The 55,113-nt window shown below is 72.4% G+C and carries 56 protein-coding genes and 2 pseudogenes (1 of these 58 running past the window's edge); 43 read left to right on the top strand and 15 right to left on the bottom strand.

Annotated features, from left to right (window positions below; genetic code table 11):
* Positions 1-1,238, bottom strand: partial view of a tyrosine-protein phosphatase gene (locus ACFVYK_RS07130; protein WP_389769612.1) — the 5' portion only. The gene continues 19 nt to the left of window position 1, outside the view; 1,238 of the gene's 1,257 nt are visible here — the first part of the coding sequence; its start codon is at positions 1,236-1,238; its stop codon lies off the left edge, out of view.
* A 166-nt stretch (positions 1,239-1,404) separates the two neighbouring features.
* Between ACFVYK_RS07130 and ACFVYK_RS07125 the strand changes: the two genes are divergently transcribed.
* Complete coding sequence (locus ACFVYK_RS07125) at positions 1,405-1,701, top strand: hypothetical protein (RefSeq protein ID WP_389769610.1); 297 nt, start codon at positions 1,405-1,407, stop codon at positions 1,699-1,701.
* The gene (locus ACFVYK_RS07120) at positions 1,689-2,006 is read left to right on the top strand and encodes a hypothetical protein (RefSeq protein ID WP_389769607.1); all 318 of its coding nucleotides are present in this window, start codon (positions 1,689-1,691) and stop codon (positions 2,004-2,006) included. Before ACFVYK_RS07125 ends, ACFVYK_RS07120 begins: the two co-directional genes overlap by 13 nt.
* 12 nt (positions 2,007-2,018) lie before the next feature.
* Here ACFVYK_RS07120 and ACFVYK_RS07115 read toward each other — a convergent pair whose 3' ends face one another.
* Complete coding sequence (locus tag ACFVYK_RS07115; protein WP_389769604.1) at positions 2,019-2,795, bottom strand: SDR family NAD(P)-dependent oxidoreductase; 777 nt, start codon at positions 2,793-2,795, stop codon at positions 2,019-2,021.
* Between the two features lie 275 nt (positions 2,796-3,070).
* Here ACFVYK_RS07115 and ACFVYK_RS07110 point away from each other — a divergent pair, with 275 nt between their 5' ends.
* The 10 genes from ACFVYK_RS07110 to ACFVYK_RS07065 all read left to right on the top strand — a co-directional run bounded on the left by ACFVYK_RS07110 (position 3,071) and on the right by ACFVYK_RS07065 (position 14,926).
* Positions 3,071-3,544 carry a MarR family winged helix-turn-helix transcriptional regulator gene (locus ACFVYK_RS07110; RefSeq protein WP_389769601.1) on the top strand — a complete coding sequence of 158 codons (474 nt, stop codon included), beginning with the start codon at positions 3,071-3,073 and terminating at the stop codon, positions 3,542-3,544.
* Between the two features lie 6 nt (positions 3,545-3,550).
* Complete coding sequence (locus ACFVYK_RS07105; RefSeq protein ID WP_389769599.1) at positions 3,551-4,576, top strand: permease; 1,026 nt, start codon at positions 3,551-3,553, stop codon at positions 4,574-4,576.
* Positions 4,573-5,466: a TIGR03943 family putative permease subunit gene (locus ACFVYK_RS07100; RefSeq protein WP_389769597.1), complete on the top strand. Its 894-nt coding sequence runs from the start codon at positions 4,573-4,575 to the stop codon at positions 5,464-5,466. The genes ACFVYK_RS07105 and ACFVYK_RS07100 overlap by 4 nt, the downstream gene beginning before the upstream one ends.
* A gap of 84 nt (positions 5,467-5,550) precedes the next feature.
* Positions 5,551-6,642 carry an LLM class flavin-dependent oxidoreductase gene (locus ACFVYK_RS07095; RefSeq protein ID WP_389769595.1) on the top strand — a complete coding sequence of 364 codons (1,092 nt, stop codon included), beginning with the start codon at positions 5,551-5,553 and terminating at the stop codon, positions 6,640-6,642.
* Complete coding sequence (locus ACFVYK_RS07090) at positions 6,639-7,316, top strand: FMN reductase (RefSeq protein ID WP_389769593.1); 678 nt, start codon at positions 6,639-6,641, stop codon at positions 7,314-7,316. Before ACFVYK_RS07095 ends, ACFVYK_RS07090 begins: the two co-directional genes overlap by 4 nt.
* A 205-nt stretch (positions 7,317-7,521) precedes the next feature.
* Entirely contained in the window at positions 7,522-8,241 is a 720-nt protein-coding gene (locus ACFVYK_RS07085; protein WP_389769590.1) for a response regulator transcription factor, read from the top strand.
* An 11-nt stretch (positions 8,242-8,252) separates the two neighbouring features.
* Positions 8,253-9,719, top strand: a complete 1,467-nt coding sequence (locus ACFVYK_RS07080) for an ATP-binding protein (protein ID WP_389769587.1) — start codon at positions 8,253-8,255, stop codon at positions 9,717-9,719.
* A 243-nt stretch (positions 9,720-9,962) separates the two neighbouring features.
* On the top strand, positions 9,963-12,380 hold the full coding sequence (locus tag ACFVYK_RS07075) for a SpoIIE family protein phosphatase (protein WP_389769585.1): 2,418 nt from the start codon (positions 9,963-9,965) through the stop codon (positions 12,378-12,380).
* Positions 12,381-12,619: 239 nt separating this feature from the next.
* Positions 12,620-13,972 carry an MFS transporter gene (locus ACFVYK_RS07070; RefSeq protein WP_389769582.1) on the top strand — a complete coding sequence of 451 codons (1,353 nt, stop codon included), beginning with the start codon at positions 12,620-12,622 and terminating at the stop codon, positions 13,970-13,972.
* Positions 13,973-14,044: 72 nt separating this feature from the next.
* Positions 14,045-14,926 carry a PaaX family transcriptional regulator C-terminal domain-containing protein gene (locus ACFVYK_RS07065; RefSeq protein WP_389769579.1) on the top strand — a complete coding sequence of 294 codons (882 nt, stop codon included), beginning with the start codon at positions 14,045-14,047 and terminating at the stop codon, positions 14,924-14,926.
* Between the two features lie 79 nt (positions 14,927-15,005).
* On the opposite strand, the gene ACFVYK_RS07060 is transcribed toward ACFVYK_RS07065, so the two are convergent.
* Both ACFVYK_RS07060 and ACFVYK_RS07055 read right to left on the bottom strand, forming a co-directional pair.
* Entirely contained in the window at positions 15,006-15,857 is an 852-nt protein-coding gene (locus tag ACFVYK_RS07060; protein WP_389769577.1) for an SAM-dependent methyltransferase, read from the bottom strand.
* Between the two features lie 134 nt (positions 15,858-15,991).
* Positions 15,992-16,270, bottom strand: coding sequence for an SHOCT domain-containing protein (locus ACFVYK_RS07055; RefSeq protein ID WP_389769574.1), 279 nt, complete (start codon positions 16,268-16,270; stop codon positions 15,992-15,994).
* Positions 16,271-16,435: 165 nt separating this feature from the next.
* On the opposite strand from ACFVYK_RS07055, the gene ACFVYK_RS07050 reads away from it, so the two are divergent.
* From ACFVYK_RS07050 to ACFVYK_RS07040, 3 genes are all read left to right on the top strand, one after another.
* On the top strand, positions 16,436-16,861 hold the full coding sequence (locus tag ACFVYK_RS07050; protein ID WP_389769571.1) for a hypothetical protein: 426 nt from the start codon (positions 16,436-16,438) through the stop codon (positions 16,859-16,861).
* 247 nt (positions 16,862-17,108) lie between these two features.
* Entirely contained in the window at positions 17,109-17,624 is a 516-nt protein-coding gene (locus ACFVYK_RS07045) for a gluconokinase (RefSeq protein WP_389769568.1), read from the top strand.
* A gap of 241 nt (positions 17,625-17,865) precedes the next feature.
* On the top strand, positions 17,866-18,237 hold the full coding sequence (locus ACFVYK_RS07040) for a hypothetical protein (protein ID WP_389769565.1): 372 nt from the start codon (positions 17,866-17,868) through the stop codon (positions 18,235-18,237).
* A gap of 241 nt (positions 18,238-18,478) precedes the next feature.
* Here ACFVYK_RS07040 and ACFVYK_RS07035 read toward each other — a convergent pair whose 3' ends face one another.
* Positions 18,479-18,901 (bottom strand): DUF6325 family protein, encoded by a 423-nt coding sequence (locus ACFVYK_RS07035; protein WP_389769655.1) that lies wholly within the window; start codon positions 18,899-18,901, stop codon positions 18,479-18,481.
* A 226-nt stretch (positions 18,902-19,127) separates the two neighbouring features.
* Between ACFVYK_RS07035 and ACFVYK_RS07030 the strand changes: the two genes are divergently transcribed.
* The 3 genes from ACFVYK_RS07030 to ACFVYK_RS07020 all read left to right on the top strand — a co-directional run bounded on the left by ACFVYK_RS07030 (position 19,128) and on the right by ACFVYK_RS07020 (position 23,285).
* Positions 19,128-20,495, top strand: a complete 1,368-nt coding sequence (locus ACFVYK_RS07030) for a hypothetical protein (RefSeq protein ID WP_389769563.1) — start codon at positions 19,128-19,130, stop codon at positions 20,493-20,495.
* 364 nt (positions 20,496-20,859) lie between these two features.
* A complete protein-coding gene (locus ACFVYK_RS07025; RefSeq protein ID WP_389769560.1) occupies positions 20,860-21,705 on the top strand; it encodes a YhjD/YihY/BrkB family envelope integrity protein in 846 nt (281 codons plus the stop codon).
* Between the two features lie 161 nt (positions 21,706-21,866).
* Entirely contained in the window at positions 21,867-23,285 is a 1,419-nt protein-coding gene (locus ACFVYK_RS07020; protein WP_389769557.1) for a DUF2252 domain-containing protein, read from the top strand.
* A gap of 117 nt (positions 23,286-23,402) precedes the next feature.
* Here the strand turns inward: ACFVYK_RS07020 and ACFVYK_RS07015 are convergent, their stop codons facing one another.
* The 3 genes from ACFVYK_RS07015 to ACFVYK_RS07005 all read right to left on the bottom strand — a co-directional run bounded on the left by ACFVYK_RS07015 (position 23,403) and on the right by ACFVYK_RS07005 (position 25,428).
* Positions 23,403-24,107, bottom strand: a complete 705-nt coding sequence (locus ACFVYK_RS07015; protein WP_389769554.1) for a DUF305 domain-containing protein — start codon at positions 24,105-24,107, stop codon at positions 23,403-23,405.
* 90 nt (positions 24,108-24,197) lie between these two features.
* Positions 24,198-24,608: a DUF6153 family protein gene (locus ACFVYK_RS07010; protein WP_389769551.1), complete on the bottom strand. Its 411-nt coding sequence runs from the start codon at positions 24,606-24,608 to the stop codon at positions 24,198-24,200.
* 382 nt (positions 24,609-24,990) lie between these two features.
* Positions 24,991-25,428, bottom strand: coding sequence for a hypothetical protein (locus ACFVYK_RS07005; RefSeq protein ID WP_389769549.1), 438 nt, complete (start codon positions 25,426-25,428; stop codon positions 24,991-24,993).
* Between the two features lie 590 nt (positions 25,429-26,018).
* Here ACFVYK_RS07005 and hemL point away from each other — a divergent pair.
* The 8 genes and pseudogenes from hemL to ACFVYK_RS06965 form a co-directional block, all read left to right on the top strand.
* Positions 26,019-27,338 carry a glutamate-1-semialdehyde 2,1-aminomutase gene (hemL, locus tag ACFVYK_RS07000; protein ID WP_389769546.1) on the top strand — a complete coding sequence of 440 codons (1,320 nt, stop codon included), beginning with the start codon at positions 26,019-26,021 and terminating at the stop codon, positions 27,336-27,338.
* A complete protein-coding gene (locus ACFVYK_RS06995) occupies positions 27,335-28,048 on the top strand; it encodes a histidine phosphatase family protein (RefSeq protein WP_389769543.1) in 714 nt (237 codons plus the stop codon). The genes hemL and ACFVYK_RS06995 overlap by 4 nt, the downstream gene beginning before the upstream one ends.
* A 159-nt stretch (positions 28,049-28,207) precedes the next feature.
* Entirely contained in the window at positions 28,208-29,539 is a 1,332-nt protein-coding gene (locus tag ACFVYK_RS06990; protein WP_389769540.1) for a hypothetical protein, read from the top strand.
* A gap of 66 nt (positions 29,540-29,605) precedes the next feature.
* Positions 29,606-30,238: a TlpA family protein disulfide reductase gene (locus ACFVYK_RS06985; RefSeq protein WP_389769537.1), complete on the top strand. Its 633-nt coding sequence runs from the start codon at positions 29,606-29,608 to the stop codon at positions 30,236-30,238.
* A 1-nt stretch (position 30,239) separates the two neighbouring features.
* Entirely contained in the window at positions 30,240-31,010 is a 771-nt protein-coding gene (locus tag ACFVYK_RS06980) for a cytochrome c biogenesis CcdA family protein (RefSeq protein ID WP_389769534.1), read from the top strand.
* A 3-nt stretch (positions 31,011-31,013) separates the two neighbouring features.
* On the top strand, positions 31,014-32,738 hold the full coding sequence (locus tag ACFVYK_RS06975; RefSeq protein WP_389769531.1) for a cytochrome c biogenesis protein ResB: 1,725 nt from the start codon (positions 31,014-31,016) through the stop codon (positions 32,736-32,738).
* On the top strand, positions 32,735-33,841 hold the full coding sequence (gene ccsB, locus ACFVYK_RS06970; RefSeq protein ID WP_389769528.1) for a c-type cytochrome biogenesis protein CcsB: 1,107 nt from the start codon (positions 32,735-32,737) through the stop codon (positions 33,839-33,841). Before ACFVYK_RS06975 ends, ccsB begins: the two co-directional genes overlap by 4 nt.
* A gap of 90 nt (positions 33,842-33,931) precedes the next feature.
* Positions 33,932-34,036: pseudogene (locus ACFVYK_RS06965) on the top strand (RNA polymerase subunit sigma-70); the annotation flags it as partial.
* 104 nt (positions 34,037-34,140) lie between these two features.
* On the opposite strand, the gene ACFVYK_RS06960 reads toward ACFVYK_RS06965, so the two are convergent.
* Complete coding sequence (locus ACFVYK_RS06960) at positions 34,141-34,926, bottom strand: CDP-alcohol phosphatidyltransferase family protein (protein ID WP_389769525.1); 786 nt, start codon at positions 34,924-34,926, stop codon at positions 34,141-34,143.
* Positions 34,927-35,071: 145 nt separating this feature from the next.
* On the opposite strand from ACFVYK_RS06960, the gene ACFVYK_RS06955 reads away from it, so the two are divergent.
* A complete protein-coding gene (locus tag ACFVYK_RS06955; protein WP_389769522.1) occupies positions 35,072-35,542 on the top strand; it encodes a nucleoside deaminase in 471 nt (156 codons plus the stop codon).
* Positions 35,543-35,563: 21 nt separating this feature from the next.
* Here the strand turns inward: ACFVYK_RS06955 and ACFVYK_RS06950 are convergent, their stop codons facing one another.
* Entirely contained in the window at positions 35,564-36,151 is a 588-nt protein-coding gene (locus ACFVYK_RS06950) for a hypothetical protein (protein WP_389769519.1), read from the bottom strand.
* Positions 36,152-36,274: 123 nt separating this feature from the next.
* Between ACFVYK_RS06950 and ACFVYK_RS06945 the strand changes: the two genes are divergently transcribed.
* Together ACFVYK_RS06945 and ACFVYK_RS06940 are read left to right on the top strand one after the other, a co-directional pair.
* Positions 36,275-37,189 carry a Scr1 family TA system antitoxin-like transcriptional regulator gene (locus tag ACFVYK_RS06945; protein ID WP_389769516.1) on the top strand — a complete coding sequence of 305 codons (915 nt, stop codon included), beginning with the start codon at positions 36,275-36,277 and terminating at the stop codon, positions 37,187-37,189.
* Positions 37,146-37,271 carry a DUF397 domain-containing protein gene (locus ACFVYK_RS06940; protein ID WP_389769653.1) on the top strand — a complete coding sequence of 42 codons (126 nt, stop codon included), beginning with the start codon at positions 37,146-37,148 and terminating at the stop codon, positions 37,269-37,271. The genes ACFVYK_RS06945 and ACFVYK_RS06940 overlap by 44 nt, the downstream gene beginning before the upstream one ends.
* Here the strand turns inward: ACFVYK_RS06940 and ACFVYK_RS06935 are convergent.
* Positions 37,258-37,653 (bottom strand): PLD nuclease N-terminal domain-containing protein, encoded by a 396-nt coding sequence (locus ACFVYK_RS06935; RefSeq protein ID WP_389769513.1) that lies wholly within the window; start codon positions 37,651-37,653, stop codon positions 37,258-37,260. The two genes, ACFVYK_RS06940 and ACFVYK_RS06935, sit on opposite strands and share 14 nt — an antisense overlap.
* A 167-nt stretch (positions 37,654-37,820) precedes the next feature.
* On the opposite strand from ACFVYK_RS06935, the gene ACFVYK_RS06930 reads away from it, so the two are divergent.
* The 9 genes and pseudogenes from ACFVYK_RS06930 to ACFVYK_RS06890 all read left to right on the top strand — a co-directional run bounded on the left by ACFVYK_RS06930 (position 37,821) and on the right by ACFVYK_RS06890 (position 44,810).
* Positions 37,821-39,278: a menaquinone biosynthesis decarboxylase gene (locus tag ACFVYK_RS06930; protein ID WP_389769510.1), complete on the top strand. Its 1,458-nt coding sequence runs from the start codon at positions 37,821-37,823 to the stop codon at positions 39,276-39,278.
* Positions 39,275-40,180, top strand: a complete 906-nt coding sequence (mqnP, locus tag ACFVYK_RS06925) for a menaquinone biosynthesis prenyltransferase MqnP (protein ID WP_389769507.1) — start codon at positions 39,275-39,277, stop codon at positions 40,178-40,180. The genes ACFVYK_RS06930 and mqnP overlap by 4 nt, the downstream gene beginning before the upstream one ends.
* A gap of 66 nt (positions 40,181-40,246) precedes the next feature.
* Positions 40,247-40,909 carry a UbiX family flavin prenyltransferase gene (locus ACFVYK_RS06920; protein ID WP_389769650.1) on the top strand — a complete coding sequence of 221 codons (663 nt, stop codon included), beginning with the start codon at positions 40,247-40,249 and terminating at the stop codon, positions 40,907-40,909.
* Between the two features lie 87 nt (positions 40,910-40,996).
* Positions 40,997-41,452, top strand: a complete 456-nt coding sequence (locus tag ACFVYK_RS06915; protein ID WP_057583651.1) for an Lrp/AsnC family transcriptional regulator — start codon at positions 40,997-40,999, stop codon at positions 41,450-41,452.
* 101 nt (positions 41,453-41,553) lie between these two features.
* Positions 41,554-42,717, top strand: a complete 1,164-nt coding sequence (mqnE, locus tag ACFVYK_RS06910) for an aminofutalosine synthase MqnE (protein ID WP_389769504.1) — start codon at positions 41,554-41,556, stop codon at positions 42,715-42,717.
* A 194-nt stretch (positions 42,718-42,911) separates the two neighbouring features.
* A pseudogene (locus tag ACFVYK_RS06905) lies at positions 42,912-43,115 on the top strand (uracil-DNA glycosylase); the annotation flags it as partial.
* A 16-nt stretch (positions 43,116-43,131) separates the two neighbouring features.
* Positions 43,132-43,656, top strand: a complete 525-nt coding sequence (locus ACFVYK_RS06900) for a GNAT family N-acetyltransferase (protein ID WP_389769502.1) — start codon at positions 43,132-43,134, stop codon at positions 43,654-43,656.
* Between the two features lie 120 nt (positions 43,657-43,776).
* A complete protein-coding gene (locus ACFVYK_RS06895) occupies positions 43,777-44,085 on the top strand; it encodes a DUF4229 domain-containing protein (RefSeq protein ID WP_389769500.1) in 309 nt (102 codons plus the stop codon).
* A gap of 44 nt (positions 44,086-44,129) precedes the next feature.
* On the top strand, positions 44,130-44,810 hold the full coding sequence (locus tag ACFVYK_RS06890) for a TetR/AcrR family transcriptional regulator (protein WP_389769497.1): 681 nt from the start codon (positions 44,130-44,132) through the stop codon (positions 44,808-44,810).
* A 45-nt stretch (positions 44,811-44,855) separates the two neighbouring features.
* On the opposite strand, the gene ACFVYK_RS06885 is transcribed toward ACFVYK_RS06890, so the two are convergent.
* Together ACFVYK_RS06885 and ACFVYK_RS06880 are read right to left on the bottom strand one after the other, a co-directional pair.
* Complete coding sequence (locus ACFVYK_RS06885) at positions 44,856-46,013, bottom strand: MaoC family dehydratase (protein ID WP_389769494.1); 1,158 nt, start codon at positions 46,011-46,013, stop codon at positions 44,856-44,858.
* A complete protein-coding gene (locus tag ACFVYK_RS06880) occupies positions 46,013-47,344 on the bottom strand; it encodes a 3-oxoacyl-ACP reductase (RefSeq protein WP_389769648.1) in 1,332 nt (443 codons plus the stop codon). Before ACFVYK_RS06880 ends, ACFVYK_RS06885 begins: the two co-directional genes overlap by 1 nt.
* Positions 47,345-47,446: 102 nt before the next feature.
* Here ACFVYK_RS06880 and ACFVYK_RS06875 point away from each other — a divergent pair, with 102 nt between their 5' ends.
* From ACFVYK_RS06875 to ACFVYK_RS06865, 3 genes are all read left to right on the top strand, one after another.
* Positions 47,447-48,781, top strand: a complete 1,335-nt coding sequence (locus ACFVYK_RS06875; RefSeq protein WP_389769492.1) for an acetyl-CoA C-acetyltransferase — start codon at positions 47,447-47,449, stop codon at positions 48,779-48,781.
* A 210-nt stretch (positions 48,782-48,991) separates the two neighbouring features.
* Complete coding sequence (locus tag ACFVYK_RS06870) at positions 48,992-50,914, top strand: AMP-dependent synthetase/ligase (protein ID WP_389769489.1); 1,923 nt, start codon at positions 48,992-48,994, stop codon at positions 50,912-50,914.
* Between the two features lie 42 nt (positions 50,915-50,956).
* On the top strand, positions 50,957-51,472 hold the full coding sequence (locus ACFVYK_RS06865; protein WP_389769487.1) for a hypothetical protein: 516 nt from the start codon (positions 50,957-50,959) through the stop codon (positions 51,470-51,472).
* 37 nt (positions 51,473-51,509) lie between these two features.
* On the opposite strand, the gene ACFVYK_RS06860 is transcribed toward ACFVYK_RS06865, so the two are convergent.
* Positions 51,510-52,292 (bottom strand): class I SAM-dependent DNA methyltransferase, encoded by a 783-nt coding sequence (locus tag ACFVYK_RS06860; protein ID WP_389769485.1) that lies wholly within the window; start codon positions 52,290-52,292, stop codon positions 51,510-51,512.
* 164 nt (positions 52,293-52,456) lie between these two features.
* Positions 52,457-52,660: a cold-shock protein gene (locus tag ACFVYK_RS06855; RefSeq protein WP_003974443.1), complete on the bottom strand. Its 204-nt coding sequence runs from the start codon at positions 52,658-52,660 to the stop codon at positions 52,457-52,459.
* Positions 52,661-52,947: 287 nt separating this feature from the next.
* Between ACFVYK_RS06855 and ACFVYK_RS06850 the strand changes: the two genes are divergently transcribed.
* Both ACFVYK_RS06850 and ACFVYK_RS06845 read left to right on the top strand, forming a co-directional pair.
* Positions 52,948-53,805, top strand: coding sequence for a menaquinone biosynthetic enzyme MqnA/MqnD family protein (locus ACFVYK_RS06850; RefSeq protein WP_389769482.1), 858 nt, complete (start codon positions 52,948-52,950; stop codon positions 53,803-53,805).
* A gap of 186 nt (positions 53,806-53,991) precedes the next feature.
* Positions 53,992-55,113, top strand: a 1,122-nt coding sequence (locus tag ACFVYK_RS06845; RefSeq protein ID WP_389769480.1) for a serine/threonine-protein kinase, incomplete at its 3' end; no start/stop codon positions are given.

Below are 55,113 nucleotides of genomic sequence, written 5' to 3'. Positions count from 1 at the left end.
AGCAGGGTCACCGCGTACGGGCTGCCGGGGCCTCCCTGTTTGGCGCGCTGTTCGCCCACGACCGTGTAGCCGGCCGTTTCGTAGTAGGCGCGCAGGCGGGGGTTGGTGGAGAGACAGTCCAGGCGGGCGTAGGGGCGGCCGGTCGCGGCGATCCGGGCTTCCGCCCGGGCCAGCAGCTTGCGGCCGGTGCCGGGCGGGGCGGTGTGCGGGGTCGTCATGAGGCGGTGGATGTAGCCGGCGTCCGGCGGGCGGGGGCCCCAGGCCGCCGGGTCGTCCCACCAGAGTTCGAAGGCGCCGGTCAGGGCGGTGCCCGTGTGCGTCAGCCAGACCTCTCCGTCGCGCATGCGGTCGACGAAGTGGGCCTCGTCCTTCTCGCCGGGCCGCCACTGCTCGATGCCCCGGGCCAGCTGCCACAGGGCCGCCGTGTCGCGCAGGCGGACCAGGAGCGGGGCGTCCTGCGGGGTGGCTCTGCGGTAGACCGGTTCCGGCCACGCGGTGGGGAGGGGTTCGAGGAGGCGGGCGCGGAGGGCGGCGGACACCTCCCGCGCGTCCAGGCCCAGGGCGTGCGTCACGTATCTCTCGATGGAGCCGTGGCGGGCGCGCAGGCCCTGAAGGAACAGCCGCATCGCCGCCTCGGGGGCGCGGCCGAAGGCCGGCCAGACCGGGGAGCGGCCCTCGTTGCGGGCTCGCCAGTCGTCCAGCAGGGCCCGGGACGCCAGTTCGGTCAGGGTGTAGTCCTCGATGATCGTCTCGTCCGGGACGCCGAGGAGGGCGAGGACCAGGGCGGCGAGCTGGCCCGTGCGGTCCTTGCCGGAGGCGCAGTGGAAGACGAGGCCTTCCTCCGCCTCGGCCACCAGGCGCAGCGCCGCCGCGATCTCCTTCGTGCCGTCCTCGGCCACTTCCAGGTAGCGGGCGCTGAGGTACGGGCCGGGCCGCACGTCCGGGCCGGCGGCCGCCTGGTCGTAGGGGCGGTGCTCGATGCTGAGGTTGTGGTAGGCGAAGGAGTCGTGCGGGGGGATCCGGCCCGCGGACTCCGCCTCCCAGGGATGGCGCAGGTCGACGACCGTGCCGATGCCCAGGGAGAGGAAGCGGTCCCAGTCCGGGGTGCCCGGCCTCAGCCTGCCGAGGGAGTCCGCGCGGAACAGCAGCCCCGGGCGGATCCGGTGACCGGATCCTGTCGGGTATCCGCCCAGGTCACGGAAGTTGCGCAGGGTCTCGAACGGCGGGTGTCTGTCCACGGCAGGACTTTAGAGGACCGGGCGGGGCCGTGGAGGGCGGAACCGGTCGGGCCGATGCGCTGTCTTCAGCTGAGCGGCCGGGCTCGCTCGAACGGCGTTGCGAAGACGGGACGCGTTGACACGGGAACACGGGAACACGGGAACACGGGGACACGGGGGTTCTGCGATGGATCGTGGGCGTAGCGGGGTACGTGCGGCTGTCTGGGGCGCGGGGCTGGTGCTGCTGGCCGTCGGCGCGCTGGCCGGCTGTTCCGACGAGTACAACGACGAGCGGGGCAAGGGGGACGCACCCGTGCAGGGGAAGGCGGGGGACGACACGCCCGCCGAGGTGTTCAACATGCCCGACGGGTTCGGGAATCTGGCCACGAAGTGCGTCGGGCACGGGTTCCGGGCGTATGTGACGACCAACGCGACGGGCCCGTCCAACGTGCAGATCGTCGAGGACAAGTCGTGCGGCGGCTGACGGCCGTCGGCGTCGCGCTCTCCCTCGCCGTGCTGCTCGGCGGCTGTTCGCAGAAGTACTACGACGAGCGGGGGAAGGCCGACGCCCCGGTGGCGGGGAGGTCGGGGGACGACGCCCCCGCGGAGGTCTACAACTTCCCGGACGGCTTCGGGAACCTCGCCTCCAAGTGCGTCGGGGCGGGGAAGCGGGGCTACGCGACGACCCGGGACGTCCACGCGGAGAAGGACGACGGCGGCGACACCGAGATCGTGATCATCCCGGCGAACGCCGTCGTCGTCGACGACCCGGGCTGCAAGGGGCCGTAGGCGTTCGGCGCCTCACCGTTCCCGGTGGACCTTGGTGTTCGACGCCTGGGCGCGGGGGCGCAGGACGAGGAGGTCGACGTTGACGTGGCTGGGGCGGGTGACGGCCCAGACGATCGTCTCGGCCACGTCGGAGGCGGTGAGCGGTTCGGCGACGCCCTCGTAGACCTTGGCCGCGCGGTCCTCGTCGCCGCCGAAGCGGGTGAGCGCGAACTCGTCGGTCTTGACCATGCCGGGGGCGATCTCGATGACGCGGACGGGGCGGCCGACGATCTCCAGCCGGAGCGTCTCGGCCAGGACGTGCGCGCCGTGCTTGGCGGCCACGTAGCCCGCGCCGCCCTCGTAGGTGCCGTGGCCGGCGGTGGAGGAGACGACGACCACGGCGCCGTCGCCGCTCGCGTCGAGCTTGGGCAGGAGGGCCTGGGTGACGTTGAGGGTGCCGAGGACGTTCGTCTCGTACATGGTGCGCCAGTCGGCCGGGTCCCCGGTGGCGACGGGGTCGGCGCCGAGCGCGCCGCCGGCGTTGTTGACCAGCACGCCCATCGTCTTGAAGGCCGTCGCGAACTCGTCGACCGCGGCCCGGTCCGTCACGTCCAGCTGGTACGCGGCCGCCGAGCCGCCCGCCTGCGTGATCTCCTCGGCGAGGGCCTCGATGCGGTCCTTGCGGCGGGCGGTGAGGACGACCCGGTAGCCGGCGGCGGCGAGCTGCCGGGCGGTGGCGGCGCCGATCCCGCTGCTCGCACCGGTGACGACGGCGATGCGGGAGGCGGCGGACGGTGCGGCGGTGGCCATGGGCTGCTCCTCGGGCGGGGCGGGTCGGTGCCGTCAGGATAGGCGGGCGGGGCAGCGCGCCGACCGGTGGTCTCACCCTGCGGCCGGGAGCCGGGAGCCGGGAGCCGGGAGCCGGGAGCCGGGAGCCGGGGGGAGCGGGGCGCGACCCGTCCGACGACCGGCGGCAGGCGCTGGTGCTGGACACCGGGGACGCTCACCTCTTTCCGACCGTCGTCTCGCCGGTGCGTCGTACGATGCGCGGACGGCGCCGACGGAGGCGCCGGCTAAGGGGTGCGATGTCCGGGAACGTGCGGTCGCGGCTGCTGGAGGAACTGTCCGTCGTCTCCCGCCGGTACATGGCCGCCTACGCCCTGTTCAACCAGGCGCTCGCCGACCGTCTGGGGCTGCACCCGACGGACCTGCAGTGCCTGAACCTGCTGGTGCTGGAGCGCGAGCCGGTGACGACGGGCCGGGTCGCCGAGCTGACGGGGCTGACCACCGGGTCGGCGACCCGGCTGGTGGACCGGCTGGAGAAGGCGGGCTATGTGGTCCGGGAGCGGGACGCCGCGGACCGGCGGCGGGTGCTGGTGGCGACGGTGCCGGAGCGGACCGCGGAGTTCCGGCGGATGTGGGAGCGGCTGGGCGGCGACTGGATGCCGCTCTTCGAGGATCTCGCGGACGCCGAGCTCGCGGTGATCGTCCGGCACATGCGGCGGACGGTGGAATTCGGCGCGGAGCAGGCCGTGCGGTTGCGGGAAGGCCGGGTCTAGGGGCGGATGCAGGAGATGGAGACACGGCCGTCCGCGGTGGCGGCCGAGGGAGCGCGGGGCGCCGGCGCGGGGCGCGGACTGCCGCGGCACTGGCCGCTGATGCTGCTGGGCGCGGCGGTGGCGCCGGGCGCGGTGCTGGTGCTCGTCGGGCGGACGCTGGAGGAGCCCGCGGTACAGGCGTGGCGGACGGTGTGTCTGGCGGTGACCGTGCAGGCGCTGCCGTTCCTGCTGCTGGGGACGGCCCTGTCGGGGGCGATCAACGCGTTCGTGCCGGCGAGCGTGTTCAGCCGGCTGCTGCCGAAGCGGGCGGCGCTGGCGGTCCCGGTGGCCGGGGTGGCGGGGGTGGTACTGCCCGGGTGCGAGTGCGCGTCGGTGCCGGTGGCGAGCAGCCTGATCGGGCGGGGGGTGACTCCCGCCGCGGCGTTCGCGTTCCTGCTCTCCGCGCCCGCCGTGAACCCGGTGGTGCTGACGGCGACGGCGGTGGCGTTCCCCGGCAGCCCGGAGATGGTGCTGGCCCGGCTGGCGGCCTCGCTGGTGACGGCGGCGGCGATGGGCTGGCTGTGGCTGTGGCTGGGCCGGGAGGAGTGGCTGCGGCCGGCGGTGCGGCACTCCGGGCACCGGCCGGGACACAGTCGCCGGACGGAGTTCCGGCGCGGTTTCCAGCACGACTTCCTGCACGCCGGGGGCTTTCTGGTGGTGGGCGCGATGGCGGCGGCGACCTTCAACGTGGCGGTGCCGCGGTCGGTGCTGGACGCGTTCTCGGGCTCGCCGTGGCTGTCGGTGCTGTTCCTGGCGGCACTCGCGATCGTGCTGGCGGTGTGCAGCGAGGCGGACGCGTTCGTGGCGGCGTCGCTCAGCGGGTTCTCGCCGGTGGCGCGGCTGGCGTTCATGGTGGTGGGGCCGATGGTGGACCTGAAGCTGATCGCCCTGCAGGCGGGGACGTTCGGGCGGGCCTTCGCGGTGCGGTTCTCGGCGGCCACGGCGGTGGTCGCGGTGGTGTGCAGCGCGGTGGTCGGAGGGGTGCTGCTGTGAGGCGGTTCGCGCAGGTGGCTCTGTTGCTGCTCGCGGGGCTGGGCTTGCTGCACACCTCGCTCTACACGGACGAGTACCTGCGGTTCGTGAAACAGGGGATGCGGCCGCTGCTGATCGCCTCGGGGGTGCTGCTGATCGGGCTTGGGGCGGCGGAGGCGTGGCCCGCCCGCCGCCCGGGCGGCGACCCGGGCCGCGGTGAAGCCCACCGCCACGGCGAGGGTCACGGTCACGGTCACGGTCACCTTCATGAAGCCGGCGACCGCGACGGTGAGAGCCACGGCGACGGCCAGGGCGACGGCCACGGCGACGGCCAGGGCGACGGCCACGGCGACGGCCAGGGCGACGGCCAGGGCGACGGCGACGGTGGCCACGGGCACGACCACTCCCGGGTGCCGCGGGTCGCCTGGCTGCTGTTCCTGCCGGTGCTGAGCCTGCTGTTCTACGCCCCGCCCGCCCTCGGTTCGTACACCGCCTCGCGGGAGCCGGCCAGGGCCGTCGCGGTGCAGGAGGACGACTTCGATCCGCTGCCGGCCACCTCGCCGCTGCCGATCACGCTCACGGAGTTCACCCAGCGGGTCCAGCAGGACCGTTCGCGGGCGATCAAGGGCCGTACGGTCCGGATGACCGGGTTCGTGACGCCCGCCGACGGGGGCGGCTGGTATCTCACCCGGATCGTCATCAGCTGCTGTGCGGCGGACTCGACCACGCTGAAGGTGCGGGTGTACGGGACGGCGGCGCCGAAGACGGACACCTGGGTGGCCGTCGAGGGGACCTGGCATGCGGGCGGGGCGCTGGGGACGTCGGCGGCGGCGGTGGCGGTGGACGCGCGCAGCGTGACGAAGGTGGGCAAACCGTCCAACGCGTACATGGACGCGGTGCCGCTCGGCTGAGTCCGGGGAGACGGAATAGAAACCGTGAGGGGGTCGTTGCCGAGGTATAGTTGAAGCGTCAACAACTTTGGAGGGTGAGCGACCATGCAGTTCGGGATCTTCACGGTGGGCGACGTCACGCCGGACCCGACGACGGGCCGTACGCCGACCGAGCGCGAGCGGATCAAGGCCATGGTCGCCATCGCGCTGAAGGCCGAGGAGGTCGGCCTGGACGTCTTCGCGACCGGCGAGCACCACAACCCGCCGTTCGTGCCCTCGTCCCCGACGACGATGCTCGGCTACATAGCCGCGCAGACGCGGAACCTGATCCTCTCCACCTCCACCACCCTCATCACCACCAACGACCCGGTGAAGATCGCGGAGGACTTCGCGATGCTCCAGCACCTGGCCGACGGGCGCGTGGACCTCATGATGGGGCGCGGCAACACCGGGCCGGTCTACCCGTGGTTCGGGCAGGACATCCGCGAGGGCGTCAACCTGGCCATCGAGAACTACGCCCTGCTGCGCAGGCTGTGGCGGGAGGACGTGGTGGACTGGGAGGGCAAGTTCCGCACCGCCCTGCAGGGCTTCACCGCCACACCCCGCCCGCTCGACGACGTGCCGCCGTTCGTCTGGCACGGCTCCATCCGCTCGCCCGAGATCGCCGAGCAGGCCGCGTTCTACGGCGACGGCTTCTTCCACAACAACATCTTCTGGCCCGCCGACCACACGCGGCGGATGGTCGAGCTGTACCGGGCCAGGTACGCGCACTACGGGCACGGCACGCCCGAGCAGGCGATCGTCGGGCTCGGCGGCCAGGTCTTCATGCGGAAGAACTCGCAGGACGCCGTCCGTGAGTTCCGGCCGTACTTCGACAACGCGCCGGTCTACGGGCACGGACCCTCCCTGGAGGACTTCACCGACCAGACCCCGCTGACCGTCGGCACGCCCGAGCAGGTCATCGAGAAGACGCTGAAGTTCCGCGAGTACGCGGGCGACTACCAGCGCCAGCTGTTCCTCCTGGACCACGCGGGGCTGCCGCTGAAGACCGTGCTGGAGCAGCTCGACCTGCTCGGCGAGGAGGTCGTGCCCGTGCTGCGCAAGGAGTTCGCCGTCGGACGGCCGGCCGATGTGCCGGACGCGCCGACCCACCGCTCGCTGCTCGCCCGCAAGGAAGCCGAGGAGGTCCTGGCATGAAGCTCGTCGTCGTCTCGGCGGGGCTGAGCGTCCCGTCCTCGACCCGCTTGCTGGCCGACCGGCTGGCCCAGGCGGTGGAGCGGCACGCGTCCGTCGACGTCCAGGTCGTGGAACTGCGCGAGCTCGCCGTCGAGATCGCGCACAACTTCACCAACGGGTTCGCCGGCGGGCGGCTCGCCGCCGCCCTGGAGGCGGTGACGGCCGCGGACGGCCTGGTCGTCGTGACGCCGGTGTTCTCCGCCTCCTACAGTGGTCTGTTCAAGTCGTTCTTCGACGTCCTGGACCAGGAGGCGCTGACCGGCAAGCCGGTGCTGATCGCCGCGACCGGCGGCAGCGCACGCCACTCGCTCGTCCTGGAACACGCCCTGCGGCCGCTGTTCGCCTACCTGCGCGCCGTGGTCGTCCCGACCGCCGTCTACGCGGCCTCAAAGGACTGGGGTGCACAGGGCCTGCCCGAGCGGATCGAGCGGGCGGCGGGGGAGCTGGCCTCGCTGATGGCCGGCCTGGCCGCGCCCGCATCGCCGCCCGGACCGGCGAGGGCCGAGGCCGACAGGGGCGACAGGGCCGACCAGCCCGGTAGGGATGACAGGGGCGACCAGGACGGCAGGGCCGGTCAGGGCGGGTTCACGGTGGTGCCCTTCGCCGACCAGCTGGCGGCGCTGGCCGGACGGTGACCTCCGCGCCCCGGACGGGCGCGCGCGGCCCGTCCGGGGCGCCCCCTCGGGGCGAGTCCGGGGACGAGGCCCCTTTCCGGGCGGGGCGGGCCCGGAGGCGGTGGCCCCCGGGCGCGTCCATCGGATCGGTGAGAGCCGAGTAAGAAGGGTGATCGTAGGACCGCCCCCGCCGCCCGACCGCCGGTCGCCTTGGCAGACTGGGCAGGTGCCTCCCACCGTTCTGCTCGCCGAAGACGACCGTGCCATCCGCCACGCCCTGGAACGCGCCCTGGCCCTGGAGGGCTACCGGGTCACCGCGGTCGCCGACGGGATCGAGGCGCTGGCGCAGGCCCACAAGAACCCGCCGGACGTACTCGTCCTCGACGTGATGATGCCCGGGATCGACGGCCTCCAGGTCTGCCGGGTGCTGCGCGCCGAGGGCGACCGCACCCCCATCCTGATGTTGACCGCACTGGTGGAGACCGCCGACCGGATCGCGGGGCTGGACGCGGGCGCCGACGACTACGTCGTCAAGCCGTTCGACGTCGAGGAGGTCTTCGCCCGGCTGCGGGCGCTGCTGCGCCGCACCGGCGCCGAGGCCGTGGCGCCCCCCGTGCCGCCGGAGCCCTCCAGGCAGCCGCCCGAGCGGTTCGTCGAGGCGGCGGGGCTGCGGATGGACCCGCAGGCGCGGCGGGTGTGGCGGGGCGCGCGCGAGCTGGAGCTGACCCGGACCGAGTTCGAGCTGCTGGAACTGCTGGTGCGCAACGCGGGGATCGTCCTGGACCACTCCACGATCTACGACCGCATCTGGGGCTACGACTTCGGTCCCGGCTCCAAGAACCTCGCCGTCTACGTCGGCTACCTGCGCCGCAAGCTCGACCAGCCAGGAGCCCCGCAGCTGATCCACACCGTGCGCGGTGTGGGTTACGTGCTGCGGGAGGACTGAGGGGCGCGGGCGTGAGCCGTCTGCGCCGGCTGCTGTCCCGGCCGCGGCCGAAGCTGGTGTCGCTGCGCACCACCTTCGCGGTGTCCTTCGCGGCCGTGACCGCCGCCGTCACCGTGCTCGTCGGCGTCCTGTCGTACTCGGCGGCCGCCCGACTGGTGCGGGTCGACCAGGAGTCGGTGTTCGAGGAGGTCGTGCAGGATCTGCGGGACGAGGTGAGCGACCACCGGATGGCGCCGGCGGACTTCTCCTCGGCCGCGCCGGGCCATGACATCGTGCGGCCGGCCCGCACGGACGTCCAGGTCCTCGGGCCGGACGGCGCGGTCGTGGACGGCGGAAGCCCCGGACTGCCGATCGTGACCGCCGACCGCACGATCGCGGCCGCCCCCACGGCCGGGAAGATGGCCGTCCACAAGGACGTGGACGTCGGCAGCGACGTCTACCGCATCGCGACCGTCTCCCTGGGCGGCGGCCGGGGCGCGGTGCAGGTGGCGCAGGAGTTCAGCGACACCGAGGACCTCCTGCGCGCGCTCCAGCAGCGCACCCTGATCCTGATGATCGCCGTCGTGACGGCCGCCGGGCTGTTCGGCTGGTGGCTGGCCCGGCGCATCACCCACCGCCTGGTCATCCTCACCACGGCCGCCGAGGACGTCGCCCGCACCCGCCGCCTGGGCGTCCAGGTGCCGGTCACCGGGCACGACGAGGTGGGCCGCCTCGGCCGCGCCTTCGACCGCATGCTGGGCAGGCTCGCCCAGTCGGAGGAGGACCAGCGGCGGCTCGTCCAGGACGCGGGGCACGAACTGCGCACGCCGCTGACCTCGCTGCGCACGAACATCTCGCTGCTGCGCCGCATCGACGAGCTGCCGCCCGACACCCGTGACGACCTGGTGGCGGATCTGACCCAGGAGGCCCGCGAGCTGACCGACCTGGTCAACGAGCTCGTCGATCTCGCGGCCGGTCAGTCCGACGCCGAGCCGCCGCGCCGCCTGGACCTCGCCGACGTCGCGGAGGAGGTCGCGGGCCTGGCCCGGCGGCGCACCGGACGGCAGGTCCTGATCCGGGCGAGCGGCGACACCACCGTCCACGGCCGGCCGGGGATGCTGCAGCGGGCCGTGTCCAACCTGGTGGAGAACGCGACCAAGTTCGACCGTGAGGGCCGCGCTCCGGTGGAGATCGCCGTCACCGGGGCCGCCCGGCCGGGGGTCGTCCGCGTCGAGGTCTGCGACCGTGGCCCCGGCATCGCCGAGGCCGACCTGTCCCGCGTCTTCGACCGCTTCTACCGGGCCGCCGACGCCCGCTCCCTGCCCGGCTCCGGCCTCGGTCTGTCGATCGTCCGCGAGGTGGCCCTGGCCCACGGGGGAGCGCCGTTCGCCTTCCGCCGTGCGGGCGGCGGCACGGTGATCGGCTTCACGGCCGGCGGCGGTCTGCCGGAGCGGGCGCGGGACGAGGACCCGTACCCGCGCCGGGACCGCCGCGCCTGACCCGGTCTCCACGACCGCCGCGCCTGCCCCTGACCCGGTCTCCACGACCGTCGCGCCTGCCCCTGACCCGGTCCCGCTCCCGGGCCCGCGTCCCCGTTCTCTCGTGCCCCGCTTCCCTGCCGCCTTGCCCCTCCCCGCACGGGCCGTCCCGCTCCTCCAGGCCGTGGGGGGCGGTGGGCTTGAGGCGGGAGGTGGGGGGAATAATACGAAATGCGTGCTTGCGCGGGAGAGCGAGATGAGTGAGTGAGTGAGGCATCGGACGTCGTCGGTGAGCCGCTCACCGCGCGCGTCACCGTCGACGAACAGGGAGCCGTGACCGGCTGGAACGACGGGGCCGCGCGGTTGCTGGGATACGCCCCGCAGGAGATCCTCGGCCGGCCGGCGGTGACGCTGCTCGCCGAGGAGTCCGCCGCGCGGGACCTGCGGCCCACGGCCGGGCCGCCCAGGTGGCAGGGCACGCTCGCCCTGCGCCACCGGGACGGCCGCCGCCTGGCGGCCAGGGTCCTCGCGCACCACCGCACGGGGGCCGACGGGGGCCGCGACTGGCTGCTGGTCAGCGCGCTGTCCGGGCCGCCCCGGCCCGAGGACGACGCGCTCATGCGGTGGGGCTTCCTGCGGTCCCCGTCCTGCGCGACCTCCGTCTTCGACACCGATCTGCGCTACCGCCGCTCCAACCGGGCCGCGCGGGCCGCGCTCGGCCTGGGCGAGGACGAACTGCGCGGGCTGCGGATGACGGACGTGCTCCCCACGCCGCTGTCCCAGGAGGTCGAGCGGCGGATGCGGCAGGCCCTGGAGACCGGTGAGTCGCAGTATCTGGAGAACCACGCGCGGGCCTCCGGCGAGGCCCGTGAGCACGCCTGGTCGATCCACCTCTACCGGGTGGAGGACCCGGAGGGCCGGGTGCTGGGCGTGGCGGCCGCCGGGCACGACATGACGGAGCAGTACTGGGCCCGCAAACGCCTGCAGCTGATCGCGGAGGCCAGCACCCGGATCGGCAGCACGCTCGACATGACGCGGACCGCGCAGGAGCTCGCGGACGTGGCCGTGCCGGACCTCGCCGACTTCCTCAGCGTGGACCTGCTGACCTCGTTCGAGCAGGGCCGGGAGGAACCCGTGACCGGCGGCGGCCCGCTGCTGCTGCGGCGCGTCGCCCACCAGTCGGTGCTGCCGGGCGCCCCCGAGGCCGTCCTCGCCCTGGGCGAGACGGACGAGTACCCGGAGGGATCGCCGCCGGTGGAGTGCCTGCGCTCGGGGCGGGCCGTGCGGCGCCGGATCGACCGGGCCGCGGCGCCCGCGTGGCTCGCCGGGGATCCGCTGCGCGTCGCCCGCATCCGCGACTACGGCTTCCACTCGCTGATGGCCGTGCCCCTGTCGGCGCGCGGCACCACGCTGGGGGTCGTCGTCCTCGCCCGGCACCGGCGCCCGGACCCCTTCCAGGCGGACGACCTCGTCCTCGCCGAGGAACTGGCGGCCAGGGCCGCGGTCTGCATCGACAACGCCCGTCGCTACACGGGCGAACGCGCGACGTCGGTCGCCCTGCAGCGCAGCCTGCTGCCGCAGCGGCTGCCCGAGCAGTCCGCGGTGGAGGTGGCCTCCCGCTATCTCCCGGCCGACGTGCGGGCCGGGGTGGGCGGCGACTGGTTCGACGTCATCCCGCTGTCCGGAGCCCGGGTCGCGCTGGTCGTCGGCGACGTCGTGGGGCACGGCATCCACGCCTCGGCGACCATGGGGCGGCTGCGCACGGCCGTGCGCACCCTCGCCGACATCGACCTGCCCCCCGACGAACTGCTCACCCGCCTCGACGACCTCGTCGGCCTGCTGGCCACCGAGACCGACGCGCTGGGCGATCCGGAGACCGCGGGGGACGTCGGGGCGACCTGCCTGTACGCCGTGTACGACCCGGTCGCCCGGCGCTGCACCCTGGCCAGGGCGGGTCATCCGCTGCCGGCGGTGGTGAGCCCGGACGGCGAGGTGGAACTGCTGGCCCTGCCGGCCGGGCCGCCGCTCGGCCTGGGCGGGCTGCCCTTCGAGTCGCTGGAGATCGAACTGCCCGAGGGCAGCCTGCTCGCCCTGTACACCGACGGCCTGATCGACTCCCGCTCGCGCGACAGCGACGTCGACGAAGGCGCCGCCCGGCTGTGCCGGGCCCTGACCGCTCCCGCCGCCTCGCTGGACGCGGTGTGCGACACGGTCCTCGCCGACCTGCTTCCGCGGCTGCCCTCCGACGACGTGGCGCTCCTGGCGGCCCGCACCCGGGCCCTCGACGCCTCCCGCATCGCCTCCTGGGACGTGGCGTCCGACCCGGCCGCGGTCGCCGAGGCCCGCAAGCGGGCGGTGGACCGGCTGGAGGCCTGGGGCCTGACCGACGCCGCCTTCGTCACCGAGCTGATCGTCAGCGAGCTGGTCACCAACGCCATCCGGCACGGCGAACCGCCCGTCCAGCTGCGTCTGATCCATGACCGGAGGCTCATCTGCGAGGTCTCCGACGGCGGCGGCACGGCCCCGCACATGCGTCGGGCCCGCACCTACGACGAGGGCGGTCGCGGTCTCCTCCTGGTCGCCCAGCTGAGCCGGCGCTGGGGCACGCGTCCCGGCGACAAGGGCAAGACGATCTGGGCCGAGCAGACCATCGACGGGCCGTCCGAGGGCTCGTGGCTCTGAGTCCCGCCGCGCGCCGTCCCGCCCGCGCGCCGTCCCGCCGCGCGCCGTCCGGGAGATGGCGCCCGACGGATGGGGCCCGGCCGAGGGGGTCACGACCGGGGGGCCCGACCGAGGGGGTCACGACCGGCGGGGTCACGGCCGAGAGGGGGCGGCCGGGCTCAATGTTGTGCACTTTATTGACGGCGGTTACTTGAGGGCCTAACTTCACGGTGTCATTCCCCCGGTCAAGGGAGACCGCGATGCCCCCGTCCCCCGTCGCATCACCGTCCACGACCGCCGAACGGAACCGGCAGCTGCGCGTGGTCGCCGCCTCCGGACTGCTCGGCACCGCCGTGGAGTTCTACGACTTCCTCGTCTACGGAACCGTCGCCGCCCTCGTCTTCGGCGAGCTCTTCTTCCCCGGCGCCGACCCGGCCGTCGGCACCATCGCCGCGTTCGGCACCTTCGCCGCCGGCTATGTCGCCCGTCCGGTGGGCGGCGTCCTCTTCGGACACTTCGGCGACCGGCTCGGCCGCAAGTCGACCCTGCTGCTCACCATGGGCCTGATGGGCGGCGCGAGCTTCCTCGTCGGGCTGCTGCCCACCTACGACACGATCGGCGTGTGGGCGCCGGTGCTGCTGATCACCCTGCGCGTCGTCCAGGGCGTCGCCATCGGCGGCGAGTGGGGCGGGGCCACGCTCATGGTCGTCGAGCACGCGGGCGAACGGCGGCGCGGACTGTGGTCCAGCTTCACGCAGATGGGAGCCCCGCTCGGCTCCCTGCTCTCCACGGCCGTCGTCACGCTCGTCGTCGCCCTGCCCGAGGACGAGTTCGCCGCCTGGGGCTGGCGGGTGCCGTTCCTGCTGAGCGCGGTGCTGCTCGGCGTCGGACTCTTCGTCCGCCTCAAGGTCGTCGAGAGCCCGCTGTTCGCCGAGGTGAAGAAGGACGGCGCCGAGTCGCGGCTGCCGATCCTCGACGTGCTGCGCCGCCCCCGCCCCGTCCTGCTGGCCTGCGGCGTCGGCATCGGCGCCTTCACCGCCCAGTCGCTGCTGACCAGCTACCTGATCGCGTACGCCACCGGCATCGGCTACGCCCGCCCGCAGGTGCTCACCGCGCTCACGGTGTCCGCCTGCGTCGCGCTCGTCGTGCTGCCCTGCGCCTCGGCGCTCTCCGACCGGGTGGGCCGCCGCCCGGTCGTCCTCGCCGGAGCGATCGCCTCGGCCGCGCTCGCCTTCCCCGTGCTCTCGCTGGTCGACTCGAAGTCGCCGGGGCTGCTGATCCTCGCCGTCGTCCTCGGGCACGGCGTCGCCCAGTCCACGATGTACGGGCCGCTGGGCGCCCTGCTCACCGAGATGTTCGGCACCAGGGTCCGCTACACCGGCGCCTCGCTCGGCTACCAGGGCGCGACCCTCGTCGGCGCCGGGTTCTCCCCGATGATCGCCGGCGCCCTGGTCGCCGGCAGCGGCGACAGCGCCCCGGTGGCGCTGCTGCTGTGCGGCGGCGCCGTCGTCACGGCCGTGACCGTCCTGTTCGTGCGCGAGACCAGCCGGGCCTCCCTCGCCGACGCTTCCGCCGCCCCGGACGCCGCCCGCACCCAGGAGGTCTCCGCATGACCCCGCCCGACGGCCGCTGACGTGCCACGACCGCCCACCGCACCGCCGTCGGGCGGTCGTACCCTTTCCCCCGTGGAGGACGACGACATCCCGCACGACATCCCGCACGACATTCCGCACGACAGCCCGGACGCCTCGGACGGCGCCCCGCAACTGCGCCCGCAGTCGCTGATGCTCGCCTTCTTCGGCAACCACGTCCTCGAACAGGGCGATTTGTGCGTGTACTCGGGCAGCATCATCGACGTGCTCGGCCGGGTCGGCGTGGGCGAGCAGGCCGTGCGGTCCACCCTGACCCGCATGGTCAGCCGGGGCCTGCTGCGGCGCCAGCGCGAGGGCCGCCGGATGTACTTCGGCCTCACCGAGCAGGCCACCCACGTCCTGCGGGACGGCCGCACCCGCATCTGGCGGAAGGGGGCGGTCAACGACGACTGGGACGGCGACTGGACGCTGCTGGGCTTCTCGCTCCCCGAGTCCCGCCAGCGCGAGCGCCACGACCTGCGCTCACGGCTCGCCTGGTCCGGGTTCGGCGCGCTGTACAGCGGGCTGTGGATCGCGCCCGGCCGGGTGGACGTCGCCGCCGTCGTCGCCGAACTCGGGCTGCGCGACCACGTCAAGATCTTCCACGCCTCCGCCGACCCGGCGGTCGACATCGGCCTCATGATCCGCGAGACCTGGGACCTGGAGAGCATCGCCGCCCGCTACGTCTCCTTCGACAAGCGCTGGACGGCCCATCTGAACGCCGGGCCGGGCGACGACCCGATCGGCACCCGCCTGCGCCTGGTCAGCGAATGGCTCTGGACGATCCGCACGGACCCCCGGCTCCCCGCCCGCCACCTCCCCCCGGAGTGGCCGGCCCGCCCCGCCCAGGACACCTTCCGCCGGGTGGCGGAACAGACGGCCGCCCCCGCGGAACGCCTGGCCGCCGAGGCCCTGCAGACGGCGCCCCTGCGCTGACGAAGCCCCTGCGCCGACGAAGCCCCTGCGCCGACGAAGCCCCTGCGCCGACGGGGGGAGGGGCCGGGGCGGTCGGCGATCAGCGGGTCTTGCGGGCCACGCCGCCGTACATGCCGATCGGCGGGGCGTCGTGCTGCGGGGGCTCGTCGGGGCGCCAGTCCGGGACGAGCACCAGGCCCGGCTCGGCCAGGGCGAGATCGCCGAAGAAGCTCAGGACGCGGGCGTGGCCGCGGGGGTTCATGGTGGCGGTGGCGTTCTTGTAGACGTTCACCGCGTCCTCGCGGGCCTTGTCGTGGACGTCGAGTGTCGCGTGGGACAGCACGAGGTGCGAACCGGGCGGCAGCGCGTCGAGCAGGGTGGCGACGACGGCGTCCGGGTTCTCCTCCTCGGTGAGGAAGTGCAGCACGGCCACCAGCAGCAGGGCCACCGGCTCGTCGAAGTCGATGACCCTGCGCACGTCGGGATGGTCGAGGAGGGCCCGGGGGTCGCGCAGGTCGGCCAGGACGACGGAGGTGTGGTCGTCGTCGTCCAACAGGCTGCGCGCGTGGGCGCTCACGATCGGGTCGTTGTCGACGTAGGCGACGCGGGTCCCGGGGGCGATGGCGCGCGCCGTCTGGTGCACGTTGGGCTCGGTCGGCAGACCCGTGCCGATGTCGAGGATCTGCCGGACGCCGCCCTCGCCGACGACGTGCCGCACGGCCCGGTGCATGAACCGCCGGTTCGCCCGGACGGCCAGCCGGACCTCCGGGGCGGCCTTGATGAACCTCTCGGCGGCCTCCTGGTCGACCTCGTAGTTGTCCTTGCCGCCGAGGAAGTAGTCGTACATCCGCGCGGGGTGGGGCCTGCTCGTGTCGATCAGCGGTGAGGTGCCGCCGCCGCTGCCGCTGCCGCCGCTGCCGCTGCCGGCGTCGCCGCCGCGAGGAGAGGTCATGCTGCCTGGCTCCGCCCTGGACTTCGCGTCCCGCCGCCGGATGAACCGTGATGAGTGACTGTCGGGCCATCATCCTGACATGCCTTCATCGACGTCCAACCACGGGCCGTGCCGCGGCAGTTGCCCCTCTGCGCTCAGCCCAGCAGCCGGCGCTTCTGTTCCGCGAACTCGACCTCGGTGAGCAACCCCTGCTTCCTCAGCTCGCCGAGCTGCTTGAGCTGCTCGATCGTGTCGCCCAGGTCGTCGGAGCGCGGCGGAGCGGCCTGCGGCTGCTCCGAGGCCGGCGCGGGTTCGTGATAGCCCTCCTGAGCCGCCCAGCGTCCCTGCTGACGGCGCGACACACGGTTGGAGACGGCGGTCGCCGTACCCGCGACGACCGCGGTGCGGGCGACTCCGCGAAGAAGACCGGGCATGGCCCATCCCCTTTCGTTCGGATGCCATTCCATTGGACCACCGCCCGCGGTGGAGCGCGATTTCCCGCCCGATCTGCCGATCAGGGCGACTGGTGGCAGGCTGGAGTCGTGTCCACGCCCGGGCGTTCGTCCCGGCGCTGAGGCCCAGTTGAAGGAGCCCGCATCATGGCCACACAGAGCACGGGAACGCACCGGACCGCCGCCCGGGGAATGGGCGAGGTGTCCGGCTGGACGGTATTCGCCGCGATCATGATGATGTTCGGCGGCGTCCTGGCGATATTCGAGGGAATATCCGCCATCGCCAAGGACGACGTATTCGTCTCCACCCGGAATTTCACGTTCCAGTGGAGTCTGACCAGTTGGGGCTGGCTGCATCTCTCCCTCGGCATCGTCGTGGTGCTGGCGGGGATGGCCCTGTTCACCGGGGCCATGTGGGCCCGCGTCGTCGGCGTCGCCGTGGTGGGTCTGAATCTGATCGCCAATTTCGTCTGGCTGCCCTGGTATCCGTTCTGGGCCATCACGCTGATGGTCATCGACGGATTCGTGATCTGGGCGCTGTGCGTCGGCCCGCGAAGGGATCGCACGGTCTGACCTCCGGCCCGCGGGCACTGCGCCGTTCGGCCCCGGCCGCACCTCTCGGTGCGGCCGGAACCCGTTCCGCGGAACCGTCCGACACGACACCCCCCTGTTCCTTTCGCGCGCACTCGTGTCCGGCGCGCATTCCGGCACCGGAAAAGGCACGACATTGAAATAGGCATCGAAAAAGGCGCCGAAAAAAGGCGCCGAAAAAGGCATGGGGAAAGGGAGCGGGGCAGGGACAGGGTGAGGGGGTGCCCGGGTGATCGTCGTGGTGGTCGGGGTGTCGGGGTGCGGCAAGTCCACCGTGGGCGCGGCCGTCGCCGAGGGACTCGGAACGCCCTTCCTGGAGGGTGACGCGGTCCACCCCGCCGCCGACGTCGCCAAGATGCGCGCCGGGCACCCCCTCACCGACGCGGACCGCGAGCCCTGGCTGCGCCTGCTGGCCGAGCGCGTCCACGCGGCCGCCGGGTCCGGCCAAGGGCTCGTCGTGGCCTGCTCGGCACTCAAGCGCCGCTACCGCGAGGTCCTTCGGGCGGCGGCGCCCGACGTCCGGTTCCTGCACCTGGTCCTGGACCGGGACACCGCTCGCCGCCGCGTCGCGGCTCGCACCGGGCATTTCATGCCGGCCGCGCTGGTCGACTCGCAGTTCGACGACCTGGAGCCGCTGGAACCGGACGAGCCGGGCGCCACGGTCGACGCCGCCGGGGACCCCGGGACCACGCTCGCCCTGGCCCGCGCCGCCGTCGCCCGCTTCGGCGACGAGCGGACCGCGTGACCGCCCGGCCCCCCACCGCACGCCCAGCCGCACCCCCCACCGCGCGCCTGGGCCGCGGTGGAGGGTACGGTCCGGCCGCGCGCCTGGGGCGCGGAACTGACGTCCGCGGTCCGTCGTCGGCCGATCCGTCGTCAGTCGACCGGTCCCGTCCCGGATGCCGACGGCCGCAGCTCCCGGCAGCCTGGGGCGAAGAGGCCCCAGGCGTCTCGCCGGCCTCCCCCACAGACGAGGACCCGTCGCCATGATCTGTCGTAGTCGCGCCGTCCGGCGGGCCGGAGCCGTCGCTCTCCTGCTCGCCGTCGCCGGCTGTTCCGGTGGTTCCGCCCTGGGCACCCTCCACTACACGACCCCGGCCGGACGGCTCGTGCAGCTGCAGAGCCCGCACGACGGCGGATGCCACCGCCTGCCGGGCGGCGCCCGCAGCGTGCGCAACGAGACCGTCGACGACATCCGGCTCTACGCCAACAAGGACTGCGTCCTGACGAAGGCCGGCAAGAACCAGAGCGGCCGCACCGGCGGAGAGAGCTTCTACCTCGGGACGCAGCTGCCCGTCGAGTTCACGCCCGGCCAGTCGCCGTGGCTGAGCTTCTCCGTCGTCGGCGGAGGCGGCTGACCCCCGCCCCCGCCCCTGCCCGGCCCCCAGGCCGACCCGGCCCCTTCCCGGTCCCGAGGCCGACCCGGCCCCTTCCCGGTCCCGAGGCCGACCCGGCCGCCGCCCGGTCCCGAGGCCGACCCGGCCGCCGCCCGGTCCCGAGGCCGACCCGGCCCCCGCCCGGCCCCGAGGCCGAACCGGCCCCCGCCCGGCCCCGAGGCCGGGGCGGGGCAGGGGCCGGGGAAGCGCGGTTCAGGAAGGTTCAGGAAGCGGCTTCGGCCGCCTCCAGCGAGGCGAGGAGCGCCTGGACGGGCAGTCGCCCGGAGGCCACCAGCTGGGCGCCGCCGCGGCGCAGGGCGGCGGCGAAGGGCGCGGCCCACAGGTTCTCGTAGATCAGCAGCGCGGCGGAGTTGCCGGGTTCGACGGCCGCGGCGGCCTCCTCCAGGTCGTCCCGGCCGAGCAGACCGGACTGCGCGCCTTCGAAGACGGCGAGGTCGAGGCGGCCGTCGCCGGTGAGATCGGCGATCTCCAGGGCGGTCACGGAGCCGTCCGCCTCCTTCCTGACGAACGTCAGGTCCAGGATCCGGATGATGCCGCGGTCCACCAGGTCGACCAGCAGCGGGAAGCCCTCACCCGTCATACGGTTGCCGGGGAACTCCACCACCACGTAGTCGACGGGTCCCATCTCGTCGAACGGCTCGTCCGTCCCGCCCGGTGCGCTCGGCTCGGACCGGCTGGACTGTGCCGTCAGATCGCTGTTCTCGCTCACGGTCTCGCCTCCGGCGGTGCTCATGCGGCGGCCCCCTGAGTGCCATTGCATCACCCGGCAGTGGCCCGCGCACCCGGTGCCCGTTCACCCGACCGGACCTCCCCGCTGGCTGGTCCCTCTCACCGGGCATCTCCTCGAAGGCATGACTGGCAGCGACGCGTCCCCGCCCCCGCCGGAGGACCCCTACGGGGGTTCCGCCGAGGAAGTCAGGCTCGCTCGGCAGGCCGACGAGCTCAGGGAACTCCGGCTTCGGCTCGGCGAGTTGGAGAAGTCCCGGCACGCGCCGAAGCACCGGATGCGGGCGCTGGGATCGGTCGTGCTGATCGTCGTGGCCTCCTTGCTGTCGCTGCTCGCCGTGGTCGCGGTCTGGGCGAACAGCATCGTCCGCGACACCGACCGCTATGTGGCGACCGTGGGGCCGCTGGCCTCCGACCCCGACGTCCAGCAGGCCGTCACCACCCGCGTCACCGACGTCGTGCTCCGGCAGATCGACGTGGACGCGCTGGTCGCGGAGCTGAGCCGGGCCGCGTCGCAGAAGGGCGTGCCGCCGCGGGCCGCGGGGCTCATCAAGAACCTGAGCGGTCCCATCGACAGCGGGCTGAAGGAGCTGGTGAGCAGCACGGTGATGCGGGTCGTCTCCGGGCCCGCCTTCGAGAAGATCTGGACGAACGCCAACCGCCGCGCCCACAGCGCCGTCGACAAGGCGCTCACCGGGTCGGGCGGCGGCGCGGTGCAGGTGAAGAACGGCCAGGTCGCCATCGACGTGGCGCCCGTCGTGGCCCAGGTCAAGCAACGGCTCGTCGACTCGGGACTCGCGGCGGCGGCGAAGATCCCGGACGTGCACACGGACTTCGTCGTGGTCGAGGGCAAGGACGTCGGCAAGATCAAGTCGTATCTCCGGGTGCTGCAGATCGTCGGCAACTGGCTGCCCGTCATCGTGGTGCTGATCGCCGCCGCGGGCGTGTTCCTGGCCGTCCACCGGCGGCGGGCGCTGATCGGGGCCGCGATCGGGGTGTTCCTCGCCATGGTGCTGCTGGGCGTGGTCCTCGCCGTCTTCCGCGCGGTGTACCTCGACCACCTGCCGCCCGGGGCGAACGCGGGCGCCGCGGGCGCCGTCTACGACGCGTTGGTGCGGTTCCTGCGCTCCAGCATCCGGGCCCTCGGGGCGCTGGCCCTGGTCACGGCACTCGGCGCGTTCCTCGTCGGCCCCTCGCGGCCCGCCGTGTTCGTCCGGCACTTCTGCGGCAAGGGCATCGGCGCCGGGCGGGACGTGGCCGCCTCGGCGGGGCTGCGCCTGGGCGCGGTGGGTCGGTACGTGCACCGCTTCAAGGGGTGGATCGGGGCGGCGATCCTGGCGGTGGCCGCGATCGTCCTGTTCACCTGGAGCTACCCGACCATGGCGGTGGTGCTCTGGACGGCGGTGATCGTGCTGGCCTCCTTCGCCCTCCGCGAGTTCCTGGACACCGGGCCGGCGTCGGACACGCCCGAACGGGGCACGGGCCCGGCGTGACGCGGGCCCGAACGGGACACGGACCCCTACCGGACGCGGACCCCTGCGGGACGCGGACCCCTGCGGGACGCGGACCCCTGCGGGACGCGGGCTCCTACGGGACGCGGGCCCCTTCGGGACGCGGCCCCCTACGGGACACGGGTGCGGCGGTGAAGCCGTCGCCCTCACCCGTTCGGCCCCCGCCGGGCCCCCGCCACGGGCCGGAAGGGACGGGGCCGGGCACGCTGGCAGCATGCGGCCTGGCGCAGGACCACGACGGGACCGCCCGGCGCCCCCGTCGCGCCGCGCGCGGTGGCGGGCTCGGGGTGCGGCAGCCGGGGCGCGGGCGCGCGGACTGCGGACCCGGGCCGAGACCCGCTTCCCGGTGATCACCCATCTCGTGACGCATCTGATCTCGGTCAACGTGCTGGACTCCGCGACGCGCCTGGCCGCCCAGACGTTCCTCACCGCCGTGCCGCTGATCTTCGTGGCGGCGGCCGTCGCGCCGCAGGCGCTGCGCGAACAGTTCGTCGACTCCGTGAGCGAGGTCTTCGGGCTCACCGGAAGCGCAAGGCAGCAGCTGGAGCAGGTCTTCGAGGGCGACACGTCCGAGCTGCGCCAGACCACCGGCGTGGTCGGCGCGTTGATGGTGCTGGTCTCGGCCACCGCCTGCAGCCGCGCCATGCAACGGCTCTGCCAGCGGGCCTGGAGCCTGCCGAAGGCGGGTGCGCGGACCGTCGCCTGGCGCTGGATCGTGTGGATCCCCGCGTGGCTGGTCATGATCGCGGTGCAGGGCGTGCTCCGGGACGGCTTCGGTCTCGGCCTCTGGCTGGGGCTGCCGCTGCTGCTGATCGCCGAGACCGCACTGTGGTGGTGGACGCAGCATCTGTTGCTGACCTCGCGCGTGCCGTGGCTGCCGCTGCTGCCGGGCGCGCTGCTCGCCGGCGCCGCCCTGAGCGTCCTCACCTCGCTCGCGCACCTGTACGTGCCCAGGGCTCTCAACCACAGCCTCGCCCGGTACGGCTCGCTGGGCGCCGTCTTCACCCTGCTGTCCTGGCTCATCGCGCTGTGCGTGACGATGGCGCTGTGCATCACCGTCGGCGCGGTCGTCGCCCGTGAACCCGCGGTGGCCCGGCGCCTGGGCGGACCCGGGTCGCCGCCTCCCGCCGCCGGCGATACGTTGGATGCCGGACAGCGGCCTACCCGTCCTCGGCCGCCTCGGGGCGCGTGAGCTCACGGGCTGCGCGCGAACTCACCGGTCGCCGCACGGCATCGCAGAGCAGCATGCCCGCACCCGCACCCCGCATCTCCACCCGCATCAGCCCCGCGTCCCCCCGCACCCCGCGTCCCCCCGCATCCCGCGCCTCGGCGACCACACGTGGAGCGTCTGCCATGAGCGAGAACAACCCCACCGGCCACGAACTGCGCCATCACACCCCGAGGGAGCGCGCCGAACGCGGCAAGGCCGCCCGCTCCGACGTGCCGAGGTCCGCGCACGCCGAGTTCTCGCCGCCGCCCAAGCGCACCGACCCGGTGGACGTCATCGACGCGCAGTCGGCGAAGCGGTTGCCCGAACTCGTGCCGATCCGCTACGGGCGGATGAGCGAGTCGCCGTTCCGCTTCTACCGGGGAGCCGCCGCCATCATGGCCGCGGACCTCGCCGAGACGCCCCGCACCGGCATCCGGGTCCAGTGCTGCGGTGACGCGCACATGCTGAACTTCCGGCTGCTGGCCTCCCCGGAACGCCGGCTGATGTTCGACATCAACGACTTCGACGAGACGCTGCCCGGCCCGTGGGAGTGGGACGTCAAACGGCTCTCGGCCAGCCTGGTCGTCGCGGGCCGCGCCAACGGCTTCAGCGCCAAGGAGCGCGCGAAGGTGGTGCGGACCGCCGTGCGGTCGTACCGCGAGCGGATGCGGGAGTTCGCGGGCATGGGCAATCTCGAGGTCTGGTACACCCGCTTCGAGGCGGACGAACTGCAGAAGGCGTTCGCCCCCGACCTCGACGCCGACACCCGCGAACGCTGGGACGCCACCCGTGAGAAGGCCCGCGCGCACGGCACGCTCCAGGCCTTCGACAAGCTCACCCACGTCGTCGGCGGACAGCGCAGGATCACCGACGACCCGCCGCTCCTGGTCCGCCTGGAGAGCCTGCTGCCCAAGGCCGAGAGCGGCATGCTGGAGACGGAGATCAGCCGCCTCGTCGAGCGGTACAGCCAGTCCCTGCAGACCGACCGGCGCTTCCTGCTGGAGACCTACCGCGTCGCCGACGTCGCCCGCAAGGTCGTGGGCGTGGGCAGCGTCGGCACCCGCTGCTGGATCGTGCTGCTGCTCGGCAAGGACGACGGGGACCCGCTGTTCCTCCAGGCCAAGGAGGCCGACGAGTCCGTGCTCGCCCCCTACGCGGGCGCCTGCGGGTTCCGCACCCAGGGCGAGCGGGTCGTCGCCGGCCAGCGGATGATGCAGGCGACCAGCGACATCTTCCTCGGCTGGGAGCGGGCCACGGGCATCGACGGCCGCCGCCGCGACTTCTACGTCCGCCAGCTCAGGGACTGGAAGGGCATCGCCGTCCCCGAGAACATGTCGCCGAAGCGGATGGCCCTGTTCGCGTGGCTCTGCGGAGCGACCCTGGCCCGCGCGCACGCCCGCTCCGGCGACCGCATCGCCATCGCCGCCTACCTCGGCGGCGGCGACGTCTTCGACCGCGCCCTGGCGACCTTCGCCGAGCTGTACGCGGACCAGAACGAGAAGGACCACCAGGCGCTCCTGGACGCCGTCCGGACCGGGCGCGTGCTCGCCGAGTCGGCCTGAGACGACGGCGGCCGCCGAAGGCAGAACGCGACGACGTTCGCGGGGGAGGGACCGGCGCCGGCCTGGGCGCCGTTCCCTCCCCCCGGCCGCGACGCGTCGGTCACGACCGGCCGTTCGTCAGCTCTTGCCGAGGAGCTCGTTCATCTCCGCGATCTCGGCGGTCTGCGCGGTGACGACGGCGTCGGCCAGGGACTTCGCCGGGCCGTACGCGCCCTTGCTCTTCTCGACGGCGGCCATGGCCACGGCGCCCTGGTGGTGCCGGACCATCATGGACAGGAACGCGGCGTCGAAGTCCGCGCCGGACGCCTTCTCCAGCTCGGCCATGTCCGAGGCGTCCATCATGCCGGGCATCGCGGACCCGCCCGAGTGGTCCGTGTCGGGCATCGCGGACCCGCCCGAGTGGTCCATGCCGGGCATCGACTCGGCCGTGCTGTCGGAGGACGCCGGAACCTCCTCGCCCCACGAGGTCAGCCAGCCGCTCATGGTCCTGATCTCCGGGTCCTGAGCCTTCTCGATGCGTGAGGCGAGGTCCTTGACCCGAGCGGAGGAGGCCCGGCCGGCGGCCATTTCCGCCATCTCCAGGGCCTGCCGGTGGTGCGGGATCATGCCCTGCGCGAAGGCCACGTCCTGGCCGTTGTGCGCACCGGCGGCATCGCTTGACGAGGAGGAGGACGAAGGCGAGGGCGAGGAGGACGACGAGGACGTGGCGGCGTTGCCGCCCGCGGCGCCGCTGTCGTCGCCGCAGGCCGCGAGGGTGAACGCGGCGGCGACGGAGACGGCCGCGACGACCGCGCGGCGGGTCAGGGAACGGGTGTTGCGCATGCTGAAACTCCTGCTGTGCTGGGTGAAAAAGGGATTTGGACATGCCGTGGCGCACCGCGTCGGGTACGGGGACGCGGTGCCGCGTGGTGTCTAGATCCGCAGGAGCTGGAGTTCCGCCAGAGTCGGCGGCGCGCGGGCGCCGTCCGGCGCGTCGGCCGGGCAGAGGCGCGGCGCATCGGCCGGCACCGGGGCGGTCACCGGGTCGGGGACGAGCGCGGGCAGTGCCGGCGCTCCGCTCACCGCGGCCGCCGCACAGGTCGGGTCGGCGTGCTGGAGATGTCCTCCGCCGCAGTCCCCGGCGTCCCCCGCGCAGTCGTCGTGCGCGCTCACCGTGACGGCCGTGGTGTGCCGGGCGCCGCCGGCGACGCCGGTGTGGTCATGACCGGTCCCGCCGGGGGCCAGGGCGTGCATGGCCAGCAACCCGGCCAGCAACCCCAGCACGAGCAGGGCCCACCGCCGCCGTACAGGCGGTGCCGCGGGGTGCTGCTCGGGGCTGGTCATCGCCTTCACCCTACGGCCTGCCGTTCGGACCAGTCCGCGGACGCGGGGCTCGGCACGCCCGTCTGCGGCGTCGTCGTCGGTCGCCGAAGCTCCTCCTCGACTCCCTCCTCCGCCTCGCGGCTGCACGCACCGAGCCCCGCTCACGACGCTGACCAGGCGCCGTCGGACTCCTTCCGGCAGCCTGATCCGCACGACAGACCCCAGCCGGACGCGGGCAGCGCGTGAGCCGCACGACGAGCGGCCACGAGCGGCGAGGCCGGATCGTCCCGCCTGCCGTCCGCCGCGGCCCGCCGCCCGCACGCTCTCCGGCGCGCAGACGCGGTCCCGGGCACGGGAAAGGGCGAGACCCGAAGGTCCCGCCCGCTGTCACCGAAACCTCGGGTCAGGGCCATACCAGGCAGTAGGGCTGGTGGCCCGCCTCGTGCAGGCGGTGGCTGAAGTCCTGCCATTCGTGGAGGAGTTGGTACACGTTGAAGGCGTCCCGGGGGCCGCCCCGGTCCGGCACCGTGGACCAGATGAACGCCGCCGCGCCGACCGCTTCCTCGCCTATGTCGCGCAGGGGGTCGACGACCGTCATGGGGAGCTTCACGACGGCGTAGTCGGGGTGGAGGACGATCAGTTCCAGCGGGGGCACCTTGTGCAGGGGGACGCCTTCGATGCCGGTCAGCACCATCGCGGCCATCGTCTCCGGCTTGATCTTGGTGAACATGCCGTTCATCCCGAGCTCGTCGCCGCCGAGTTCCTCGGGACGCATCGAGATGGGGACGCGGGCGGCCGTAGCACCGTCGGGCGCGCCGAAGTACTTGTACGTCACCCCCACCCGACCACCATTCCCGCTCCCCGCCCGGAGGCGGTCGACCCGCTGGTCGACTCGCCGGTCGACTCGCTCAGGCTCGCTCGGTACACCTTGTGCCTGCGTCTGACGTGCTTCGTTCGCTTCCTCCGCGTCGCGCCGGTGCCTTCCCCGCCGGGCACGTCGAGGACCCAGGTCGTCAGTCCCCTCGCCCAGTCCGCCACCGCGATGCATATCTCCACCCGACTGCTTTTCTAGGACGCGTGGCCCCCGCCGCGCAACCTGATCATCGTGTCAGTGACCTCCCCCACGTCCGCCCGCCGAAACGTGCGGTGAAACACCTGTCCGCAGGATCTTCGCAGCCCCTCGACACACGGTCGGTGAGAGCTACGTCTGTCAGGCCCGTTCCGACTCAGTTTCGCAGATGGTGAACCGGGCGGCGGTGCGGGCGGTTCGGCCGGCGTGAGGCGGACGGAAGGAAGGGACTGACCGTCCGGTCAGCAGGGCGCCGCGCCCCCGCGGCCTGGCCCCGGCGCGCCGGGACCGCTGGCCTACCCTGGGAGCTCACTGGCAACCGGAGTCCAGCAAGTCGGAAAAGGTCGGAGAAGCCGCAGGTCATGAGCGAACTGCCCTATTCATACGATGCGCCTGTCTCGCAGGCGCTGTTCGACCGTGCGTCCGCCGTCACGCCGGGCGGGGTCAACTCGCCGGTGCGCGCCTTTGGCGCCGTGGGCGGAACGCCCCGGTTCATGGTGTCCGGCGCCGGCCCGTATCTGACCGACGCGGACGGGCGGGAGTACGTCGACCTCGTCTGCTCCTGGGGACCCATGATCCTCGGGCACTCCCACCCCGAGGTCATCGCGGCCGTGCAGGACGCCGTCTCGCGCGGCACCTCGTTCGGCACGCCCGGTGAGGGCGAGGTCGCGCTCGCCGAGGAGATCGTGGAGCGGGTCGGTCCGGTGGAGCAGGTGCGGCTGGTGTCCAGCGGCACCGAGGCGACCATGTCCGCCATCCGGCTCGCCCGCGGGTTCACCCGGCGCTCCAAGGTGATCAAGTTCGCCGGGTGCTACCACGGACACGTGGACTCGCTGCTCGCCGCCGCCGGCTCCGGCGTCGCCACCTTCGCGCTGCCCGACACGCCCGGCGTCACGGGCGCCCAGGCCGGCGACACGATCGTCCTGCCGTACAACGACCTGGAGGCCGTGCAGGAGGCCTTCCACCGGCATCCCGGTGAGATCGCCTGCGTGATCACCGAGGCCTCGCCGGGGAACATGGGCGTCGTGCCGCCGCTGCCCGGGTTCAACCAGGGCCTCAAGGACGCCTGCGCCAACAACGGCGCGCTGTTCATCTCCGACGAGGTCATGACCGGGTTCCGGACCTCCCGGGCGGGGTGGTTCGGGATCGACGGGGTGCGGCCCGACCTCATGACCTTCGGCAAGGTGATGGGCGGCGGCTTCCCCGCCGCCGCGTTCGGCGGGCGCGCCGACGTGATGGCGCACCTCGCGCCCGCCGGGCCCGTCTACCAGGCCGGCACGCTCTCCGGGAACCCGGTCGCCACCGCCGCCGGGCTCGCCCAGCTCCGGCTCCTCGACGACGCCGCCTACGCCAAGGTCGACGCCGTGTCGGAGCAGATCCAGGCGCTGGTCTCCGGCGCGCTGGCCAAGGAGGGCGTCGCGCACACGCTGCAGAGCGCCTCCAACATGTTCTCCGTCTTCTTCACGGACCGGCCGGTGCGGGACTACCAGGACGCCAGGGCGCAGGAGTCGTTCCGCTTCACCGCCTTCTTCCACTCGCTGCTGGCGAACGGCGTCTATCTGCCGCCGTCGTCCTTCGAGTCCTGGTTCGTGTCCACGGCCCACGACGACGCGGCCGTCCAGAGAATCGCCGACGCCCTCCCGGCGGCGGCCCGAGCGGCTGCGGAGGCCACGGCGGAATGAGCACCTTCGACACGAACGGCGCCGGCCAGGACATCACCGTCGTCCACCTCATGCGGCACGGCGAGGTCCACAACCCCGACGGGGTCCTCTACGGCCGTCTCGACGGCTACCACCTCTCCGCGCTGGGCCGGCAGATGGCCGACCGGGTCGCCGAACACCTCGCCGGCCGTGACGTCACGCACGTCGTGGCCTCCCCGCTGGAGCGGGCGCAGGAGACGGCCACCCCGATCGCCAAGGCGCACGGCCTCGATCTGGGCACGGACGCCCGGCTCGTCGAGGCGGAGAACGTCTTCCAGGGCAAGACCTTCGGAGTGGGGGACGGGGCGCTGCGCCGGCCCGAGAACTGGAAGCACCTCGTCAACCCGTTCCGGCCGTCCTGGGGCGAGCCGTACGTCGATCAGGTCGTGCGGATGATGGGCGCGCTGGACGCGGCCAAGGAGGCGGCCCGCGGGCACGAGGCGGTGCTCGTCAGCCACCAGTTGCCGATCTGGACCGTCCGGTCGTACGTCGAGCGGCGGCGGTTGTGGCACGACCCGCGCAAGCGGCAGTGCACCCTCGCCTCGCTGACGACCTTCACCTACCGGGGGGACCGGATCGTGTCCGTCGGCTACACCGAGCCCGCCATCGACCTGGTGCCCGCCCACCTCCGGGCCGGCGCCAAGCCGGTCAGGGGCCAGGCCCCCGGCCAGGGCAAGGCGTTCGGGGCGTAGGCTCCGGTCGCCCAGTCATGACCGAAACCGGATGACCGAGTGATGGCTCAAATCGACTGCTCTGTTACGTAATCCGGAAGTTTTGGCGGAACCTCCTTGTTCGTCATGTCCTCTGAATGGGTGACGTGCCCACCAGAGAACGTGACGAACGGGGTTGCCATGCGCGCCATCACCCGAAGGGGAGCACTCGGACTCGGCGCCGGTGCTGCCGCCGCCGGAATCGCGGGCTGCGGCAGCCTCACGGGGTCGGACGAGCCGTCCCACAAAGGCGGTTCCGACGGCGGGAAGGACTCCTCGGGCAGCCCGAAGCCGAAGCCGTCCGCCCGGCCGATAGGCGACGGCTCGACCTCCTTCACCGGCAAGCAGCCCCACCAGCCGGCCAAGCCCGTGCCGCTGGAGCCCGGCCAGGAGCCGCCGCAGTTCGTCGTCTTCTCCTGGGACGGCGCGGGCGAGGTCGGCAACGGCCTCTTCCCGCGCTTCCTCGACCTCGCCAAGGAACACGGCGCGAGCATGACGTTCTTCCTCTCCGGGCTGTACCTGCTGCCGGAGTCGAAGAAGCGGCTCTACGACCCCCCGAACAACCCGCGCGGCGCCTCCGACATCGGCTACCTCTCCGACGACCACGTGAAGGCGACGCTCAAAAACGTCCGCCGGGCCTGGCTCGAAGGGCACGAGATAGGCACCCACTTCAACGGGCACTTCTGCGGCGAGGGCCACGGCTCGGTCGGCAAGTGGACGCCCGCGCAGTGGCGCAGCGAGATAGACCAGGCGAAGAAGTTCGTGAAGGAGTGGCGGACCAACACCGGCTGGACCGACCTGCCCTCGCTGCCCTTCGACTACGACAAGGAACTCGTGGGCGCCCGTACGCCCTGTCTGCTGGGCCAGGACAACCTGCTGTCCACCGCCCGCACGCTGGGCTGGCGCTACGACGCCTCCTCCCCGGGCGGCAACCAGGTCTGGCCCAAGAAGAAGCAGGGCATATGGGACCTGCCGCTGCAGGCCATACCGTTCCCCGGCCACAGCTTCCAGGTGCTGTCGATGGACTACAACATCCTCGCCAATCAGTCGGTCAACTCGACCAAGGCGCCCGCCCACAACTACCCGGGCTGGCGGACGCAGGCCTCGCAGGCGTACATACAGGGATTCAAGCGGGCATACGAGACGAACCGCGCCCCCTTCTTCATAGGCAACCACTTCGAGCAGTGGAACGGCGGCATCTACATGGACGCCGTCGAGGAAGCCTTCAAGCACATCGCGCGCGAGAAGGAGAAGGGCGCGGACGTGCGGTTGGTCTCCTTCCGGCAGTTCGTGGACTGGATCGACGTCCAGAAGCCGGAGATCCTCGAGAAGCTGCGCACCCTTGAGGTCGGGCAGCGGCCGGCCGGCGGCTGGAAGACGTTCCTGGCCGCGAGCTCCGCCACCGCGGGCACGACCGCGGGTACCGGCAGCACCGGCGGCACCGGCTCCAGCGCGTCCCCGAGCGCCGCCTGAAATGCGGTTTTCTCCCCGCAAGGGGGGCGGGCAAGATCCCCGGAACGGGCATGCGAAACTTTTCACATGAGTGCCGCCAGCCGCGCCCTTCCACGCTCGACCGCCCGGTTCCGTCCGCGCCGTGCCGCCCTGGCCACGGCCGCCGGCGGAGCCGTCGCCGCACTGCTGCTCTCCGCCTGCACCTCCGGAGGCGCCTCCGGAGGCGGCGGTGACACCAACTTCGTGATGGGCAAGGACGGCATCTCCACGGTCGAGCCGGGCAAGCGCGACGCGGTCCCCGACCTGTCCGGCAAGACCGTCGCCGGCGGGCAGCTCGACCTCAAGGACTACCAGGGCGAGATCGTCGTGCTGAACGTGTGGGGATCCTGGTGTTCCCCCTGCCGGGCCGAGGCGCCGAACTTCCAGAAGGTCTACACCGACCTCAAGGGACAGGGCGTCCGGTTCGTCGGCATCAACACCCTCGACACCAGCAACAAGAACGCGCTCGCCTTCGAGAAGCAGCAGGGCATCACCTACCCCAGCCTGTCCGACCCGAGGGGCAAGCTGCTGCTGCGGTTCAAGAAGGGCACGCTCAGCCTCCAGGCCATCCCGTCCACACTGGTCATAGACCGGAAGGGCAAGATCGCCGCACGGTCGCTGGCCGCGCTCAGCGAGGAGAAGCTGCGCAAGATGATCTCTCCCGTCCTCGCGGAGAAGTGACGTGAGCGCTCTCACCACGCTCGCCGCCACGGGCTACAACGACACCGTGCTCAACGGCGCGTTGCTGGTCGCGCTGCCCATCGCCCTGCTCGGCGGACTCGTCTCCTTCTTCTCGCCGTGCGTCCTTCCGCTCGTCCCCGGCTACCTCTCGTACGTCACCGGCGTCGCCGGCACCGACCTGGCCGACGCGCGCCGCGGGCGGATGGTCGCCGGGGCCTCGCTCTTCGTCCTCGGCTTCACCTTCGTCTTCGTCTCCAGCGGCGCCCTGTTCGGCTACTTCGGCGACACGCTGCGGGCCAACCAGGACGTCCTGTCCAAGGTGCTGGGCGTGCTCATGATCGCCATGGGCGCCTTCTTCATGGGCCTGATGCCCTGGATGACCCAGCGCGAGTTCCGCTTCCACAAGAGGCCCGTGACCGGGCTCGTCGGCGCCCCGCTGCTGGGCGCCCTGTTCGGCATCGGCTGGGTGCCGTGCATCGGCCCCACCCTCGCCTCCGTGCTGGCCCTCTCCTCCCAGCAGGGCAGCGCCGGCCGCGGAGCCCTGCTGACCGTCGCCTACTGCCTGGGTCTCGGCGTCCCGTTCGTGGTCGCCGCCGTCGCCTTCCGCAAGGCCCTCGGCGCCTTCGGCTGGGTCAAGCGGCACTACGTCTGGGTGATGCGGATCGGCGGCACCATGATGATCCTGACCGGCGTCCTGCTGCTGACCGGCGCGTGGGATCGTCTCGTGCAGGACGTGCAGTCCTGGTCCGCCGGTTTCGATGTGGGGATCTGATCCATGAGCAAGACCACGCCCAGCGTGCCGACCGGGGCCGCCGCCTCCGACGAGCAGGAGCTCGGCGCGGCCGGCTCCCAGCTGTCCACGGCCCCCGCCGACTCCCTCGCCACCGTCCCCGGCCTGGGCGTGATCGGCTGGACCCGCTGGTTCTGGCGGCAGCTCACCTCGATGCGGGTCGCGCTGCTGCTCCTGCTGCTGCTGGCGCTCGGCGCGATCCCCGGCTCGCTCATCCCGCAGTCCGGCACCGACGAGACCAAGGTCGCCGACTTCCGCGAGGCCCACGGGACGCTCGCGCCGGTCTACGACAGGCTCGGCCTCTTCCACGTCTACAGCTCGGTGTGGTTCTCCGCCGTCTACATCCTGCTGTTCGTCTCCCTCATCGGCTGCATCGTGCCCCGCACCTGGCAGTTCGTCGGCCAGCTGCGCAGCCGCCCGCCGGGTGCGCCGAGGCGTCTGACCCGGCTGCCCGCGTACACGACCTGGCGCACCGCGGCCGAGCCCGAGCAGGTCCGCGAGGCCGCGCTCGCCCTGCTGAAGAAGCGCCGCTTCCGCTCCCACGTCGCCGGGGACGCCGTCGCCGCCGAGAAGGGCTACGCCCGCGAGGTCGGCAACCTGGCCTTCCACATCGCGCTGATCGTGATGCTGGTCGCCTTCGCCTGGGGCCAGCTCTACAAGGCCGAGGGCAACAAGCTGGTCGTCGAGGGCAGCGGTTTCTCCAACACCCTCACCCAGTACAACGACTTCAAGTCCGGCAGCCTCTTCAGCACCGACGACCTGAACCCGTTCAGCTTCAGACTGGACAAGTTCACCGGCACGTACGAGACCTCGGGCCCCAACACGGGCACCCCACGCACCTACCAGGCCGCCCTCACCTACAGCGTGGGCGCCTACGGCAAGGACGAGAAGACCGTCGTCAAGGTCAACCACCCGCTGGAGATCGCCGACTCGAAGGTCTACCTCACCGCGCACGGCTACGCGCCCGTCATCACCGTCCGCGACGGCAAGGGGAACGTCGTCTACAGCGACGCCGTGCCGCTGCTGCCGCTCGACTCCAACGTCACCTCCACCGGCGTCGTCAAGGTCCTCGACGGCTACCGCGACCCCAAGGGCGTCGCCGAGCAGCTCGGCATCTCGGCGTTCTTCCTGCCGACCTACACCAAGGGCATGGAGACGGCGTCGACGTTCCCGGCGCTCGGCAACCCGGTGCTGAACCTGACGCCGTACCACGGTGATCTCGGCGTCGACTCGGGCATCCCGCAGAGCGTGTACCAGCTCGACAAGACCCATATGAAGGCGTTCAAGGACGCCAAGGGCGCGCAGTTGAGGGGCAACCTCAAGCCCGGCGAGACCATGACCCTGCCCGGTGGCGCCGGCACGGTCACCTACGAGGGCACCAAGCAGTGGGCGAACTTCCAGGTCACCCAGCAGCCCGCGAGCGGCTGGGCGCTCACCGGCGCCCTGGCCGCGATCTTCGGCCTGGCCGGCTCCCTGTTCATCCAGCGCCGCCGGGTGTGGGTGCGCGCGGTGAAGGGCGACGACGGGGTGACCGTCGTCGAGATGGCCGGCCTCGGCCGCAGCGAGTCCGCCAAGGTGCCCGAGGAGCTCGGCGAACTCGCCGGGATCCTCTACGACCAGGCTCCCGGGGCGGCCGACCCCGGCCCCTCGGATTCCCCCGACCCTTCCCCCGACCCCCAAGCCGTACCTGCCGAAGGGGCTGAGAAATGACTCTCGCCGCCGCAACCGAGCTGGCCACCGCCACCAACGAGCATCTCGCGAGCATCAGCAACACGCTGATCTACTCCTCGATGGCCGTCTACACCCTGGCCTTCTTCGCGTACATCGCCGAATGGCTCTTCGGCAGCCGCAGCAAGGTCGGCCGCACCGCCGCCGCGCTCACCGCCGAGGGGAAGGCCGCGACCAAGAGCCAGGGGCCCGCCGTCACCGTCAGGCGCGACGGCGCGACGGCCGTCCTGGAGCGGCCCCAGGTCGTCGTGCGCTCCGCGGCCGGTGCGCGTGACGTGCCCGACGGGCCGGGCGCGCACGGCGGCGACGAGCAGGGCGACATGTACGGCCGGATCGCCGTCTCGCTCACGGTGCTCGCGTTCCTGGTCGAGCTGACCGGCGTGGTCGCCCGCGCGGCCTCGGTGCAGCGCGCGCCGTGGGGCAACATGTACGAGTTCAACATCACCTTCTCCACGGTGGCCGTCGGCGTGTACCTCGGGCTGCTGGCGCTGCGCAAGAACGTGCGCTGGCTCGGCCTGTTCCTGATCACCACGGTCCTGCTGGACCTCGGCCTCGCGGTGACGGTCCTCTACACGGCGAGCGACCAGCTCGTCCCCGCCCTGCACTCGTACTGGCTGTACATCCACGTCTCCACCGCGATCTTCTGCGGCGCGGTGTTCTACGTCGGCGCGGTCGCCACGATCCTGTACCTGTTCAAGGACGCCTACGAGAACAAGCTCGCGACCGGCGGCAAGCCCGGCCGCTTCGCCAACTCGGTCCTGGACCGGCTGCCGGCCTCCGCCTCCCTCGACAAGTTCGCCTACCGCGTCAACGCGGCCGTGTTCCCGCTGTGGACGTTCACGATCATCGCGGGCGCGATCTGGGCGGGCGACGCGTGGGGCCGCTACTGGGGCTGGGACCCCAAGGAGACCTGGTCGTTCATCACCTGGGTCGCCTACGCCTGCTACCTGCACGCCCGCGCCACGGCCGGCTGGAAGGGCCGCAAGGCCGCCTACCTGGCTCTGATCGCCTTCGGCTGCTGGCTGTTCAACTACTACGGCGTCAACATCTTCGTCACCGGCAAGCACTCGTACGCGGGAGTCTGACCCGGACCCCACCCCCGCCCGCGCGACCGCCGTACGGACAGGTAGAAGGGCGTGGATGCGAACCCGAGTACCCCGAGCGCTCGGCGAACGCTGAGGAAACGCATCCGCGCGGGGGACCACGACGCCTTCGGCGAGCTCTTCGACGCCTACGCCCGCTCCGTCTACAACCACGCCTACCGGCTCACGGGGGAGTGGAGACGGGAGCCACCGTCGGCGTGCAGCTCCACGATCGTCACGGCGTTGTCGTACAGAAACGGGGCGGATCGGCGGGCATGCTTCGTCGGCGCAGGGCGTTGGCGTCAGCGCAGCCGGGACGACGACAGGATCGACAGCAGGTGAGCCGGGACCATCAGCCAGGTGACGACGGCGATGGCGGCCAGCGCCCAGCGGGTCGGGTCGACCGAGTCGGTGGCTGTGTCGGCGAAGGCCACGACGAGGAGGACCAAGGACGCCTCGATGCCGTTGGTCACCCGGTGGATCTTGAACGCGGCGGCCAGCCGGCGCACCGAGGCGACGCCCTGTGAGCGCGGCGCGGCGGCCTCGTCGTCGGCCACGGTCAGCCCGCGCCGGGCCCGCGCCACGTCCACCAGGTCGGTCGACGCCTTCAGCAGCACGACGCCGAGCGCGGTCGCCAGCCCGAGCGACACCCAGCCGTTGAAGCCCGCCCAGCCCCCGAGCCCGGACTCCGCGGCGCGGAAGCCGAAGCCGGTCATGAGCGCCGCGTCGGCGAGATACGCGCCGAGCCGGTCGACGTAGATGCCGGTCGCGCTGTTCTGGCCCTTCCAACGGGCCACCTCGCCGTCCACGCAGTCGAAGAGCAGGAACAACTGCATCAGGAGGGCGGCCAGCACGGCCCCGGTCAGGCCCGGGACCAGCAGCGCGGCTCCGGAGAGCACCCCGCACACCACCATCGTCCAGGTCAGCTGGTCCGGAGTGACCCGGGTGCGCACCAGCTGACGGGTGAACCGCAGGGAGACCCGCCGCATGTACAGCCGGCCCGCCCAGTGTTCGCCGTTGCGGCTCGCCAGCTTGGTCTGCGGCTGGCAGACCTCTCGCAGCTCCTCCAGTACCGGAGCAGCAACCATGAACGTTCCTCCCACGAGCCCCATGATGATCGGGCCAGGCTACAGAGCGCTCAAGTGGCCGTCGCGGCCGGGCGGTTGGCAGAGCGGGCACCCCGTTCGAGTGGTCCGTATTGCCCCGGGCCGCCGGTGACCGCAGCATGAGGCCATGGACCTTCTGGATCAGGCGACGGCGCGGACCTGGCTGGCCACCGCCGTCGCCGAAGCGCGGACCGGCCTCGCCGAGGGCGGCATCCCGATCGGCGCGGCCCTCTACGGCGCGGACGGCACGCTCCTCGGCCGCGGACACAACCGGCGCGTGCAGGACGACGACCCCGCCACGCACGCGGAGACCGCCGCGTTCCGCGCCGCGGGCCGGCAGCGCTCGTACCGCGGCACGACGATGGTCACGACCCTCTCGCCGTGCTGGTACTGCTCCGGGCTGGTGCGCCAGTTCGGCATCTCCCGGGTGGTGATCGGAGAGGCGGCCACCTTCCACGGCGGTCACCACTGGCTGGCGGAGTACGGCGTGCAGATCATGCTGCTCGACGACGCCGAGTGCGTCGCGATGATGCGCGAGTTCGTCCAGCAGAACCCGGCGCTGTGGAACGAGGACATCGCCGGATCCTCCGCTCCCTGACGGAAGGCGAGGCGGGACTCGTCACGGTGAGCCGAGCACCGCGTAGTCGGCGACGGTGCGGCGGTAGCGGGCATGCCCGGTCTGCCGGGTGTGCCCGCGCTGCCACTCCTCCACGTCGGCCGGACCCGGCCGCGCCCCGGACCCGGCCCGGCACTCGGTGCACGACGTCTCGTACTCCGCCCCGGCCGAGGCGTCCGGCACGAGCGCATACTCCCGCAGCCCCAACAGGGGTGCGTGATAGCGGAGTTGGTGACGGCGCAGCAGGACGTCCGCGTCGGTCTCGGCGCTGCCGTCGTGCCGGGCGCGGGCGTCGTCGCGCAGCGCGGCCAGATCGGCGCAGGCCGCGCAGTCCCGGACGGGGACGGGGGAGAGGGGCTCCGGCGCGCCCTGGAACGAGCGGGAGTTGGCGGCGCGGACGGCCGCGCTGAGGCGTTCGCCGGGAGTGGCCGGACGGAGCGACTCCGGGCGGGCCTCCCACTCCCGGCCGCCGCCGACCGGACGCAGCAGCGCGTACGGGCCCGCCTTCCCCTGGTACTCGCCGACGTTGTCCGAGGTGGGGTCGTAGACGACCGTTCCCGTTTCGAACTGGTTCTCGGTGCTTTCGGTCATGCCCGTCCGTGCCCTCTCCGTACCGACTTCGTGACTCTGGGTGTGTCGAGCGTCGCGTGCGGGCACGGTGCGTATCAATGTCCGGCGCGTGCCACTGCCGCCTGTCACGGAGGGGGTCGACCCATGACCACCAACGCCATGCTCTTCGGCGAACTGCTGCGGCACTACCGCGAGGGGGCGCTGCTGACCCAGGAGGCCCTGGCGAAGGCGATCCCGTGCGACCGGTCGTTGGTGGCCCGCGTGGAGTCGGGGACCCGGGTCCCGCAGGAGCCGTTCGCCAAGATGTGTGACGAAGTGCTCCGCACAGGCGGGGCGTTGACCCGGCTCTGGGGGCGCGTCGACTGGTACGCCCAAGTGGAGCATCCGGACTGGTTCAAGCGGCGGGCCGAGATGGACGCGGAGGCGGTCTCCCTCTGGGAGTACCAAGAGCGTGTGATGCCGGGCATGTTGCAGACACCGGACTACGCGCACGCTCTGTTCTCACGGGTCGCGAGCGGTCGTGAGGTCGAGGAGCGCGTTCGGGCTCGGCTGAGCCGACAGCAGCGGTTCCTGACCGAAGGCGGCCCGTTGTACGTCGTCGTCCTGGACGAGAGCTGCCTGCGCCACGTCGTGGGGAACGCAGCGATCATGCGGGACCAGTGCGCACACCTCTTGGAGGTCGGCCGACGCGCCAACATCCGTATCCAGGTGGCCCCGGCGGACTTCCCGGAACTCCTGCGCCCCAATGTGTCCATGTCGCTGATCGAGCTGCCCGACGGACATCGATGGGTGTACTCGGAGTCCGTGGACCATGGCCATTTCAACGACGATCCAACCGTCTTCACGGGCCATAGCCGCACCTATGATGTGCTCAGGGCGGACGCTCTGTCAGCCCGTGAGTCCGTCGTTCTGATCAGCGGCGCGATGGAGGGGTACGGGCATCATGAACAGGTACGAACTCGGCGCGGCGAACTGGATCAAAAGCAGCTACAGCGGCGAGAACGGCGGCAACTGCATCGAAGTCGCCACCGGGTTCGCTTCCGTCGTCCCCGTCCGTGACAGCAAAGCGGCCGACGGCCCGGTGATCGTCGTCGCGCGGAGCGCCTGGGCCGCGTTCGTGGACGCCGTCAGCCTTCCTTAGGCTCCTCGCCCGACTCGCGGCGCTTCAGCTCGTCCTCGCGGCGGCGCAGGTCGGCCTCCCAGTCCTTGAGGAGCTCCTCGTCCTTCTTGTTCTCCTTGCGCAGGGACGCGAGGAACTCGGGGTTGTCGTCGGGGGCGACGAACTCGGTGCGGTGGTTGCGGTGCCACTCCGACGGGGTGGCGCCGCCCGCCGTCGCATGCCGCGTCCTTCCCGCCACCAGCCAGGCGATCGGACCGACGAGCACCTCGCCGAAGAGGAGGATGATGATGACCCACACCACCTTCGGCAGCCCGCGCACCTCTTCCTCGGGCGTGTTCAGGCAGTCGATGAAGGCGTAGATCCACAGTGCCAGGACCAGCAGGAACGGCAGATACCTGAGCATGGTGGCGGGTTCTCCCAGAACGCGGCGAGGGGGCGCGGGACGGCCCCGGTGACGGGGTCAGGGTAGCGGGTGGCCGGCGTGCCATCCCGGGGGACGGCCCCGGCGCCCCGGCAGAAAGACAGGGGCGGGCGTCGGGCGGGAGCGGGCCCTCGGCGATACTGGGACACATGGCTTACGACGATCTTCGTTCCCTGCTCAGGGCACTGGAACGCGAAGGCGACCTCAAGCGCGTCAAGGCCGAGGTCGATCCGTATCTGGAGGTCGGTGAGATCGTCGACCGGGTCCAGAAGTCCGGGGGCCCGGCGCTGCTCTTCGAGAACGTGAAGGGCTCCAGCATGCCCCTCGCGATGAACGTCTTCGGCACCGACCGGCGGCTGCTGAAAGCCCTGGGGCTGAAGTCGTACGCGGAGATCAGCGACAGAATCGGCGGGCTGCTGCGGCCCGAGCTGCCGCAGGGGTTCGTCGGCGTGCGCGAGGCCTTCGGCAAGCTCGGCGCGATGACGCACGTCCCGCCGAAGAAGGTGAAGCCCCAGGACGCTCCCGTCCAGGAGGTCGTCCTGCACGGCGACGACGTCGACCTCGACGCCCTGCCCGCCCTCTTCACCTGGCCGCAGGACGGCGGCTCCTTCTTCAACCTGGGCCTGACGCACACCAAGGACCCCGAGAGCGGCGTCCGCAACCTCGGTCTGTACCGCCTCCAGCGCCACGACAAGCGCACGATCGGCATGCACTGGCAGATCCACAAGGACAGCCGCAACCACTACCAGGTGGCCGCGCGCAAGGGCGAGAAGCTGCCCGTCGCGATCGCCTTCGGCTGCCCGCCCGCCGTGACGTACGCCTCCACCGCGCCGCTGCCCGGCGACATCGACGAGTACCTGTTCGCCGGGTTCCTCGCGGGCAGGCGGATCGAGATGGTCGACTGCAAGACGGTGCCGCTTCAGGTGCCGGCGCAGGCGGAGGTCGTCATCGAGGGCTGGCTGGAGCCGGGCGAGATGCTCCCGGAGGGCCCCTTCGGCGACCACACCGGCTTCTACACGCCGCAGGAGCCGTTCCCCGCGCTGAAGATCGACTGCGTGACGATGCGGAAGCGGCCGCTGCTGCAGTCGATCGTGGTGGGCCGGCCCCCGACGGAGGACGGTCCGCTCGGCCGGGCCACGGAGCGCTTCTTCCTGCCCCTGCTCAAGATCATCGTCCCGGACATCGTGGACTACCACCTGCCCGAGGCCGGCGGTTTCCACAACTGTGCGATCGTCTCGATCGACAAGAAGTATCCCAAGCACGCACAGAAGGTCATGCACGCCGTCTGGGGCGCGCACATGATGTCGCTGACCAAGCTGATCGTGGTCGTCGACGCCGACTGCGACGTCCACGACCTGCACGAGGTCGCCTGGCGGGCGCTCGGCAACACCGACTACGCCCGTGACCTGTCGATCGTCGAAGGTCCCGTCGACCACCTCGACCACGCCTCCTACCAGCAGTTCTGGGGTGGCAAGGCGGGCATCGACGCGACGAGGAAGTGGCCCGAGGAGGGGTACACGCGGGACGGCGGCTGGCCGGAGATGGTGCTGCCCGACCCGGAGACGGCGGCGAAGGTCGACCGCCGCTGGAAGGAGTACGGGCTGTGAGCTCCGCATCCGCAGCACTTCCGCAGCAGCCGGGGCGCACGAAGGCCTTCCTGCGCCTGGTGATGATCGAGCACTCCGTGTTCGCGCTGCCCTTCGCCTACATCGCCGCCCTCACGGCGATGTTCGAGCTGGACGGCAACATCCACTGGGCCAGACTGCTGCTGGTCACCGTCTGCATGGTGGGCCTGCGCACCTTCGCCATGGCGGTCAACCGGATCATCGACCGCGAGATCGACGCCCGCAACCCGCGCACCGCGCACCGCGAGCTGGTGACGGGTGCGATGTCGGTGAAGCACGCCTGGACCGGCGCGCTGGTCGCCGTCGCCGTGTTCCTCGGCTCGGCGGCGCTGCTCAACCCGCTCTGCCTCGCCCTGGCCCCCGTCGCGGTGATCCCGATGGTGGTCTACCCCTACGGCAAGCGGTTCACGAACTTCCCGCAGGCCATCCTGGGTGTGGCCCAGGCGATGGGCCCGATCGGCGGCTGGCTGGCGATCACCGGCGAGTGGTCCTGGGACGCGGTCATCCTCGGGCTGGCCGTCGGCGTCTGGATCGGCGGCTTCGACCTGATCTACGCCTGCCAGGACGTCGAGACCGACCGCGAGATCGGCGTCATGTCGGTGCCGGCCCGCTTCGGCGTCCCGGCGGCGATCCGGGGCGCGCGCGTCTGCCACGCCGTCACGACCGCGCTGTTCGTCTGGTACGCGCTGGCCACCGGCGCCGGCGCGTTCTTCTGGCTGGGGCTGCTGATCGTCGCGGGCGCGTTCGTGTACGAGCACTCGATCGTGCGCCCCCACGACCTGTCCCGGCTGAACAGGGCGTTCTTCTCGACCAACGGGTTCATCGGCATCAGCCTGTTCGTCTGCGCGCTCGTCGACCTGCTGGTGCGGGGGCTCACGGTGTAGTCCGGTCCTGAAGACCTCCGTGCCCACCGGTACGCTCAAGGTGTGAACGCAGGAGAAACGCAGCGCGTGCCTTGGATCGTGGGGGTGTCCGGGGCGTCCGGGACGCCCTATGCCGCCGCCGTGCTGCGGGCGCTGCTCGCCGGGGGCGAGAGCGTCGACCTGGTGGTCAGCCGGGCCTCGCGGCTCACTCTGCTCGACGAGACCGGGATCTCCTTCCGGGACGCGCACTGGCGGGACGACCTGCGGGAATGGCTCGGGCGCGGAGCCGACGGCAAACCGGACGCGTTCGACGTCGACGTCAGCGGCGACCGGGTGCGCCACTGGGCCGCGGGGGATCTCGCCGCCGGCCCCTCCTCGGGGTCGTATCCCGTGAAGGGGATGCTGATCGTGCCCGCCTCGACCGCCTGTGTCGCCGGGGTCGCCCTCGGGCTGTCGAAGGACCTGCTCCAGCGGGCCGCGAGCGTCACGCTCAAGGAACGGCGGCCCCTGGTCGTGGCCGTCCGCGAGACCCCGCTGAACGGGCAGACCCTGCGCCATCTGGTCGCGCTGGACGACGCCGGCGCGAGCGTCGTGCCCGCCTCCCCCGCCTTCTACGCGGGCGCCACGCACATCCAGGACCTGGTCGACTTCGTCGCCGGGCGCGTTCTCGACGCGGCGGGGGCCGCGCACGGGCTCTACCGCCGGTGGGACGGCGAGCTGGGCGGCGCGTCAGGAACGCGGGCGACCTGAGGGCCGTCCGTACACGTGGCAGTGCTTCGCAGTACCCGCAGGACCTCTCATCTCTTCAGGATTCTTCACCGGAAGGCTTCGATTCGCATGGACGCGGTGGACAGGCAGCTCATCCAGGCCCTGAGGGAGAACGGCCGGGCCTCCTACGCGGAGCTGGGACGCCTCGTCGGTCTGTCGGGACCCAGCGTCACCGACCGCATCAACCGGCTGGAGGCGGCCGGCGTCATCACCGGCTACCGGGCCACGGTGAACGCCGCCCAGCTCGGCCTCGGCGTCATCGCCCTCATCGGCATCTCGCTCTCCGACGCCGCCGACCACGAGGACGTGGCGGCCCGGCTCAAGGACCTGAGCGAGATCGAGGACTGCTGGTTCATCGCCGGCGACGACTCGTTCATGCTCAAGGTGCGGGCGACGGACGTCGACGGTCTGGAGAAGATCATCCGTCGGCTCAGCGGCACCAAGGGCGTCTCCCGGACCCGTACCACCATCGTGCTCTCCACCAAGTGGGAGAACCGCGTCGGGGAGCTGCCGGAAGAGGTGTAGCCGCGGGGACGTACGGTTGGTCGGGTCGGTCGGCGGGGGAAGCCGGCGGGCAGTCGTCGGTATCGGTAGTCGTCGGTAGGTCGTCGGTGAAAGGTGTGGGCATGGACGTCGGGCTCAAGCGCGAGCTGGAGGAGAAGGTCAGGGCCGGTGAGCGGCTGACCCGTGAGGACGGCGTCGCGCTGTACGAGTCGGACGACCTGGCCTGGCTGGGCGGTCTCGCGCACGAGGTGCGCACCCGCAAGAACGGCGACGTCGTGCACTTCAACGTCAACCGCCACCTCAACATGACGAACGTGTGCACCGCGTCCTGCGCGTACTGCTCCTTCCAGCGCAAGCCGGGGGAGAAGGACGCGTACACCATGCGCATCGAGGAGGCGGTGAAGCTCGCCAAGGCGATGGAGGGCGAGAACCTCACCGAGCTGCACATCGTCAACGGCCTGCACCCGAACCTGCCGTGGCGCTACTACCCGCGCTCCCTGCGCGAGCTGAAGGCGGCCCTGCCGGACGTCTCGCTGAAGGCGTTCACGGCGACGGAGATCCACCACTTCGAGACCATCAGCGGGCTCACCGCCTCCGAGATCCTGGACGAGCTGATCGACGCGGGCCTGGAGTCGCTGACCGGCGGCGGCGCGGAGATCTTCGACTGGGAGGTCCGGCAGCACATCGTGGACCACCGCACGCACTGGGAGGACTGGTCGCGGATCCACCGGCTGGCGCACGAGAAGGGGCTCAAGACGCCGGCCACGATGCTCTACGGCCACATCGAGGAACCCCGCCACCGCGTCGACCACGTGCTGCGGCTGCGCGAGCTCCAGGACGAGACGAACGGCTTCCAGGTCTTCATCCCGCTGCGCTACCAGCACGACTTCGTGGACGTGAAGGACGGCAAGGTCAGGAACCGGCTCCAGGCGCGCACCCGGATGGCGACCGGCGCGGAGGCCCTGAAGACGTTCGCCGTCTCGCGGCTGCTCTTCGACAACGTCCCGCACGTGAAGGTCTTCTGGGTGATGCACGGCGTCCAGACCGCGCAGCTGGCCCTGCAGCACGGCGCTGACGACATGGACGGCTCGGTCGTCGAGTACAAGATCACGCATGACGCCGACAACTACGGCACGCCGAACAAGCTGACCCGCGAGGACCTGCTGGACCTCATCCGCGACGCCGGCTTCCGGCCGGTGGAGCGCAACACGCGGTACGAGATCATCCGCGAGTACGACGGTCCGGACCCGGCCCGCCGCGAGTCGCCGCAGCCCATGCGGGTGTGACGGACCTCGCCCCAGGGGCCCGCCGGAAAGCTCTGCTCACGACGCTGTCGGTCGTCGAAAGCTCTGCTTCCCGGCGGGCCCCTGCCGTCGGTCGGCGGCCGTCCGCCACCCGTCTCGGCCGGTGGAAAGCGGGATACCCGTCACCCATGGCTGTCGCGAAGGCCCCCGAGGACGCGTACACCGCCGAGCCCTTCGCGACGGCCGGGAAGGCCCTCCTCGGGTCCTCGTTCCGGGTCGGTCAGGTGCGGGGCGCGGTGCTGGAGGAGGAGATCAACGGCCGGCCGCACCGGCTGCTGTCGACCGTCCACCCGGCCTCGGTGCTGCGCGCCGACGACCGCGAGGACGCCTACAAGGGATTCGTCCAGGATCCGGAAATCGCCGCGCGCCTCCTGGCGTAAGGGTTAACATCACCATGTGTCCCTTACCTTTACTCTCGATCCCACCGTCGGCCCGGCCCTGCGCGACGGCATCCTCGACCTGTGGACGGACGTCTCCAACGCGGGCGGAGCCGTCGGCTTCGTGGGGTCCGTGGACCGGGAGACCGTCCGCCCGGAGCTGGTCAAGCACCTCGTCGCGATGGCCGAGGGCCGGCACCGGCTGCTCGTCGGCCAGGACGCGGCCGGCGAGGTGGCCGCGACGGCGTTCTTCTCCTTCAACGCGCACCGCCTGCAGAAGCACTGGGTGTGGCTGTACACGGTGATGGTGCACCCCCGCCACCAGGGCCGGGGCTACGGCCGCGAGCTGCTGGCGGCCGCCGCCGACGCCGCCCGCGGCTTCGACGACATCGAGGCGATCCGCCTCTCCTGCCGCGGCGGACTCGGCCTGGAGCGCTTCTACGGCTCCTGCGGCTACAAGGAGGTCGGCCGGATCCCCGGAGCCATCCGGGTCGCCCCCGGCGACGACCGCGACGACGTCATCATGCTGCTCCCGCTGCACTGACCCCCTGCACCGACCCCCTGAGCCGCCCCCGCGGACGCGTGCGGGGGCGGCTGCGGGATCGGCGGCCGGGCGTGCTTCACTGGACGACGGCCCCTTTTGGAATCGGAAGAGTGGATTGACATGCTCCGCTACACACTGATGCGCCTCGGTGTCTTCGCCGGCTGCTTCGTGGTCGTCTGGGGTCTCGTCTACTCGGGCGTCGTCCCGCGCGGGCTCGGTGACTCCAACCTCATGTGGATCCTGCTGCTCTCGCTGGTGATCTCCGCGCCGATCAGCTTCGTGGTGCTGCGCAAGGAGCGCGACCGCGCCTCGGTGCACGTCGTGCGCCGCGTCGACCGCATGAAGGCGAACCTGGACGCCAACCGGTCCCAGGAGGACGCCATGGTCGACGAGGCCGCCCATCCCCAGGGCCGGGCGCAGACCTCCTGACGCTCCCGGGGCCCGGCGCGCCCCGCCCTGGCTACCCTGTGCCCATGGGTGCCGTGAAGACCAAGCGAATGCCGCGTGCGGTCCGTGAGCAGCAGATGCTGGACGCCGCCGTGGAGACCTTCGGTCGCCGCGGGTACATGGCCGCGTCGATGGACGAGATCGCCGAACTCGCGGGCGTGTCCAAGCCGTTGGTGTACCTGTACCTCAACTCCAAGGAAGACCTCTTCACCGCCTGCATCCGGCGCGAAGCCGCGGCGCTCGTCGCGGCGGTCCGGACCGGCGTCCGCACGGACCTGCCCGCGGACCGCCAACTCTGGGACGGACTGCGGGCGTTCTTCGCGCACACCGCTCAACACCCGCACGCCTGGTCCGTCCTGCACCTCCAGGCCCGCACCCACGGCGAGCCCTTCGCCGCCGAGGTCACGGCGATGCGCGAGGAGATCGTCGCGTTCGTCACGCAGCTGATCGTGGTCGCTGCCAGGGAGGCCCTCCCCCACCCTCGACTTCGCTCGTGCGGGGGGACCCCCATCGACCCCGACCTCCCCGAACGCGAGGTGGCCGGGCTCGCCGAGGCCCTGGTCGGGGCCGCCGAGTCCCTCGCCGCCTGGGCCAACGCGACGGCCGGCGTCACCTCCCGTCAGGCCGCGGCCACCCTGATGAACTTCGCCTGGGCGGGGCTGGGCGCCCTCATGGAAGGGCGGCCCTGGGCCCCGCCGGAGGACTGAGCCGGGAACGACGTCCCGGGGCGCAGGCTGCGGACCCGGGGCGGCTCAGGGGCCCGCGGGCGCGGTGAGGGGGTCCACCCGGCCGCTCACGTGGAGGCGGCCCGCCTCTCCCGTGCCGCGCAGCTCGAAACGGCTGCCGTCCGCCGCGAAGGCGACCGTGCCCGGCAGCAGCACCGGAGCCCGGAACTCCGCACCGACCCGCACCGCCTGGGGCACGCCATGGGCGGCGAGGCAGCGGGCCACGGTCCACATGCCGTGGGCGATGGCCCGCGGAAAGCCGAAGAGGCGGGCGGTGAGCGGATGCAGATGGATCGGATTGCGGTCGCCGGACGCCGCGCCGTAGCGCCGGCCGACGTCGGCGGCGAGCCGCCACTCGTCGAGCACGGGCAGCGGACCCGGCCAGACCTCACCGCCGGCGGTCCGGGACCGGCCGGTGGCCGGCTCCGTCGGTCCGGCGGCGGCCGCGTGCCGTCCGGCGGCGGGCGCGGACTGATCCGTGGGGGAAGCGGCCCGGTCCGTGAGGGAAGCGGCCCGGTCAGGGAGGGGGCCGGTCCGGTCCGTGGGGGAAGCGGCCCGGTCCGTGGGGGAACCGGTCCGGTCCGTGGGGGAAGCGGCCCGGTCAGGGAGGGGGCCGGACTGTCGTGCGGGCCGCCCGGTTTCCTCGACGGAGGGCTCGGGCCCCGTGCGGTGCCGGGCCAGATAGGTGCTCGTCGACTCCCACACGAGCGTGCCGCGCTCGCGCAGCTCCGTCATGACGACCGCCTCCGTCCCCTTCCGGTGCGGCGTCAACCGGTCCACGTACACGGCCAGTTCGTACTCGCCCGTGGCCGCGAGGGCCGTGTGGCGGGTGATCTCGATCGACGTGTGGACCAGGCCCAGCAGCGGGAGGGGGAAGTCCCGGCCGCTCATGAGGCGCATGGCCAGCGGGAAGCCCAGGACATGGGGATAGGTGAGCGGCAGCGCGTCCTCACCGGTGGGGAAGGCGCACACCCGCTCGTAGGCGGCGAGCCGGGTCAGGTCCACCCGCAGCCCCGGCAGCACCAGCCGCTCGCCCGCGCCGGGGAGGGCGAGGCCCGGGCGGGGCCGCTTGAGGGGGGAGCGCAACGCCCCGAGGGCGAGCAGCGGGCCGAGGGCCGGAGCGGAGGCCAGGGTGGTGCGCCCGGGGGACCGGGTCGGCGGGATCAGCGGAGGCGGCGTGGTCATCACGCCCCCAGCAGGCTCTGGCCGCACACCCGCACGACCTGTCCGTTCACCGCACCGGATGCGGGGTGCGCGAGCCACGCGGTCGTCTCGGCGACGTCGACGGGCAGTCCGCCCTGGGCCAGGGAGTTCATCCGGCGGCCCGCCTCGCGGATGAACAGGGGCACCGCGGCCGTCATCTTCGTCTCGATGAAGCCCGGCGCGACCGCGTTCACGGTGACCCCGTGCTCCGCGAGGGCGCGCGGCGCGAGGGAGCGGACCAGTCCGGCGATCCCCGCCTTGCTCGCGCCGTAGTTGGTCTGCCCGGCGTTGCCCGCGAGCCCGGCGATGGAGGCGGTGGCCACGATCCGCCCGCCGCGGCGCAGGGTGCCCTTGGCGAGCAGCGCGTCCGTGGTGCGCAGCACGCTCGCCAGATTGACGTCGAGCACCGAACTCCAGCGCTCGGCGGACATGTTGACCAGCCGCCGGTCCCTGGTGATCCCCGCGTTGTGGATCAACACGTCGATTCCGTCGGGGAGTTCGGCGGCGATCCGTTCGCCCGCGTCGGCGGCGGTGATGTCGAGGGCGAGGGCGCTTCCGCCCAGTCGCCCGGCGACCCGCCGGGCGTCGTCCTCGGCCTGCGGCACGTCCAGCACGACGACGCGGGCCCCGTCGCGCGCCAGCGTCCGGGCGACCGCCTCGCCGATGCCGCGCGCGCCGCCGGTGACGAGCGCGGTGCGGCCGGCCAGCGGGAGCGACCAGTCGGCGGGGGCCCCGGACGCCTCGGCCGTCACCGTGATCACCTGCCCGCTGACGTACGCGGACCTGGGCGAGAGGAGGAAGCGCAGCGTGGACTCGGCGGCGGCCGCGTCGGTCAGCCGGAGCAGGTTGACGGTCCTGCCGCGTCCGATCTCCTTGCCGAGGGAGCGCGCGAATCCCTCCAGGGCCTGCTGCGCCGCCGCCCGGTGATGGTCGGCCCCGGCTTCCAGGGGTGAGCCGAGCACCACGATCCGTCCGCTCGCGGCGACCGACCGCACGACCGGATGCAGGGCCGCGTGCACCTCGGCGAGCGAGTCGACGTCGTGGACGCCGGTGGCGTCGAGGACGACGGCCGCGTTCCCACCGGCGTCCGCGGGGCGGGCGGCGGGGTCGGCCGGCGGGAGCCCGGTGCGGGCGAGGACCGGCGCGAGGTCGCGGACCGCGGTCTCACCGGCCGTAAGGTGAAGCAAGTCGCCGGGGAGACAGGGCTGTTCGGGCGACCAGCGCCTGAGCGCCGCCGGTTGCGGAAGGCCCAGTCGCCGGGTGAGGAACCGGCCGGGGGCGGTGGCGGTGAAGCTCAGATAGCGGTCGGCCATGTTCGTCTCGTCTCCCACGGGCTTGACGCACAGGATAATTTGCTTACTCCCGAGTAAGGTTACCGGGGGTAAGTCTAGGTCAAGGGTGAGGAGCAGGTCGAGATGAGTACCTCGGAGCCGTCGAAGGTGACCTATCTGCGAGGGGCCCGCAAAGAGCCCCTGGAGCCCCCGCGCGCCCGGCGCGTGGCGATCGTGGGCGGCTCGCGCATCCCCTTCGCCCGCTCGGACGGCCCCTACGCCACCGCCTCCAACCAGGACATGCTGACGGCGGCCGTGAACGGGCTGGTGAACCGGTACGCGCTCGACGTGCCCGGCGTGGTGGGCGAGTTCGTCGCCGGGGCCGTCCTCAAGCACAGCCGGGACTTCAACCTGGCCCGCGAGACCGTCCTCGGCTCCAGGCTCGACGCCCGCACCCCCGCCTACGACGTCCAGCAGGCCTGCGGCACCGGCCTGCAGGCCGTGATCGCCGCCGCCAACAAGATCGCCCTCGGTCAGACCGAGTCCGCGATCGCGGGCGGCGCGGACACCGCGAGCGACGCCCCCCTCGGCGTCGACGACCGGCTGCGCCGCATCCTCCTGGAGGCCCGCCGGGCGAAGTCGATCGGAGACCGCCTCAAGGCGCTGGCGCAATTCCGCCCAGCCCAGCTGGTCCCGGAGATCCCGCGCAACGCCGAACCGCGCACCGGCCTGTCCATGGGCGAGCACGCGGCGGTCACGGCCCGCGCCTGGGGCGTCGGACGCGAGGCCCAGGACGAACTGGCGGTCACCAGCCACCAGCGGCTCGCCGCCGCGTACGAGCGCGGCTTCTTCGGCGACCTGGTGGTCCCCTTCCGCGACCTGACCCGCGACCAGAACCTGCGCCCCGACTCCACGGTCGAGAAACTGGCCCGCCTGAAGCCGGTGTTCGGGACCGACGGCCCCGAGCCGACCATGACGGCGGGCAACTCGACGCCGCTGACGGACGGTTCGGCGGTCATCCTGCTCGCCTCCGAGGCGTGGGCCGAAGCGCGCGGCCTGGAGCCGCTCGCCTACCTGGCGGCGTACGAGACGGCGGCGGTCGACTTCGTGCGCGGCGATGCGGCCGGGGGCGAGGACGGCCTGCTGATGGCCCCCGCCTACGCGGTCCCGCGCATGCTGGAGCGGGCCGGCCTGGGCATCGAGGACTTCGACCTGGTCGAGGTGCACGAGGCGTTCGCCTCCCAGGTGCTGGCCACCCTCGCGGCCTGGGAGAAGCAGGGTCTCGCCCCGGTGGACCGGGACCGGCTGAACGTGGCCGGTTCCTCCCTCGCCACCGGCCACCCCTTCGCGGCCACCGGAGCACGCATCGTGGCGACGCTCGCCAAGCTCCTCGCCGAGCGGAGCGGCCCCGCGCGGGGGCTGATCTCGATCTGCGCGGCGGGCGGACAGGGCGTCACCGCGATCCTGGAACGAACGTGAGCGCCCCTCACACACCCTCCGAGGTTGCACAGCCCTGACCCCGGAACATCCCGGAACACGCACAAGCCCCACACCTGAAAGCCGTACGATCCCCTACCCAACCGGCGGTAACCCTGGTCTTAGCGGGCATCCCGGTTGAACGCGTCGGTGCGCGAAGCACGTACGTCATGCAGCAAGCAGTTTCGTCGCTGCACGCCCAGGGAGCCGCCCGTGTCCACCCCCTCCTCAGCCGCCGGCTCGGCCTACGCCGACGTCGACGCTCCTCCCGTCCTCGTGGAACCCGAGACCCGCCGACTGGACGGCGCGGTACGGGAGGCGTCCGTGCCGGCCCTCGCGCGCCCGGTCGCCTACGGCTCGCTCGCCGACCTGCCCTACGACAACGCGGCCGCCGCCCCGGAGACGGTGGTCCTCAGCCGCAAGGGTCCGGACGGCGCATGGACGGACATCACGGCGGAACGCTTCGCCGCCCAGGTCCACGCGGTGGCCAAGGGGCTGGTGGCGGAGGGGCTGGCCCCCGGCGACCGGCTCGCCATCATGGCCCGCACGACCTACGAGTGGACGCTGCTCGACTTCGCCGCCTGGGCGGCCGGTCTGGTCACCGTCCCCATCTACCCGACGTCCTCGGCCTTCCAGACCCGCTGGATCCTCCACGACTCCGGCGCGGTCGCGCTGGTCACCGAGACGAGCGGCCAGGCCGCCGCCCTGGGCCCCGAACTCGACCGGCTGCCCGACCTGCACCACCTGTGGGTCATGGACAAGGGGCACGTGGACCGGCTGATCGAGGCGGGCGAGCGGGTCCCGGACTCCGAGGTCGAGATCCGCCGGGGCATGCTGGTCCCCGACACGCTCGCCACCCTCGTCTACACCTCCGGCACCACCGGCCGCCCCAAGGGCTGCGCGCTCACCCACGGCAACTTCTTCGCCGAGGTCGACAACGCGATCGAACTGCTCTACCCGGTCTTCAAGTCGAAGGACGACGAGCTCTCCGTCCTGCTCTTCCTCCCCATGTCCCACGTCTTCGGCCGGATGGTCGCGATCGCGTGCGTCCGGGCGCGCGTCCGCCTCGGCCACGCCCCGAGCATCAAGTCCGAGGACCTCCTGCCGGATCTGGCGGCCTTCAGACCCACCTGCCTGCTGGCCATCCCGTACATGCTGGAGAAGGTCTTCAACTCGGCCCGCGCGAAGGCGGAGGCGAGCGGCCGGCTGTCGTCCTTCGACCGCGCGGTCGGCGTGGCCCGCCGCTACGGCGAGGCGGTCGAGGCGCACAAGACCGGGGCCGGATCCGGGCCGGGAGCCACGCTGCGGGCGGCCCGCACCCTGTACGACCCGCTCGTCTACCGCCGCATCCGCAACGCCATGGGCGGCCGGGTGCGCCACGCCATCTGCGGCGGCTCCCCGCTGGGCCGCCGCCTCTCCTCGTTCTACCTGGGCGCGGGCATCGAGATCTACGAGGGCTACGGCCTCACCGAGACGACCGCCGCGACCACCGTGACGCCCCCGATGAAGCCCCGTCTCGGCACGGTGGGCTGGCCCCTGCCCGGCACCAGGATCCGCATCGCGGCTGACGGCGAGATCCTGGTCGCCGGCGAGCACGTCCTGCGCGGCTACTGGGACCCGGCCGCCGGGGGAGTGGTCCCCGCGGCCCCCGACGGCTGGCTGGCCACCGGTGACCTCGGCGAGCTGGACGACGAGGGCTATCTGACGATCACCGGCCGCAAGAAGGAGATGATCATCACGGCGGGCGGCAAGAGCGTCGCCCCCGCACCCCTGGAGAACTGGCTGCGCTCGCACCCCCTGATCTCCCAGGCCATGGTCCTCGGCGACGGCCGCCCCTACGTCACCGCCCTGCTCACCCTCGACCCCGACGGCCTCACCCACTGGCGTCAGATGCACGGCAAGCACCCGGTCCCCGCGGAGCTGCTGATCGACGACGCGGAGCTGAACGCCGTCCTCCAGCGCGCGGTCGACGAGGCGAACAAGCTGGTCTCCCGCCCCGAGTCGATCCGCCGCTTCGCCGTCCTGCCCACGGACTTCTCCGAGAGCGCCGGCCACCTCACCCCGTCGATGAAACTCCGCCGAGAGGCGGTCATGCGGGACTTCGCCGACCAGGTGGAGGATCTCTACGCGCGGTAACCCGGTGGCCGGGAGACGGCACGGTGGGCGAGGATGCGGCGCGTGAACGGCATCGAGTTCTTCCACCACCCCTCGCAGCAGTCTCCCGCCGACCTGCTCTGGGGCATCCACGTCGACGGGCTCGACCTGCGCGCCCGCACGGCCTGGGCGACGCGCGAGCTGTGGCGACCGGAACTGGACGACCAGTTCGCCGACCAGGAACGCGAGTCGGCCGACCTGATCTGGAACGGCCACGCCGGCCTTTCCGTAGGGGATTTCGCCCACCTCCACGACCACTTCCTGAGCGACTCCGACTCCGACTCCGACGCCGACGCGCCCGTCCCGCTCCTCGGCTGCCCCTGCGGCCTCTGGTTCTGCTGGCCCCTCATGGCCCGGGTCACCCCGGCCCCGACGACGGTCGTCTGGTCCTCCTTCCGCTACCCGGAGCGCGAGCACTGGGGAGACCTCCCGCTCGGCCCGTTCACCTTCGACCGAGCGGCGTACGAAACGGCGCTGAGGTCCCCGAAGACCCTCACGAAAGACCCCCTGGGCCCGGCCCCCGCGGGACTGGGGGTGTGAGGGCCCGGAGCGCGGGGCCGATATCGGGCGTCCCTTGTCAGCGCCGCTTCCACGAGCCGGTCGCCGGCCTCGGCGAAGGTCGGAGTCGGTGAACGTGTTCACCCTTCTGGGCGATCAGGAAGGCCTGCGGGGTCGGCTCGTGGAGGGCGGGGTCTGCCTCCCGGACCGTGCGGGAGAGGACCGGCAGGCCGGCCGCCGTCAGCAGGCGCGCCATGCGCTCCGGGCGGCGGCGCTCGAAGTCGAGGGTGACCGGGTGGCCCCAGGGGCGGTCGTGGCGGCGTGGCTCGTCGCCGACCTGGAAGGCCAGCAGGAGATGGCCGCCGGGGGCCAGGACGCGGTGGAACTCGGCGAACAGGGCAGGCAGTTCGTCCAGCGGGGTGTGGATGGACGAGTAGAAGGAGACGACTCCGGCCAGGGCCTCGTCGGGGAAGTCCAGTTGGAGCATCGAGCCCTGTTCGAAGCGGATGCCCGGGTTCTCGCGCCGGGCGATCGTCAGCATCGACTCCGACAGGTCGAGCCCGGACACGTCGAGTCCCAGCGAGGCGAGCCGCCCGGTCGTCCGGCCGGGGCCGCACCCCAGGTCGGCCACCCGGCCGCCCGTGCCGACGAGTTCGGCGTACGCGGCGAGGAGGGCCCGCTCCAGCGGCCGGGAGGCGAGATCGTCGCTGAAGCGCTCGGCGTAGTCCTCGGCCACGGCGTCGTAGAAGGCCCGGGTGGCGGTCAGGAAACCGGGTTCGGCGGGGACGGCGGCGGCGGGCGCCGTAGGGCCGTCGGCTCTGGGCGGGACGGGAGAGGGGGGCGTCGCGGTGTCGTCGGTCATGGGCGAGGAGCCTAGGAGGTCCCACCGACAGCGGGATCCGCTACCGGCCACCCCGGGGGTGCGCGGAGCCCCCGGTCCGCGCGCAAAGGCAGGAGCCCCGTGCCGAAAGGCACAGGGCTCCTTGGGTACTGCTCTCAGAGACTTGCGATCTCAGGGTGTGAAGATCAGACGGGGGTGACGTTCTCCGCCTGCGGACCCTTCGGGCCCTGCGTCACGTCGAAGGAGACCTGCTGGTTCTCCTCGAGCGAACGGAAACCCTGCGCGTTGATCGCGGAGTAGTGGACGAAGACGTCGGGGCCGCCGCCTTCCTGGGCGATAAAGCCAAAGCCCTTTTCGGCGTTGAACCACTTCACGGTTCCGGTAGCCATAAGCCCTCCTTGGGCCCAAAGGGTTGCCCTGCTCCAGAACCCTGCAAGCGTGAAAGCAAGTGCCGCACAACTGCATACGTCTGAAAACGACGAGAGCCCGCGGTTACATGCTCCGCAGGCTCTGTACTGCAAGGGAAACCAAACTGCAACTTGCGGCGAGCCTAGCACGCGGGCAGCCGAAAGCAATAGAGGTCAAGATCACGTCACCCGGATGTTTGAAGATCCCTGAAAGGGGTTGACTCGGGGGCGGAGTCCCGAGCATACGCGAAGGGGTCTAGCCTCGCGATGTGGACAATTCTCGCACCCGGCCGCGCGTCGGCCACATCCAGTTCCTCAACTGCCTGCCCCTCTACTGGGGGCTCGCGAGAACCGGCACCCTCCTGGACTTCGAGCTGACCAAGGACACCCCGGAGAAGCTCAGCGAGCGGCTGGTGCGCGGCGAGCTCGACATCGGGCCCGTCACCCTCGTCGAGTTCCTCAAGAACGCCGACGACCTGGTCGCCTTCCCCGACATCGCCGTCGGCTGCGACGGCCCGGTGATGTCCTGCGTGATCGTCAGCCAGGTCCCGCTGGAGGAGCTGGACGGCGCGCGAGTCGCCCTCGGTTCCACCTCCCGCACCTCCGTGCGCCTGGCCCAGCTCCTGCTGGCCGACCGGTACGGCGTCCGGCCCGAGTACTACACGTGTCCGCCCGACCTCAGCCTGATGATGCAGGAGGCCGAGGCGGCCGTTCTCATCGGCGACGCCGCGCTGCGGGCCAACCTGCTCGACGGACCCCGCTTCGGCCTGGAGGTCCACGACCTCGGCGCGCTCTGGAAGGAGTGGACCGGCCTGCCCTTCGTCTTCGCCGTGTGGGCGGCCCGGCGCGAGTACCTGGAGCGCGAGCCCGTCATCACCCGCCAGGTCCACCAGGCCTTCCTCGACTCCCGCAACCTCTCCCTGGACGAGGTCGGCAAGGTCGCGGAGCAGGCGGCCCGCTGGGAGGAGTTCGACGAGCAGGTCCTGGAGCAGTACTTCACCACCCTGGACTTCCGCTTCGGCCCGGCCCAGCTGGCGGCCGTGACCGAGTTCGCCCGCCGCGTCGGCCCCACGACGGGATTCCCCGCGGACGTCAAGGTGGAACTGCTCCAGCCCCGTTCTGCGTAATCTGCTGCACAGCCCGGGAAGCCCGGGAAGGCCCGGACACCGGCTGCGAGTGGCGGACCACGAGCGGCGGGTCTCGGGCCGCAGGGTCTCGGGCCGCGGGGGCTCGAGACCAGGTCTCGGGTCCGGGTCTCGGGTCCGGGTCGCGGGTCCGGGTCGCGGGTCCTTACGGGGGAGGGGCGGACGCCCATGCAGCCGCTGGCAGAAGACGAACCCACGACCGTGGGTCCCTACCGGCTGCTCGGCCGGCTCGGCTCCGGTGGGATGGGCCGGGTCTACCTCGGCCGCAGCGCCGGCGGCCGCACGGTCGCCGTCAAGATCGTGCACCCGCACCTCGCGCTCGACGAGGAGTTCCGCGCCCGCTTCCGGCGTGAGGTCGAGGCCGCGAGACGGGTCGGCGGGGCCTGGACCGCGCCGGTCCTGGACGCCGACCCGGAAGCCGCGGTGCCCTGGGTCGCCACCGGGTACGCGGCCGGCCCCTCCCTGGCCGCGGCGGTCGCCTCCGGCGGCGGGCCGCTGCCCGCACACTCGGTGCACGTGCTGGGCGCCGGTCTGGCGGAGGCACTGGCGACCGTGCACGCCCTGGGCCTGGTGCACCGGGACGTGAAGCCGTCCAACGTGCTGCTGACCGTCGACGGCCCGCTGCTCATCGACTTCGGCATCGCCCGCGCGATCGACGGCACGGCCTCCCTCACCTCGACCGGCGTCTCGGTCGGCTCGCCCGGTTACATGGCCCCCGAGCAGATCCTCGGCCGGGGCGCGTCCGGCGCGGCCGACGTCTTCTCCCTGGGCGCGGTCCTGGCGTACGCGGCGACGGGGCGGGCGCCGTTCCCGGGCGACTCCTCGGCCGCCCTGCTCTACCGCGTCGTCCACGAGGCGCCGGAGCTGGGGGACCCGGAGGGCGCCCTGCGGGGCGAACTGCGGTCGGTGGTCGAGGCCTGCCTCGCCAAGGACCCGACCGTGCGGCCGGCCCCCGCCGAAGTGGCCGCGCGCCTCGCTCCCGAGGGCGCCACCCGGCTCGTGGCCTCCGGCTGGCTGCCGGGCCCTCTCGTGGCACAGGTGAGCCGCAGCGCCGTCCACCTCCTCAACCTGGAGGGAACGGGAACGGGAACGGGAACGGTGAAGGGGAGGGGAGCGGGGGCGGTGACCGGCCCGGGCCCCGGTGCGGGTTCGGGCGCCGGCGCCGACGGGGGAGCGCGGGCGGGTGGCGGGGCGAGTCCGTCGGCGTCCGGGCCGGTGGCGTTCAGCAGCCCCGCGGTGTGGCCGGGCGAGGCGGCAGGCGCGGGGACCGAGCGGTCGGGGCCCGTGGCC

The organism is Streptomyces sp. NPDC058291, assembly GCF_042880855.1.
In the GTDB taxonomy this organism is placed as follows: Bacteria; Actinomycetota; Actinomycetes; order Streptomycetales; family Streptomycetaceae; genus Streptomyces.
This window is presented reverse-complemented; position numbering and strand designations above follow the sequence as displayed.

Coding starts and splice junctions, on each gene's coding strand:
- ACFVYK_RS07125 (WP_389769610.1), top strand. CDS start 1,405: ATGGATCGTGGGCGTAGCGGGGTACGTGCGGCTGTCTGGGGCGCGGGG.
- ACFVYK_RS07115 (WP_389769604.1), bottom strand. CDS start 2,795: ATGGCCACCGCCGCACCGTCCGCCGCCTCCCGCATCGCCGTCGTCACC.
- ACFVYK_RS07110 (WP_389769601.1), top strand. CDS start 3,071: ATGTCCGGGAACGTGCGGTCGCGGCTGCTGGAGGAACTGTCCGTCGTC.
- ACFVYK_RS07105 (WP_389769599.1), top strand. CDS start 3,551: ATGCAGGAGATGGAGACACGGCCGTCCGCGGTGGCGGCCGAGGGAGCG.
- ACFVYK_RS07095 (WP_389769595.1), top strand. CDS start 5,551: ATGCAGTTCGGGATCTTCACGGTGGGCGACGTCACGCCGGACCCGACG.
- ACFVYK_RS07090 (WP_389769593.1), top strand. CDS start 6,639: ATGAAGCTCGTCGTCGTCTCGGCGGGGCTGAGCGTCCCGTCCTCGACC.
- ACFVYK_RS07070 (WP_389769582.1), top strand. CDS start 12,620: ATGCCCCCGTCCCCCGTCGCATCACCGTCCACGACCGCCGAACGGAAC.
- ACFVYK_RS07060 (WP_389769577.1), bottom strand. CDS start 15,857: ATGACCTCTCCTCGCGGCGGCGACGCCGGCAGCGGCAGCGGCGGCAGC.
- ACFVYK_RS07055 (WP_389769574.1), bottom strand. CDS start 16,270: ATGCCCGGTCTTCTTCGCGGAGTCGCCCGCACCGCGGTCGTCGCGGGT.
- ACFVYK_RS07050 (WP_389769571.1), top strand. CDS start 16,436: ATGGCCACACAGAGCACGGGAACGCACCGGACCGCCGCCCGGGGAATG.
- ACFVYK_RS07040 (WP_389769565.1), top strand. CDS start 17,866: ATGATCTGTCGTAGTCGCGCCGTCCGGCGGGCCGGAGCCGTCGCTCTC.
- ACFVYK_RS07035 (WP_389769655.1), bottom strand. CDS start 18,901: ATGGGACCCGTCGACTACGTGGTGGTGGAGTTCCCCGGCAACCGTATG.
- ACFVYK_RS07030 (WP_389769563.1), top strand. CDS start 19,128: ATGACTGGCAGCGACGCGTCCCCGCCCCCGCCGGAGGACCCCTACGGG.
- ACFVYK_RS07020 (WP_389769557.1), top strand. CDS start 21,867: ATGAGCGAGAACAACCCCACCGGCCACGAACTGCGCCATCACACCCCG.
- ACFVYK_RS07015 (WP_389769554.1), bottom strand. CDS start 24,107: ATGCGCAACACCCGTTCCCTGACCCGCCGCGCGGTCGTCGCGGCCGTC.
- ACFVYK_RS07010 (WP_389769551.1), bottom strand. CDS start 24,608: ATGACCAGCCCCGAGCAGCACCCCGCGGCACCGCCTGTACGGCGGCGG.
- hemL (WP_389769546.1), top strand. CDS start 26,019: ATGAGCGAACTGCCCTATTCATACGATGCGCCTGTCTCGCAGGCGCTG.
- ACFVYK_RS06995 (WP_389769543.1), top strand. CDS start 27,335: ATGAGCACCTTCGACACGAACGGCGCCGGCCAGGACATCACCGTCGTC.
- ACFVYK_RS06990 (WP_389769540.1), top strand. CDS start 28,208: ATGCGCGCCATCACCCGAAGGGGAGCACTCGGACTCGGCGCCGGTGCT.
- ACFVYK_RS06985 (WP_389769537.1), top strand. CDS start 29,606: ATGAGTGCCGCCAGCCGCGCCCTTCCACGCTCGACCGCCCGGTTCCGT.
- ACFVYK_RS06975 (WP_389769531.1), top strand. CDS start 31,014: ATGAGCAAGACCACGCCCAGCGTGCCGACCGGGGCCGCCGCCTCCGAC.
- ccsB (WP_389769528.1), top strand. CDS start 32,735: ATGACTCTCGCCGCCGCAACCGAGCTGGCCACCGCCACCAACGAGCAT.
- ACFVYK_RS06960 (WP_389769525.1), bottom strand. CDS start 34,926: ATGGTTGCTGCTCCGGTACTGGAGGAGCTGCGAGAGGTCTGCCAGCCG.
- ACFVYK_RS06955 (WP_389769522.1), top strand. CDS start 35,072: ATGGACCTTCTGGATCAGGCGACGGCGCGGACCTGGCTGGCCACCGCC.
- ACFVYK_RS06950 (WP_389769519.1), bottom strand. CDS start 36,151: ATGACCGAAAGCACCGAGAACCAGTTCGAAACGGGAACGGTCGTCTAC.
- ACFVYK_RS06945 (WP_389769516.1), top strand. CDS start 36,275: ATGACCACCAACGCCATGCTCTTCGGCGAACTGCTGCGGCACTACCGC.
- ACFVYK_RS06935 (WP_389769513.1), bottom strand. CDS start 37,653: ATGCTCAGGTATCTGCCGTTCCTGCTGGTCCTGGCACTGTGGATCTAC.
- ACFVYK_RS06930 (WP_389769510.1), top strand. CDS start 37,821: ATGGCTTACGACGATCTTCGTTCCCTGCTCAGGGCACTGGAACGCGAA.
- ACFVYK_RS06915 (WP_057583651.1), top strand. CDS start 40,997: ATGGACGCGGTGGACAGGCAGCTCATCCAGGCCCTGAGGGAGAACGGC.
- mqnE (WP_389769504.1), top strand. CDS start 41,554: ATGGACGTCGGGCTCAAGCGCGAGCTGGAGGAGAAGGTCAGGGCCGGT.
- ACFVYK_RS06895 (WP_389769500.1), top strand. CDS start 43,777: ATGCTCCGCTACACACTGATGCGCCTCGGTGTCTTCGCCGGCTGCTTC.
- ACFVYK_RS06890 (WP_389769497.1), top strand. CDS start 44,130: ATGGGTGCCGTGAAGACCAAGCGAATGCCGCGTGCGGTCCGTGAGCAG.
- ACFVYK_RS06885 (WP_389769494.1), bottom strand. CDS start 46,013: ATGACCACGCCGCCTCCGCTGATCCCGCCGACCCGGTCCCCCGGGCGC.
- ACFVYK_RS06880 (WP_389769648.1), bottom strand. CDS start 47,344: ATGGCCGACCGCTATCTGAGCTTCACCGCCACCGCCCCCGGCCGGTTC.
- ACFVYK_RS06875 (WP_389769492.1), top strand. CDS start 47,447: ATGAGTACCTCGGAGCCGTCGAAGGTGACCTATCTGCGAGGGGCCCGC.
- ACFVYK_RS06860 (WP_389769485.1), bottom strand. CDS start 52,292: ATGACCGACGACACCGCGACGCCCCCCTCTCCCGTCCCGCCCAGAGCC.
- ACFVYK_RS06855 (WP_003974443.1), bottom strand. CDS start 52,660: ATGGCTACCGGAACCGTGAAGTGGTTCAACGCCGAAAAGGGCTTTGGC.